Source organism: Neobacillus sp. MER 74, assembly GCF_023714155.1.
This window is the reverse complement of the sequence record NZ_JAMAUV010000033.1, coordinates 1-41,002: the sequence shown is the minus strand read 5'-3', so window position 1 is coordinate 41,002 and position 41,002 is coordinate 1. Positions and strand designations below refer to the sequence as shown.

Annotated in this window: 33 protein-coding genes and 4 pseudogenes; 29 read left to right on the top strand and 8 right to left on the bottom strand. The window is 36.5% G+C overall.

Features of this window, described 5'->3' with window-relative positions; all coding sequences use genetic code 11:
- The first annotated feature begins 102 nt into the window (after window positions 1-102).
- From M3610_RS25845 to M3610_RS25775, 15 genes are all read left to right on the top strand, one after another.
- Window positions 103-567 (top strand): hypothetical protein, encoded by a 465-nt coding sequence (locus tag M3610_RS25845; RefSeq protein ID WP_251463383.1) that lies wholly within the window; start codon window positions 103-105, stop codon window positions 565-567.
- Between the two features lie 755 nt (window positions 568-1,322).
- Window positions 1,323-1,649: a WYL domain-containing protein gene (locus M3610_RS28555; protein ID WP_396953675.1), complete on the top strand. Its 327-nt coding sequence runs from the start codon at window positions 1,323-1,325 to the stop codon at window positions 1,647-1,649.
- Between the two features lie 45 nt (window positions 1,650-1,694).
- Entirely contained in the window at window positions 1,695-2,042 is a 348-nt protein-coding gene (locus tag M3610_RS28550) for a WYL domain-containing transcriptional factor (protein WP_483870117.1), read from the top strand.
- A gap of 264 nt (window positions 2,043-2,306) precedes the next feature.
- A complete protein-coding gene (locus tag M3610_RS25835) occupies window positions 2,307-2,993 on the top strand; it encodes a DUF1643 domain-containing protein (RefSeq protein ID WP_251463382.1) in 687 nt (228 codons plus the stop codon).
- 674 nt (window positions 2,994-3,667) lie between these two features.
- Window positions 3,668-6,412, top strand: coding sequence for a PD-(D/E)XK nuclease family protein (locus tag M3610_RS25830; RefSeq protein WP_251463381.1), 2,745 nt, complete (start codon window positions 3,668-3,670; stop codon window positions 6,410-6,412).
- Window positions 6,409-9,654: a UvrD-helicase domain-containing protein gene (locus M3610_RS25825; RefSeq protein WP_251463380.1), complete on the top strand. Its 3,246-nt coding sequence runs from the start codon at window positions 6,409-6,411 to the stop codon at window positions 9,652-9,654. Before M3610_RS25830 ends, M3610_RS25825 begins: the two co-directional genes overlap by 4 nt.
- Before the next feature lie 82 nt (window positions 9,655-9,736).
- Entirely contained in the window at window positions 9,737-10,738 is a 1,002-nt protein-coding gene (locus M3610_RS28390; RefSeq protein ID WP_251463379.1) for a helix-turn-helix transcriptional regulator, read from the top strand.
- A gap of 90 nt (window positions 10,739-10,828) precedes the next feature.
- Window positions 10,829-12,208, top strand: coding sequence for a PD-(D/E)XK nuclease family protein (locus M3610_RS25815; RefSeq protein ID WP_251463378.1), 1,380 nt, complete (start codon window positions 10,829-10,831; stop codon window positions 12,206-12,208).
- Window positions 12,209-12,775: 567 nt separating this feature from the next.
- Entirely contained in the window at window positions 12,776-14,092 is a 1,317-nt protein-coding gene (locus M3610_RS25810) for a toprim domain-containing protein (RefSeq protein ID WP_251463377.1), read from the top strand.
- Window positions 14,068-15,486 carry a hypothetical protein gene (locus M3610_RS25805; protein ID WP_251463376.1) on the top strand — a complete coding sequence of 473 codons (1,419 nt, stop codon included), beginning with the start codon at window positions 14,068-14,070 and terminating at the stop codon, window positions 15,484-15,486. Before M3610_RS25810 ends, M3610_RS25805 begins: the two co-directional genes overlap by 25 nt.
- The gene (locus M3610_RS25800) at window positions 15,437-16,141 is read left to right on the top strand and encodes a hypothetical protein (RefSeq protein ID WP_396953674.1); all 705 of its coding nucleotides are present in this window, start codon (window positions 15,437-15,439) and stop codon (window positions 16,139-16,141) included. The genes M3610_RS25805 and M3610_RS25800 overlap by 50 nt, the downstream gene beginning before the upstream one ends.
- Entirely contained in the window at window positions 16,122-19,358 is a 3,237-nt protein-coding gene (locus M3610_RS25795; RefSeq protein WP_251463374.1) for an AAA family ATPase, read from the top strand. The genes M3610_RS25800 and M3610_RS25795 overlap by 20 nt, the downstream gene beginning before the upstream one ends.
- 931 nt (window positions 19,359-20,289) lie before the next feature.
- Window positions 20,290-20,604 (top strand): nucleotide pyrophosphohydrolase, encoded by a 315-nt coding sequence (locus M3610_RS25790; protein ID WP_251463373.1) that lies wholly within the window; start codon window positions 20,290-20,292, stop codon window positions 20,602-20,604.
- A complete protein-coding gene (locus tag M3610_RS25785; protein WP_251463372.1) occupies window positions 20,601-22,448 on the top strand; it encodes a DUF2075 domain-containing protein in 1,848 nt (615 codons plus the stop codon). The genes M3610_RS25790 and M3610_RS25785 overlap by 4 nt, the downstream gene beginning before the upstream one ends.
- Window positions 22,449-23,064: 616 nt before the next feature.
- Window positions 23,065-23,856, top strand: a complete 792-nt coding sequence (locus M3610_RS25775; protein ID WP_251463370.1) for a BrxA family protein — start codon at window positions 23,065-23,067, stop codon at window positions 23,854-23,856.
- 771 nt (window positions 23,857-24,627) lie between these two features.
- Here M3610_RS25775 and M3610_RS25770 read toward each other — a convergent pair.
- From M3610_RS25770 to M3610_RS25760, 3 genes and pseudogenes are all read right to left on the bottom strand, one after another.
- Window positions 24,628-25,593 carry a 3-hydroxyacyl-CoA dehydrogenase family protein gene (locus M3610_RS25770; protein WP_251463369.1) on the bottom strand — a complete coding sequence of 322 codons (966 nt, stop codon included), beginning with the start codon at window positions 25,591-25,593 and terminating at the stop codon, window positions 24,628-24,630.
- A 345-nt stretch (window positions 25,594-25,938) separates the two neighbouring features.
- A pseudogene (locus M3610_RS25765) lies at window positions 25,939-26,235 on the bottom strand (GntT/GntP/DsdX family permease); the annotation flags it as partial.
- Window positions 26,236-26,543: 308 nt separating this feature from the next.
- Window positions 26,544-26,696 (bottom strand): annotated as a pseudogene (locus tag M3610_RS25760) (IS3 family transposase); the annotation flags it as partial.
- An 801-nt stretch (window positions 26,697-27,497) separates the two neighbouring features.
- Between M3610_RS25760 and M3610_RS25755 the strand changes: the two are divergent.
- The 3 genes and pseudogenes from M3610_RS25755 to M3610_RS25745 all read left to right on the top strand — a co-directional run.
- Window positions 27,498-28,094 (top strand): annotated as a pseudogene (locus M3610_RS25755) (2-keto-4-pentenoate hydratase); the annotation flags it as partial.
- Window positions 28,095-28,153: 59 nt separating this feature from the next.
- Window positions 28,154-28,342: a 4-oxalocrotonate tautomerase gene (locus M3610_RS25750; protein ID WP_088086566.1), complete on the top strand. Its 189-nt coding sequence runs from the start codon at window positions 28,154-28,156 to the stop codon at window positions 28,340-28,342.
- A gap of 454 nt (window positions 28,343-28,796) precedes the next feature.
- Window positions 28,797-28,970 (top strand): hypothetical protein, encoded by a 174-nt coding sequence (locus M3610_RS25745; RefSeq protein WP_155928745.1) that lies wholly within the window; start codon window positions 28,797-28,799, stop codon window positions 28,968-28,970.
- A gap of 103 nt (window positions 28,971-29,073) precedes the next feature.
- Here M3610_RS25745 and M3610_RS28170 read toward each other — a convergent pair whose 3' ends face one another.
- Together M3610_RS28170 and M3610_RS25735 are read right to left on the bottom strand one after the other, a co-directional pair.
- The gene (locus M3610_RS28170) at window positions 29,074-29,247 is read right to left on the bottom strand and encodes an ATP-binding protein (RefSeq protein ID WP_285851486.1); all 174 of its coding nucleotides are present in this window, start codon (window positions 29,245-29,247) and stop codon (window positions 29,074-29,076) included.
- Window positions 29,244-29,330: pseudogene (locus M3610_RS25735) on the bottom strand (helix-turn-helix domain-containing protein); the annotation flags it as partial. The pseudogene M3610_RS25735 and the gene M3610_RS28170, both read right to left, overlap by 4 nt.
- A gap of 386 nt (window positions 29,331-29,716) precedes the next feature.
- Between M3610_RS25735 and M3610_RS28165 the strand changes: the two are divergent.
- The 8 genes from M3610_RS28165 to M3610_RS25705 all read left to right on the top strand — a co-directional run bounded on the left by M3610_RS28165 (window position 29,717) and on the right by M3610_RS25705 (window position 34,784).
- Window positions 29,717-29,845, top strand: a complete 129-nt coding sequence (locus tag M3610_RS28165; RefSeq protein WP_285851485.1) for a hypothetical protein — start codon at window positions 29,717-29,719, stop codon at window positions 29,843-29,845.
- 40 nt (window positions 29,846-29,885) lie between these two features.
- Window positions 29,886-30,017, top strand: a complete 132-nt coding sequence (locus tag M3610_RS28160) for a hypothetical protein (protein ID WP_285851484.1) — start codon at window positions 29,886-29,888, stop codon at window positions 30,015-30,017.
- 88 nt (window positions 30,018-30,105) lie between these two features.
- Window positions 30,106-31,389: an aromatic ring-hydroxylating oxygenase subunit alpha gene (locus M3610_RS25730; protein WP_251463368.1), complete on the top strand. Its 1,284-nt coding sequence runs from the start codon at window positions 30,106-30,108 to the stop codon at window positions 31,387-31,389.
- A complete protein-coding gene (locus M3610_RS25725) occupies window positions 31,386-31,865 on the top strand; it encodes an aromatic-ring-hydroxylating dioxygenase subunit beta (RefSeq protein ID WP_251463367.1) in 480 nt (159 codons plus the stop codon). The genes M3610_RS25730 and M3610_RS25725 overlap by 4 nt, the downstream gene beginning before the upstream one ends.
- 98 nt (window positions 31,866-31,963) lie before the next feature.
- Window positions 31,964-32,878, top strand: coding sequence for a VOC family protein (locus tag M3610_RS25720; RefSeq protein WP_088086571.1), 915 nt, complete (start codon window positions 31,964-31,966; stop codon window positions 32,876-32,878).
- Between the two features lie 34 nt (window positions 32,879-32,912).
- Window positions 32,913-33,947 (top strand): amidohydrolase family protein, encoded by a 1,035-nt coding sequence (locus M3610_RS25715; protein ID WP_251463366.1) that lies wholly within the window; start codon window positions 32,913-32,915, stop codon window positions 33,945-33,947.
- Between the two features lie 170 nt (window positions 33,948-34,117).
- Entirely contained in the window at window positions 34,118-34,402 is a 285-nt protein-coding gene (locus tag M3610_RS25710) for a DUF2798 domain-containing protein (protein ID WP_483870118.1), read from the top strand.
- Between the two features lie 256 nt (window positions 34,403-34,658).
- On the top strand, window positions 34,659-34,784 hold the full coding sequence (locus tag M3610_RS25705) for a hypothetical protein (RefSeq protein WP_311315859.1): 126 nt from the start codon (window positions 34,659-34,661) through the stop codon (window positions 34,782-34,784).
- A gap of 192 nt (window positions 34,785-34,976) precedes the next feature.
- Here M3610_RS25705 and M3610_RS25700 read toward each other — a convergent pair whose 3' ends face one another.
- The gene (locus tag M3610_RS25700; RefSeq protein ID WP_251463364.1) at window positions 34,977-35,870 is read right to left on the bottom strand and encodes a LysR family transcriptional regulator; all 894 of its coding nucleotides are present in this window, start codon (window positions 35,868-35,870) and stop codon (window positions 34,977-34,979) included.
- A gap of 825 nt (window positions 35,871-36,695) precedes the next feature.
- Here M3610_RS25700 and M3610_RS25695 point away from each other — a divergent pair.
- Complete coding sequence (locus tag M3610_RS25695) at window positions 36,696-37,205, top strand: tyrosine-type recombinase/integrase (protein WP_251463363.1); 510 nt, start codon at window positions 36,696-36,698, stop codon at window positions 37,203-37,205.
- Window positions 37,206-37,213: 8 nt separating this feature from the next.
- Here M3610_RS25695 and M3610_RS28545 read toward each other — a convergent pair whose 3' ends face one another.
- A complete protein-coding gene (locus tag M3610_RS28545; RefSeq protein ID WP_396953673.1) occupies window positions 37,214-37,456 on the bottom strand; it encodes a hypothetical protein in 243 nt (80 codons plus the stop codon).
- Between the two features lie 787 nt (window positions 37,457-38,243).
- On the opposite strand from M3610_RS28545, the gene M3610_RS25680 reads away from it, so the two are divergent.
- Together M3610_RS25680 and M3610_RS25675 are read left to right on the top strand one after the other, a co-directional pair.
- Complete coding sequence (locus tag M3610_RS25680; protein WP_251463362.1) at window positions 38,244-38,744, top strand: GNAT family N-acetyltransferase; 501 nt, start codon at window positions 38,244-38,246, stop codon at window positions 38,742-38,744.
- Between the two features lie 355 nt (window positions 38,745-39,099).
- Window positions 39,100-39,783 carry a hypothetical protein gene (locus tag M3610_RS25675; RefSeq protein ID WP_251463361.1) on the top strand — a complete coding sequence of 228 codons (684 nt, stop codon included), beginning with the start codon at window positions 39,100-39,102 and terminating at the stop codon, window positions 39,781-39,783.
- 87 nt (window positions 39,784-39,870) lie between these two features.
- Here the strand turns inward: M3610_RS25675 and M3610_RS25670 are convergent, their stop codons facing one another.
- A complete protein-coding gene (locus M3610_RS25670) occupies window positions 39,871-40,701 on the bottom strand; it encodes a helix-turn-helix domain-containing protein (RefSeq protein ID WP_251463360.1) in 831 nt (276 codons plus the stop codon).
- Between the last annotated feature and the right edge of the window lie 301 nt (window positions 40,702-41,002).

Genomic DNA, 41,002 nt, shown 5'->3' with positions numbered 1-41,002 from the left:
GTGGAGTGAAACGGGGACGATTGTTAATTTTTGTTTTGGCATAAGAAAAAGCACCTCCTTTAGTTGATACATGTATCGTACCAAGAGGAGCTGCGGGTTTATATGCGTTGTTTGATTGGGGGCTTACTAAATAAGAAAATAAACCATTCAATAAACAAAATTAAATCTTTACGTGAGGAATATGATCAAACAAAAGATATAGGAGTTCTACAAAAAATCGATAAAGAGTTAACTACAAATTATATATATTTAATCTGGGACTTAGAGAAATTAACTAATGAATCGATAGATACTTTTGATACATGCGCTACATTAATTTATCAAAAACAAAACATTAAAATGTTCGCTTCTAAAGGGATTGATAAGGTTAAGATTTGGGATAATTCAAAAAAGGAGAATTCAGAGGAAGAAATAATCTTGGAACAGTTAGAGGAAAATAAGAAAAATATTGAAAAGTCCCCCAAAGAAATACAAAATAGGATGAAGTTAGATTATGAGTATATTCTAAAGATACAATCGGAGACTGAGGTTATAAGTACATTTAATGAGATTCTTTCTAAGAATTAATTATTCATGTATCTTTATTATTGATATATGAATAATCAGAGGGCATATCTAGGAATTTGTCTACAAAAGAGGAAGGGATTTCGTGCAGTATTCAGGTAATCATTTCAATATCTTTCAGAATATATATTTGAAAGTGAAGATACTAGGCTCTTCCTAGCTTTCGATTATGTTGTCGGCTGTTACAGGATTGATAGGGTAATGCTTAATGTCCCTTTTTATACACTTTTGAAACACTCACAGGATTTAATTAACCTTATGTGGGTGTTTTTTTATTCCATTAGATACTAGTTTAATCACAGACCTACATGAAAAATGGCTTTCAATAGAAAATTAGCAGTCTTTATTCCCTTCTTAATTACATGAACTTTCTCGTTGGTATTAATTAATGCCATATGTAGAAGGGTTTTTTACTAAAATAAAGAATATTGATAATAGGACTAAATACTTATATAGAAAAATGAAGACATACTTAATTAATGAGGGGGAACAGGAGATCAAATAGAAAAAGACTTTTGATTTTTAATGGAAATTTTAAAAAATACACAGATTCAGAGCATCAATTAACTGTCCAAGAGATTGTTGATTTATTGGAAGAATAATCTGGAGAAGAGTTTAATTGTAATGGTGTAGTAAATGATTTAAAAGAGTTAGAAAAGATAGATACTTTTTCAATTATTCCTTTTCGGGAAGCAAATGGATTGCCCGAATATAATAGCTACCAAAATCGGACAATTGAATTCCATGAGATAAGGTTAATGATTGACGTAATTTCATCAGCAAAATTTATTACGAAAGTAGAAACGGAAAGAATAATTGAACGGCTTAAGAGGTTATTGAGTATTTATCAAGCGGACCAGCTTGAAAATCGAATTCTATTAGTTGAACACTCTAAATCAGAAAATAAATACGTTAAATTCATTATAAGTGACTTACATGAGGCGATTTCTAACCATGAAATAGTGGAATTTCGCTATGGACGTTATACCATCAATAAGGAATTTGTGCTTAGTAATCAAGGGAAAGCATATCAGGTTAAACCATATGGACAAGTATGGAATAACGATTACTATTACTTAATTTGAGAGTACATTCCCAAAAAAGAAGTTCGGCATTATCGTATTGATCGTATGGTTAAAACCATTACGAAGACTGGTGAAAAATTCCTTCCTGATGTGAATTTTAATATTACAAACTATACAGAAAAGCTTTTTCTGATGTATGCGGGCGATGAGACACCGATAGAAATGGAGTTTTCCGCTGGCCTTATCAATGTTGTCATAGACCGCTTTGGCAGAAAAGCCGACATCCGTAAATTAAATGATTCTAAATTTAAACTAATCACAAAAGGGACTATTAGTGAAGGGGTGATCCACTGGATTTTAACTTGGGGGAGTACTGCGAAGGTTTTGTACCGACCAAGGATGGTTGAGAAAATTAAAGTTGAAGCTGAGAAATTATATCAAATTTATCAGTAACACCCCATATTTTTTTATCCAGGGGTCATAATATGAATCTGTTTATAATGAAAATATGAAAGTTCTTAAAGAAATCGTTTTTTCACTAATAGGTAATATAAACATACAAATTATTAAAACACTAATATCTATTCATTCATCTAAGACATCCGCATTTTTATAAAAATAAAGGTGTCTTTTTTTTGCGACAAAATTAACGAGGATGGGACGACTAAACACATAGAATTAGATATTACCTTACATTGGAGAAAAGAGGAATGTGAAATGAAGAAGGATTGGTCAATAGCGGACTTAAGAGAAACATTTGATGTGTTGGCAAGCTTTTATCAAATTGAACTGGGGAGCAAAAAGTATCTATGTAGAAACCATGCAGTCATTTTTCGGAAGGGGTTTGCAAATCAAACATCTCCAGATGCCGTCATCGTGATGGCTAATCCGGGCAGTTGCAGCCCGATTAGTCAAACCTATCAACCAGCAACTATTGATGGTATCCCTATAAATCTTCCATATGTGGCTGTTAAATTGGATCCAACCCAAAGGCAATTGATGAAATTAATGAATAAGATGAATTGGAATGTGTTGTCAGTCATTAATCTAAGCGACTTGTGCGGCGGAAATATGGGGGATTTCAGTGAAAAACTAAGGCAAGTGGAGTTGCACTCTTTTAAGAATCACACTGTATTCTCGGAAGCTAGGAAAGAAGAAAGAGAGACCATTTTACCTAGTACTGATTCAAAAATCATACTAGCGTGGGGTAAGGACAATAGTATCAAAACACTAGCTTATGAATCTTTGAAAATTCTCTCTAAAGAGCTTCAGAAGGATAAACAAATTTTTGGGCTGCCATATTTAGAAACAAATTGGGGATATCGTCATCCCAATCCAATGATTAAAGACAGATGTGAGGAATGGCTGGAAAAAATGTATAAACAATTAACGAAGATGCAGTGAATCAGAAATAGGACCAGTGGTTGTACTATTTGGTGAAACGTTACCTGAAAATGCATTGTCAGCTTCGCTGTCGCATATTTGTAAATCCGATTAAGTTATAGGACCACCGGTATCTTTAGGATTATGGGCTATAAAAGACTAACCCATACAGATTAGGTGTTAATGTCTCGAATAGTCTTCTAAATGAGTTCATTGTCTTTTTATCTAGTTTGATTTTACGGTTGGAGGCTTCATTTTTCGTTAGACCAAAACCTTCAGAGTGTCTTTTCGCATAACCCCATGTTCAATTTTTATTTTGTTGTTTTTATAGTCAAAATCCTTATTTGTCACTAGTGCGGAAAGTAGAGTGACAGTCTCCTATTGTTATTTTATATAACCATAGAACTGTCTCTTTTTGTTTTTCTTTTATCGAGAAACAAACTAGAAATCTCTATTTTTTAATGTGTTAAATCTTATGCCTTAAAATGAAACCTACAGGATTGTAAGTATTTTATTATGGATCAGATTGAAGCTATTAACATGTTATTAAAAGGGTGGGCTATTTTTGGTATACCTTTTTGTGTAAAATAAAGGAAGTATATAACAAGTTATTCGTTCTATTTTTTATCCCACAAAAACCTAATGACTTAAAAGAGAAAAAGTTTATGAACATAAAATACGAGGAGGGTACCATTTTGAAGATTACGCTAGGCTATTGGCTAGATTCGACCACGTATCCGGATGCACTTGGAGATCAAGAGGCATCAGTCGGTACCGTAGTAACAGGCTTTAACGGCTTAATCGGCATTCTAGAAACACAGTTAGGGCTAACCGTACCGAATGTATCGGAAAACCTACGGATTGCAGAGTGGCAGGAACTTATTCGTAAACAGGATTCTGGTAAAAAGCTATTCTCAAAATCTTTTGAGACTGATTCTTGGAACACAGCGAAGGAATTGTTACGGCGCCGGGATGAGTTAGTGTTAGCTGGATGGAACCCTTTAGTACATGTTGGCGGGAGTGCATGGATCGATACACTGGCAGAGCTGGAGCTTGCTAATCCTAACCGTTTATGTGGTTTTCCTGATCGAGTCCGAGGTTTAATATCAAGGTTACAAGATCAAGTGCAAGTACAAATCGAGAAAATCAATATTGTTGATGAAGATAAAACACTATGGGATCCCTGGTGCATTCAATTAATCGATTTATTAAAGGAAATAGGGGTAGAAACTCAGAATGTATCAACCATGTTTGAAAAAGAAATACAAAAGGATTCATATACTGACTTATCCCTTCTACAAAAGGTAATGGCAGGGGAAAAATCGTCCGAAGTGGCGAAAGGGGATGGGAGCTTGCTCCTTATTCGTTCCGAACAGGAATGGGATGCTGCAGACTTTTTGATCAGCTGGCTGCAGCAAAACACCTCGGAAGATACGGTATTCATTAAAGGGGACGGGTCATTATTCCTTGATGAGCTTCTCAATAGGCGGGGAGTACCGGCAGCAGGAGTAGACGCTCTTTCAAAATGGCGAGCAGTTCTTCAAGTTTTACCACTTACCATCGATACTTACTGGGAACCGTTAAGGGTGGATAGGATGCTCGAATTATTAACAATTCCAACCTCTCCTGTACCAGGAAAGATTAGGTATAAATTAGCCAAAGTATTAGCCGCAAATCCAGGAATTGGCGGGCCACTCTGGGTACAGGCAATCCTAGACGGAATAAATGCCTACGAGGAATTATGGACCGCAGAAGGTTTGGACGAACAGGAAGTGAAGAGACGGAGAAAAAACCTTGAAGCAAGGCTTGATTTGTGGGTGAATCATGACTATTATGACCCAACCGAAGGCATTCCCTTTGAACAACTAATGAATATTTGCCAAAAGGTTAGTCAATGGGCGGCATTGAACTATCATACAACAAACGACCTTATGTTTGTACAAGCCACACAATATGCCCAAGAGGTAATGGAAGGACTAAAATCCCTTGGGACAAAAAGGGTGACACGTTTGCAAGTAGGGCGCATCCTAGAATCTGTTTTAGGTGAAGGAGCCAAATTGTCCGGTTACACACAGGAAGCCGCCCAATGGCAAGTCGTCAATCATCCAGGGCAAATCTGGGGTAAAGCAGAAAACATCATTTGGTGGGGTTTTCATAAAAACATGTCCGGACCTAGTCTCAGAACTTGGACATCGAAAGAACGGGGATGGTTAAGGGAACATGGAGTCAACCTCCTTGAAGAGGACGTGCTGCGTCGAAGAGAAGCAGCTGCTTGGCAGCGGGCGGCACGTTTGTCTGACAAAAGGCTGATTCTTTTTGCTCCTGCAAAAGTGAAAGGCAAAGAAATTTCTATTCACCCATTATGGGACGAAATACGCTATGCCATTGCAAAAGATCACAATACTGAGAAAAAAATTACCATTGAAGCGGGTGATATACGGAAACAATCAAGTTTCTCAATTCCGGGAATAGAATTTGAAAGAACTCCATTACAAACAACCAAGATCCCAGACCCCATAAGAACTTGGAGGGTTCCTGAAAATATCGTCGTGCCTCGGGAAGTGGAATCTGCAACCAGTTTCGAAGGGTTAATCGGTTGTCCTTTAAAATGGACCTTTACATATGTTGCGAATGTGAAACCTGGTAAGATCCTTTCTTTACCACATGAATCCATTATGCTTGGAAATCTAGGACATGTGATATTGGAAAGCCTTATTACTGAAAAAACTGATTGGAACGAGGAAGAAGTACGTATACGAACGGGGGATTTGTTTGATCAGTTGACACCGAGGCTGGCTGCGACACTACTAGAGCCGCAAAATGGAATTCTTCGCAGTGAAACCCGATTTAAACTGCAGAAATCCTTGCAGAAATTTTTTAAAGTGTTGAATCATGCTGGGATTACCATTCAAGATACCGAAATAGAATTACAGAAAACATGGAGAGACGGAGTTGAGTTCAACGGCAGATTGGACCTTATCGGAGAAACCGCATCAGGGAACAAGATTTTGTTTGATGCGAAATGGTCGAGAAAACCAAGTAATTACAAAGTTCGCTTGGAAAACTTATCGGTACAATTAACTCTTTATCATTGGCTCTTAGCCGAAGATGACAATCAAGAACTTCCTGTTGCCTACTTTATGCTGCGCAGCGGTGATTTCTTCAGTTTGCCGCATGGGGATTTCCCTTCTGACCATCACGTAGCGGGTCCATCACTTTTGGAGTCTCATCAAGTGTTACGTCAATCTGTGCAAGATATTTGGTCACAGCTCTTAAAAGGGACGATTATCGCCCCAGGTGTTCCATCCAAAGGGAATACGGACAAGAGAACGGAAGATGGCCAGGAGTTGAGTGAAGATTCATTTGTATCAACGATAGACCCGCCATGTGCCTATTGCGAATATCAGAATCTTTGTGGTTTTAGGAGGGTGAGGAAATGAGCGGAAAGTTAAAGCTGTTAAGTGCTGGGGCTGGTGCGGGCAAGACCTCCCGTTTATCGGACGAAATTTTAACATCCATTCAAAATGGAGTGCCGGCAGAAAATATTATGGCCACCACATTTACAACGAAAGCAGCGGAAGAACTCATTGAGCGTGTTCGTCTCAAGTTGCTAGAATCGGGCGATAGCACATCTGCTGCAAGAATTCTGGATGGGTATGTTGGTACTATGAATAGTGTATTTGGACGGCTGTTACGGGAATTTGCCCTTGAAATGGGGTTATCACCTGTACAAAAAGTGTTGGCAGAATCAGAAGCTAGTTCACTTTTTCACACCATTGCAGCAGAAGTCATTGATAAATTCTACCGGGACTATCGCCAGGTTTTCATTCGTCTCGGGTTAGAGGATTGGCGTGAACATGTCCTTAAGATCTTATCACTAGCTCGTGAGAATGGATTGGAACCAGAGGATGTTCAAAACTGTGCCGTCTATTCATGGGAAATCATGTCTGCATGGCTGCCCGGGACATTGTCCAATCCTGATCAGCTGGAGGAAGATTTAAAGGCAGCCTTACGGGTGGCAAAATCAGAACTGCCTGGTGGAGATTCAACGAAGGCGACTGCACAGGTTGTTGAGGATATTGATTCGGCGCTCAAGGAATGGGAACACAATGGCTTCATTTCTTGGCAGCTATGGGCAAAATTAAGCAAGTTAAAACCTGGAGCGAAAAGCCGAGATGCAGTCTCACTGATTCATGCAGCTGCTTCCGTGCATGATCGTCATCCAAGGCTTCATCAAGACATGAAAGACGCAATGGATGCTCTTTTTTCTTGTGCAGCAGAGGCAATGGAAACCTATGCGGTGGAAAAGAGCAAACGCGGATTAATCGATTTTACTGACCAAGAGGCATTAGCCCTTACTTTATTGAAAAACGAACAACATGCCGAAGTGTTAAAAGACCGGATCTCCGATGTATTCGTCGATGAGTTCCAGGACTCGAGCCCGTTACAAATCGCTTTAAACATGCAGCTTCGTAGGATTGCCCAAAGAGCAACATGGGTAGGAGATGTAAAACAGGCAATCTATGGCTTTCGAGGAACAGACCCCGAGTTGATGCAGACGGCAATGACAAGCATTCCTGATTTAGCCATTGAAGTATTGGATGCCTCCTATCGCTCTCGCCAATCATTAGTTGAATTCGTCAATGCGATTTTTGTTCCAGTTTTTGAAGCTAGAGGTATGACAGCGGAGCGAATTGCATTAGATCCAAAGCGGGCTGACAGACAAGAGCAGGCCATGGCAGTTGAAATGTGGTCTTACTTGAATTCTAAAAATCAGCTAAGCGATGCTGCACATATCGCAAAAGGAGTAAAAACGGTCTTAGCTCAAAAAGATAAATATATCATAGTGGATAAAATATCCCGTGAACCACGACCTTTAAAAGCAGGAGATATCGCGATTCTTTGCAGAGCGAACGATGAGTGCGTGAGGGTGGCAGAGGCACTCTCCAAGTTAGGTATTTCCGCAACTGTAGGTGAAAGTGGATTACTAGCTACTCCAGAAGTGGTGTTCGCCGCAGCCGCCCTACGTTATTTAGTCGATCCTAACGATACATTGGCGCTTGCTGAATTAATCCACTTTTCTTCAGACACTTGGGGTGAAGGGCGTTGGTTATCCGGCTGGCTTGATCAGGAGAATCGAGAAGAGATCATGGCTGCGGAGCCATTCATCCAAGCCTTAGACCATGCAAGAGGAAAAATGGTTCAAATGAGTCCTTCTGAAGTATTGGATTTAGCATTAGTAACGGCAAAAGTGGATGAAGTCGTATTAAGATGGGGACAAGGTGATCAACGTCTAGCGAACTTAGATGCCCTTCGGAAAATTGCGGTAAAGTATGAGGAGACGGCCGCAACCAATGGAAGCGCGGCCACAACAAGTGGATTTCTTTTATTCTTAAGTACTGTCGAAAAGGACAAAGAGTTAAACCTTGTGGCAGAATCGACTGATGATCAGGCAGTTCGGGTATTAACCTATCATAAGGCAAAAGGATTAGAGTGGCCTTTTGTCATCCTGAATTCATTAGAAAGATCGGCTGTGGGTAAGAAAAAACCGCCTGTATTTGACCGGGTGACAGCCGTTAGTACAACGGGCTTTAATGTAGAAAATCCACTTTATGGACGCAGGCTTTATTATTGGCCTTGGCCATACGGAGCACAATCAAGTAAGGTCAGTTTAGATACTTATGTACAAGCTGCAGCTGAACTTCAACAGAGGGTCCAGCAACTAACCGATGAAAATCAAAGGTTGATGTATGTAGGAATGACAAGGGCCAGAGATTACCTTGTGCTAACAGCTCGTGATTTTTCAAAGGTAGGTTGGATGGATGAATTGACCGATGAGGCTGGTAACCAGGTTATCCAGAACCTTGGGATTGCAGAAGCTGATCAAGAGGATGCTTCCCTAGATTATCAAGTGGGGAAAATCGTAGTTAAAGGTAAGCCATTTGCTTGTAAGGTACGAGTGTTATCAATTGATGAGGATACAGAACGAACCGCTGAATCTGAATCAACTGGACATTCTGAAATTGTCTATGTCGGAAAAAAGGTAGAAACTTCGTCATTTGTTCCTGCACGCTTTAGCCCAAGCGGACAAAAGAGTGAGGAAGAAATAAACTACCAACAGCAGCCTGAACTGGAATCTAGTGGTTCAAAACTTCATCGCATTGGCAATCGTCTTCCGCTTTCAGGAAACCCGGATATGACCGTGCTTGGAGAAATGGTCCACGCCTTTTTAGCTGCTGATAACCATGGCAATTCCAACGAAAATAGATTCCGAATGGCACAAGCCATGAGAACCAGGTATGACATTCACGCACTAACAGAAGATGCCATGCTTGAGGCATCGGACCGGTTGGAGCTATTTATTACACAACAATACCCTAATCTTCTTTCTAGACACAACGAGTGGCCAATTCACTTGCGGAAAGGACAGCAGAAGGCTTCCGGCTGGATTGATTTGTTGATCCTTACACCACAGGGTTGGGTCATTATCGACCACAAATCATTTCCTGGAAAAGAAGCAGACTGGCTTTCACGTGCTGCAAGTTACCTGCCTCAGCTTCAAACGTATGCAGAGGCATTATATAAAGCAACTGGAAATCCCGTTGTAGAAGCATGGATCCATATGCCGGTAGTAGGGGCGATGGTTCACTTTACGGAAGAAGAATTGAAATCAAAAGCATAAAAATTGTAGAAAAGCAGCCTTTCCCCATCCAAATTTTGATGGGGAAAGATTGGTTATCAAGGAAAATATCGGAGGAAAGAAAGTGAGTGAAAATAATACAGGAGTACGTTTATTAGCGTTAAAAGACATCTTTCGTAAAGAAACGGATGAAAATCATGAATTATCGATAAAAGAGCTGGTTGATAAGTTAAAAATCGAACTACCGGGAAGCACAGCTGATCAAAAAGCGGTGAAACGATACATTCAAACCCTTCAGGCTTCAGGGTTTGATATCATTGAAAACGAAGATAAATATGGGAAAAAATTTTACAGTCATCAAGAAAGGCTATTTGAAAACTATCAATTAAGGCTGCTGATTGACCCCATCCTATCTGCACGATTTATAACGGAAGAAGAAAAAAAGACCATTATCAACAATGTAAAGGAACTAACGAGTAAACACATTGCTAAGACTTTGCCAGACCCAATTGTCTATCAGCAATCGATTAACCAAGACTACCAATTAATTAAGTTACATATTGATAAAATTCATGATGCAATCTACCAAAGTAAAATGATTGCGTTTCAATATGGGGATATGGATATTCATAAAAACTTCCAGTTACGGCATGGAGGAGAAATGTATCAAATAAAGCCCCATGCCCTGATTTGGGAATCCGATTTTTATTACCTAATTGGTGACGATATTAAATATAGTGAAGGGAACAATCCACGTAATTATCGGTTAGACCGGATGAGGAACGTAACCATTTCTAATGAAAGATTTGCGCGTAAAAGAAAAGATTTAAGTACATATGTTCAAAATTCGTTCCATATGTTTGGCGGGCAGGATGATTGGATAACCCTGCAATTTAAACTCGAACAAAATGTCCTCAACGGTGTCATTGATAAATTTGGTATTGAGGCAGATATTCGGAAAGTGAACGATGAGGCATTCACCTTAAAGGCAAAAGCAAAACTGAGTCCAGGACTCAAGGCTTGGATCCTCGCGTGGGGAAGCAAGGTGAAGGTCATTTCCCCACAAACCCTTGTGGATGAGATAATAGAAGAGATTGGAAAAGTAAAAGATCAATATAAAGAATAGGGTGTACCATTTTCAGTATACCCTTTTCATTATAATGAATAGTAATAAGAGGATTTGTTTCAAGTTCATTGATATATGGAGGAATACATAATGAAATCACTGAAAAGAATGCTTTATGAACTAACGATGGACAAAGAATTTGTCGCTTTAAAATTCCTGATTGATCGCCCGAATGTCTTTCATGTTGTTGGGGCTACCCATTTAGAAACTTGGCATTCAAGATTCTTATCTTGGCTTCTAGATCCCACAGAAAGACATATGCTAGGCTATTATCCGTTCCAGAGATTCTTAATGGCTATTGCCGAATCCGCTGAAGAAAATATTGACGACATTACCGATTTAGCCATGCTCAATGTCAATCAATTCAGAAATCCTGAGGTTATAGCCGAAAAGGATATCAACAAACTTGATATCGATGAACAGGAAACCATCGAGGAAACAGAAAAAAACGACGACAAAGGAAGGCTGGATGTCTTTTTTAAGGTAAATATCGTCGATGAAAAAGACCCAGGCAAGGAAAAAAAGTTAATCCTTGCTGTTGAGCAAAAGGTATATGCCAGGGTGGATGTAAATCAATGCAATAAATACTTAACAAAATTCGAAGAGAAGTTTAAAGACGAAACGTTTATGCTAGTAGGCTTAGTACCAAAAAGCCAAATAAAAGAATCAAATGAAGCCACGTTTGGCAGTTCCAAATGGTTCGGAATCGACTATCAGCAGCTAGTGGACATTGTTCTAATGCCTTGCCTGGAAAATCCAGATTTAAGTATTTACGCCAAACCGATTATTCAGCAGTATGTAGATGCATTACGGATGCCTTATAAAGGGAAACGGGAGAAATTGGCTACCATTGAAGAAGAACGAACCCTGGTCCGTTCCATATATGATCGCTTTGAAGATGTGTTTAAAGCGATTACGAAAATATCAAATGAAGTGGACAGTGATGAAAGGAATTATGTCAGCACTGTTGTGAATGATACTTATGGTGAAGTATTTAGAACGATCAAATGGATCCTTAATGAGGAAAACGATGTTGAAGAGATATGGAATTTTTCAACTGGATTCCAAAGAAACATTTTTAAGAGATGGGACGAACTCCAGATGCTAATTAAACATGAGGGGAAAGAAACTGTTATCTATGGAAAATCTGTTTCGGAACTTTGGAAAGAAACTTTACAGTGGATTGAAGAGCATAATCTCCCTCTACGTCAGCTTATAGAAGAAGGCTTTATTCTTGGAGGCGGAGACAGAGGAAATCGTTATGCTATAGCGTTTCAACCTATCCATAAAAACAGAAAAAAGTTTGCCTCCATTCATACCTATGAATCTATTATAACGGGTGAGACATATTACATTGAAACCAAAATTAACCCTGAGAGTGGTATGAAAACCATTGCTAAACTATTTAAAAAATTAGGTGTAGAGGTAGAGACTCCATTATTAGAGAATAGTGTCACCGTACCTTTTTAAGAAGACATAAGATGTTCAAATGAGAAAGGGTAGCCTTTAAGCAGCGTTGGCTACCCTGTTGTGCTAGAAATAGAATGTTCAACATCACATTAACAATTTCAAGTACAACAGTTCTACGGATTGTTCAACATTTAATCCTGAAGCCACCACCGACAGGCAGCTTTCATGAAGGTTTAAAAAAGAATCCCCTGGATTTATCCATGGGGTGAAGTCAACGTATCCGGGTTAAAGTTTAATCAATTAAGCAGATTTCCCGAATCAGAGATGGGGAAAAATATTCTATTGTAATGGCTGACCAAACCGAAAGTCATGTGGCGATATACTAAGTCGATGTTTAGTAAGCGGGATATTTTTAATTAACCTTTATTATAGATTAAGAGTCATTGGGTACAGTTGCATGTATTTATACATATTATCAAGCGCCTCAGGAAAAGCTTCACTTGTCGATTCTTACAGTAATTGGGTGTATAATAGGTAATTGGTATTAAATTCCGAACGAATTGAATAAATGTATCCATATTTCTAATGTATAATAAAAGATATTAAGCGTTTCACGAGGTGTAAACGATGTTACCAGAAAATGTGCGACTTTATATATATACCTATTACTTGCGATCTCATGAAGAGATCGATAATTATGGCTTTAAGGTTCAAGGTGATGGACTATTAGAGATTCCTATTGTAAAACGGACGGCAAAACGGCGCAGAAAAACAAGAGAGATCTTGCTTAATTTAAAATGTAGCATGGGGAGTTCAGAGCTACTTGAAATTAGTAAGACCTTTACCAGTCCTTGGGTGAAAAGAAATTGGTCAAGTGAAAAAGGAGACCCATATTTTTATTCAGGTGCACTAATGAAAATAATCAATTATGAATTGGATGAAAAGAGTGTTAAAGATATTGCTTATGTAATGGGACCAGTATTATTTCAGTTCATCGAAAAAAACGAACAAGATGAGCAGCAAAAAAGGGATAACGAGTTAAGTAGACTTCGAGAAAAATTTGAAAAGCTTAAACAAATACCAATTGCTACTAATATTCCATTTGATAGAAGGTTGTACATTTCTAAAATCTGCGATTTATTCGAAGATATGATTTCAAATTCCAAGATACATTCTCAAGAAAAATTCACAACACATTGGCGTCAGGGGAAACGTACTCTTTTCCTGCATTTCTTAATGGCTATTTATATGCAAATGAAAACCAAACTCCAATTTGATTGGAAAGAGATTGGTGCCGATTATTATTCGGAAATTGGAGGATCGAAAAAATTTGATGGTCCAAAGAAAGAATTTATTTCCATACTGGAAGAGTTGGATTTTCCACCAATTTCGATATCCGGGTTATTAAGCTTAGGAAGCATCGTCTTTATTCCTTTCAGCGGACCCTTGAACGGTTCTATGTGCGAATACCGGTTTGGAACGGTTCATTCTATAACGGACCATGCCGTATTTAGTGATTCTTTTTCAACAACAGCCAGAAATCTATGGCTAGTAGAAAATCGCGGAGTGGTTACCCGTTTCTCGTATGAAAAGGATTATTTAAGGGATACAAACAGCCTGGTTATTGGGGTTGAAGGGCAATTGAAGAGTGCAGTAAAAAGATTCATCCAAATGGTTTATCAAAGTGTCTCCATAGAACAAGTTCTCATCTGGACGGATTACGATGAGGCCGGTGTAGTGATTGCTAATACCATTTACGAGGTATTGATGGAAAAGAATAATCAAAATCTGACTATTAAGTGGATCGTCCCTAATCAAGAAAGAGTAGTATATGATGTACAGAGCTATCTTCAAATCATGAATGATTATTTACAGAAGAAAAGTGGTGAACAGGAGGAACGGATGGAGGGAGTAGAAGAATGGCTGAAATGGATGGAAAATTGATTTCGATCTTTAAAGAATCGACTACTTCAAGTGAACTTCACGAAGCCATGCGCGATATTGTGAAATTGGCCGGGGTATTGAAGGATATGAGCGATGAAGATTATTTTCAGTCACCAGTAAAATTGTTGAAAGTACTTCGGGTTTTGAATATTCTCCAAGAAGATGCATTGGGACTTTCCAAACTGGAAATGGAAAATGAAAAGGCGCTTTATTATCGATATCGAAATATCTACGGTGAAGATGAGGAAATGACATTTGATGATGTGAAGCATCTCATCTATGTTCTTGGCAAGTACAATTGGATTATGAAGACTCCGTCGGGCATTAAAATGCGTTCGTTGGGAAAGCGTCTTTTAGACCTCCTTATTCGACTTGCAAATGACTCTCTCGCCTATTATTTACATGATGATATTACCCGCTCGTTATTTCAGGCAAAACGTGATGCAGAATTAAGTGAAGCATATGACGACAAAGGCATTTCCGGTGGCAATAAGCTAGCCAGCATGATTCGTAATGTGGAGGAAGCTGTTCATCTGTTAAAAGATAGGGAGCTCGAATATTTGGCCAACCGGCATGCACTCACCCAGGTTCAGTTGATTAATTCACTTATGGAAGATCTGGAGGTGAAAATGAGTGAGCGAATTCGGGCCTTTGAGACATTTGAAGACAGCCTAGCGCTTGCGAATTTGTTCCAACAGGGAATTTATACAATATCAGAAGGAATCAAAATCAGCCTTGGGACGATTAATAAAATTGTGAAGTTCACCAATCTTCAGCATACAGAACAAAGCAACAGTATTCGCCCTGAGCTTATTCGAACCTATATTATTAAAACCTTTAATAATCCCTATGATGAAGATCCTGATCCTCATCAGATATTAAGTTTTATGGAACAAGATCAATATCAGGATGAGGCTATGGACGGAATTTGGATGCCGGTAAAATTCGCTGCGCCATTAACAGCAGAAGACATATTGGATGGAATCGATTATATTGAAAACTATGAACCGGCCGTAAATGAAATCGTTGAAATGCCTTTTGTTGAATACCAGGAACCTGATGAATTAAGTGATGAAGAAATTGCCGCTAAAATGGAGGAAACCCAGTGGAAAATGACAAAGGAGAATATCCCGACCGAGCATATAGAACGATATTTAGCTACGGCAGGTGGACAAGCCCAGCTCGATGACCTCCTTATCGAGGTTGGTGAAGGGAAATGGGGAGATGTGCTTCAATCATTATTAGGAGTAGCTGCTATGGTTAGTAATCAGCGGGCAGAATTTGACAAGGAAATTAAAAGGAGCACAAAGCTAGAGAATGATAAAGATTGGGAATGGATGGAGGATGACCCACATGGAAGAAAAGCAGTTCGAACAAGAAAACCAAAAAGTTAATCCTTTAGCTGCTCTTGCGTTATTGCCCAGTTTTTTAAGCAAGGAAGAAGAATTAACCTTTATGAATATACTGTTCTCTTCTTCTGCAAGAGTTCGGCGGGATAATTTTGGGCTCTCCAGAAAAGAAGTAGAGAAGCAGTTAGGAATTGAAAAAAACGAAAAGGAATTTCATTTGTTTATTTCCCGTGTAAATCAGGCAATTAGCCGTTATTTCCAACTCATTTATGATGAAAATAGGGATCAGGTAGTTGTTCTGATGAGAGTAAATGCCAGGGGAGCAAGAGGGGTCCTCCCTAAAGAAGCAATGGCCATATTAATGTACATTTTTTATGAGCAAGAAGTTTTGCAGCATCCCTATACATTATTTTCACAAATGTTGGAAGCATTTGGGCATGAATCCTTTCAGGCAAATAGAAAACTACAATCCAATATTGATATCTTGATGAAAATTGGTGCATTGGAACCATTTTCATCAAATTCAACAGAAGAAGCTTATCGACTAACGGCCATCGGTAAGCATATGTTTTCGGATTCTTTTTTACGCCGTTTTACAGAATTTACCCAATCGACTCAGTTAAATATGGAAGATGTATTGAAATTTTACAAACGTTACAATCTTGAAGGGAGATTGGATTATGATTCCTTGGAGACTTAATATTGCCGGGATACGCGATTTTCCTCCCCAAACGATCGATCTTTCCGGAGAAAAGGAGCATATTGGCCTATTAGGGCCGAATGGAAGCGGGAAATCAACCATTTCTTTTTGTATGGGTGCAGTTCTTCATTCTGGAAAGGTTGATATAAGCGGATTACGTTCTGCAAATTTACCAGTTGAACAAATGTGGAAGGCCAGTATTTCATTTTTATTTAAAAATGAAGGTGCGATTAAAGTAGATGCACCAAAATTTATCAAATTTGAACTGCAAATTGAACAAACCACTCCACAAACCCTCGCTCGTGAATACACAATTTCATCAGGTGATAAGCCGGATGAGTGGGAAGAACAAATCACTTTTAAATCGGGAGATAGGATTCAAAATTTTACGGCCTATAAAAAGTTGCTCCAGACAAAATATCATATTGACCCGGACTATTATTATTTAATTTGGTATCAAAATGAGGTCAATCAGTTCTCAGAAATGGCTCCCGAAGAAAGATTTCGTATATTTAGTGAGATGCATGGAATTGATAAGATTCAAAAAAACTGGGAAGAAAGCCGGGAATTGGTAAAAGAGGCTGAACGAAGTTTAGAAGAGGCAAAAATACAGCAGCAGAATCGAAAATTGCTGTTAAATATCCAAAAACAAAAACTAGACCAGTATAATGATAATCAACAAAGGCTCAAAAATGGTTTTATACAATACTATCACGCGCTGTCAGTGTTAATAATAAAAACTCAGGAAGAAATTAATCATTGCACAGGAGAAGAAGCTTTTTTAAATGAGAGAATTGAAGAGGTTCATGAACAACTGCAAACCTTTGAAACAAATCAAACAGAACAAAAGAAACAATTAGCAGTAAGTCTAGCAGAAAGAAAGGAATTGGAACAACAAGTTTTAGAGTTGCAGAAAAAGCTTAATCAATTGCGGGATGATCAAAAGAAGCACAAAGAAATTTATGAAAAATTGGAATACGATTTAGCTGAAATTAGGAATGAAATCAGCCGGATTCCCGATGAAGAAACAGTAGACCGTGAGCTTGTCAAGTGCCAAAAAGAAATGGAACGCCTCGACCCTTTTATTGAAAATCAAAAACATAGGATTGAGCAGACTGACAGTACCATTAGAATTGCAAATCAAGAGGTTACTGAACTCAAGTATGAAACTAAACAAGATGAACCAAAAAAAATCAGAACACAGCAATTGCTTTTATTATATAGTAGCAGCCATGTTGTTGAGGAAAAAATAAAACAGCTGGATTTAAAAATCTCTTCTGACAAAGATCAGTTAAAAGAATGGAAAAATCGTTTAACGGAGTACAAACAAGAAGAACTGGAATTAAAACAAAATGAATTAAATAGTCCCCGCCAAAAACAATCGAAACAGTATTTTGCAAGGGCAGGAATTGAAGTATTTACATTAAGAGAACTGATTAAACTGGATGATTCCGCCAAATTATCAGATGAAAAGGTATTTGATTCGATTAAATATACAATGTTTGTCAATAGCCGGAATTTTACTCCGCCTAATGATTTATATTATGTATCACTTCCTGCTATTCTCCCAAAAGCCTACATGACAGAATTGTCAGATTATCATCTAAAGATTCGAAATAATCTTCCTGAACAAATTGTTCCCCTTGCAGTTAAGGCGCTAAATTGGGTTCAATCCTTTTTCGAGGAAGAAAGTGCAGTAAAAATTATTAATGGTATTTTGAGGGATGAAAAAGGATTGCGGGGCATTCAGGAAGAACAGCGTTATATATTATCCGTTCAAGCTGTCCAGATAAGGCTTTCTAAATTAGCTTCATTAATAAAAGAATGTGAAAACAATATTATGACATTAACAGCTTCCATTGGGGGAAATGAACTGGAGGCACAAAAATTAAGAAATGTTGTTGGCGATGTAAAAGAAGCGGAAGCATTTTTTGCAGATGAAAAAAATCGTGTGCTGCGTCAAAAACGTTTAGAATTCTTACTAATTCAAATTGAAGAAGATCAAAAAGCAGAAATAGAGCAAATTAAGTTATTAGAAAATTTAAAAACGGAAAGATCAAATGTTAATGCACAGCAGAAACTCTATCTTTCTTTTAAACAGAAATGGGATAAATACGCTCAGGAAAAAGAAAAAATAAATCAACTTTACCAACTCAAAAATAAAATTGATGATATTGAAAGAGGAGTTCAATACACTAAAAATTTGTTTGAAATTCGTACCGAAGAATACGATTTATGCCAGAACAAATGCTATGCTATTGAAAAAACATTAAAAAGCTTAACCAATGTTATCCAAGATAGTTTGAATGAAACAACAGATTTGAAAAAGCAATTAGAAAATAAAATAAATGAAAAAGAAACACAGCAAAAAGTATATTTCCAGTACAATCAGGAATTAAATGACCTCGAAAATATAGCTTCAGCAAAAGCAAAAGAAGAAAAAGAGAAGATGGTGGAACAACCGAATTGGAACCTGGCTGAGGCACGCGAATACAGAGAAAGTGGCAAAACTACGTTTACCAATGCCGTGAACGAATCAGGTATCGACCCTTACGCACCTGAAAACTATCAAAAGATGAAAGAAGCATATGATCTACAAACAAATGAAGTGAATGAATCAGAAATTCTATTGGTCAAGCATCAAGAGAGGATGGAAAAGCTTCGAAATGACCTGGATTCCACAATTGGCGGGAAAGTTTTACTGATTAACAAGCACTTCAAAGATTATATAGACCAGTTTGGTTTTGAAGGTGTAATTGAATGGGACATGCATGAAGATAAAAAAGGGACCACCCGTTATTACCTTTATTTAAAAGCAAGAAGGTTCGGTCACAGAATGGCAATGGAAGATGTGAGTGTTAAAGCCAGAGGAGGAAGACAAGGAGTTGGTTTATCCGGGGGAGAAAAATCACTTGTTTCGTTGCTTTATGCTCTTGCACTGCTACAAACGATCCAAACCAATCCGAGCTTCATTGTATTAGATGAATTTGATAGTGCATTGGATGAGGGAAGAAAAGTAAAGGTTTTTGATTTGTATGTAAAAGAGCTTGGCCGGAAAATGATTATCTTAACTCCAAAGTCTCATGATAAGGATTATTTTAGTCGCTTTCATAAAGCATATGTTATATATCACCAGCCAGATATTCAGCAGAGCGGAATAATGAAACTGCGCACTCGGGCAGAAAATGTGGTGAAAGAATCTATTTTAATGGAATAAAACGAAAAGAAAAAATACAAATATAAGTGGAAGTCACTACTTGCATTTTACAAAAATGAAAATGGGTATTTAGGCCCTCCATTCATACTTGCCGAACAAATTGTTTCAAGCTTCAAGGAGATTTATCTTGAGAATACTGATCACTACATGAAGTCCTTGAGTATGGATGTTATTTTTGAAGTGATCTTAAGCAAAATAATGAGTGGATATTTGATATAGAGCATTCATTTTCTTTTAGAGGAGATGAATGCTTTTTTTTGAGAAAAATGTGGTTTTGGATTTCAAGGTGAGTCCCCCTTTGCGTTAAAGCGTTACTTTACCGAGGCGCTGACCTCAATGTCAGGTTAGTTTGTACATCTCTTGAAAAGAATTATCAAAACCCTTTTTGCAATCCTTTTTAGGAAAACATCCTTCATACTATCATTACGTTCCTTCTGATTCTTCTCCATCTGTGTGCTGTTTGTACCGAACCAATCCGCATACTCCCAATTAACCCAACTCTCGATAATTTATCTATGGGACTGGTTCTGCGGTCTTTCTTCCATTTCCTTGTTATATTCTATAAACATCTATTTTTTTCTATTGCACAACCCAATACAACTGCTAGGCTAGTCCCACGGTGTATAAAAACTTTACTTCACCAGGGGGCTGACCCTTTTTTTCCTCGCCATTATGCAGACTTAACTATACACTTCACATATGCATAATGGGGTAAATCAACTTCTTGTGCGTGTTTTTTTATTTCAGAGATTATAAAGATAAGATTTATTTATCACTCACATAAAAAAATAGTGGAACATTTTTCGAAATTAGCTATCTTCTTTAATCGTATAAGTATAACACTTACGTGCATTTCTAAAACATCAAGTGTTAAAATAAGGTAAATAAGAAATTAGTACCGATCGCAGAGTGGAGCATAGGAGAGAAACAAATGATAGAAATAATACAGAAAGTTTTAGAATTCCGTGATGAAAGAGACTGGAAAAAGTATCATAATGAAAAAGATTTGGCCATTTCTATTTCACTTGAGGCAAATGAATTGCTTGAAAATTTCCAGTGGCGAACTAGTGAAGAAGCGATAGCTGAATCCAAACAAAATATTAAAGAAGAAATGGCTGATATCCTAATTTATCTTGTTCAACTAGCAGATAAGATGGATATTAATATGGAAGAGGAAGTCTCAAACAAACTGCTTAAAAACGCTATTAAATATCCAGTGAACAAAAGCGAGGAAAAAGTGAAATGATTATTTATAATGAGACCTCTTCAAACTTTTTAAACCATATCTACGAAAATAAAATTGGATACGTTCTCAAGAAAAACGTCTTATCGAAAATGAACAAAATAGTTTCCGGCAGCGAATTGAGGTCATGGGAAAACTCACTTCCCCAGATGGCAAGGGTTCTTAGGGATGCAGATTTAAAAGAGGATACACACGTTTTATTAGAATATAAGCTTCCTTCCTCTGAAAAAAGAATCGACTTTCTTGTAGCGGGTCAAGACGAACAGGGGAAACAAAATGCAGTTATCATAGAGTTGAAACAATGGCAAAAAGCAAAAGTGTCTGAAGGAGATGGCATTGTTCGGACTTTTTTAGGTGGAAGGGAACGGGAAACGGTTCATCCTGCTTATCAAGCATCTTCATATAAGAGATATTTGCAAAATTTTAATGAATCTTTGTATAGTGATTCGACATCGATTCAGCTTCACTCTTGTGCCTATTTACATAATTATATTATGGCTAGTGTTGGGGAACCATTGTTGGACAAGCGCTACAGCAGTTATTTAAAGGAATCTCCCGTGTACTTCCAATTCAATGATCGTGATTTGGCAAGGAATATTAGAAAGTTGGTATCAAAAGGGAAAGGGAAAGAAATAGCCGATACCATTGAAAATGGTAAAATTCGACCTTCAAAAAAATTGGTTGATACAGTGGGATCACTAATTGAGGGAAATGAAGAGTTTGTGTTACTTGATGAACAAAAAGTTGCCTATGAAAAAGTCGTAAGTAAATATAATCAATTCAAGGCACAAACTGACCAAAAGCATGTCATTATTATTAAAGGTGGACCTGGTACAGGGAAATCGGTCATTGGATTAAATTTAATGAGCTATATGCTAAAATCAAAAGCTTATGTGGAGTATATCACTCCGAATCAAGCTTTCAGGGAAGTTCTTCGTAAAAAATTAATTGGTTCCTCAGGTCATGTGGAAGTCAGAGATTTGTTTAAAGGATCTGCATCATATGTACACACACCTGAAAATTACTTTGATGTCCTAATTTGTGACGAAGCACATCGATTAAAAGAGCAAGGACATATGAAAAAGAAGATAGAAGGGGAAAACCAGGTTACGCAAATTATAAGATCATCACGGATAAGTGTGTTTTTTGTTGATGATTTGCAGAAGATTTCAAAAAAAGATATCGGTTGTGTAAAAGAAGTAGAAAAAGAAGCAGCTAGATTTGGTGCGGATATACATACAGTAGAACTAGAGTCTCAATACCGTTGCTCAGGTTCAGGAAATTATATCTCCTGGTTGGACAGCTTACTTAATAATAACCAAGAATCATTTAAGCTAGAAGGAGATTTTGATTTTAAAGTCGTTTCAAGTCCTCAAGAGTTGAAAGAAAAAATTGTTGATCAACACGGAGGCAGACTTTTAGCAGGTTACGCTTGGAACTGGACAAAAAATATTGTCAATGGACAACTAGTTGATGATGTTGTCATCGAGGAGCATAACTTTGCCTTGCCGTGGAATGATCCCAATCGAATAGACTGGGCCATTCATCCAGAATGCGCAAACCAAATTGGTTGTATTCATACAGTCCAAGGTCTAGAAATGGATTATGTTGGTGTAATTATTGGTAAAGACTTGGGCTATGATGAAGAAACGAATAAGCTCATTGTTAGAAGAGAAGAGTTTAAGGATAAAGGCGCAAAACCGGCCAAGCCCAAAAAAGGACAACCCGACCCTCTTGTAGAACTTGTTCGAAATACATATAAAACGTTAATGACTAGAGGGATGAAGGGGTGTTATGTATTTTGTTGTGATAGAGGGTTGGAAAGATATATCAGAGCACATATGTAGTTAAAAAAATGTTTTGTGTTCCCCACCACAGTCTTCAAAACTGCTTGAGACCTGCGTGCCAGGTCTGGTGGGTTCGATTCCCACGCAGTCCCGCCAACGTAATTAAAAAAGCTAGTAACCGCAAGGGTTTACGGTGTTTTACCGTTGTTTTATGACCGATAATTTTAACGGTAACACCCACACATATTTCGCTAGATTTTAGGGAATACGTGTGCAACCGTTTAGGGAAAACCGTGTGGGGTTAAATGGTGTTTACATACGCATTTATAGCCTTCTTTTAACGTTATGTACATAAAACGTTATAGGAGGTTTTTTATTTATGGCTAAGAAATTAAGGCGACAGGGTGCGTTAAAGCAAAGTGAGCTACGTACCGCCGTTACGGGTGCAGTAGGAAGGCTTACTTCAAAGGAAATGCACCGTAACTTTTTACGGTTTAAGCGTAGTGAAGGGCTAGCACCACGTACAATAGACGGATATGAAGATACGTTTGGGTATTTGAGCAACGGGAAATGCCTGGCCACCGGGTAGGACGTCGTTGGATGTTTAAACAAAACGAGGTAGATGAATGGGTTCGCTCTGGTGGTGCGGCGGACAGAAGAGGATGAACAATAATTAATGGAAGATTTTAATTACGCAATAGAACTTGGTGTATATGATACCGCAATTAATGTTATAGGCGGGCTGAGGGATATTACAGTCATTTTCAAGGCAATAGATTCACATTTCAGTCAGTCCGATTCAATAGAACTCGTAAATCAGCGAAATGAATTTAATCTGCGAACTGAAAAGAGTCGAACAAGGATTGAACGTGAGGTAAAAAAAGGATTTTTGCAGTTTATGAATATGGATCATCAACATCTCATTCAGGGGATTTTCAGCGAGCGCGTGCCTCTCCAAGACAAGCAATTGGTTCTCGTTTGGCAGTTTGCTTTGAACAATAGATTATTTAGAGAAATCACATCAAGGGTTTTTGTTAAAACTTATTACTCTGGACGTGCAAGCATTTCAAAGAATGATATTACTGCCTATCTAAAAGAGTTTCTTATGCAAAATGAATCATTACAGATTAGTTGGTCGGAAATTACAATTAATACGCTTTCGACTAAATACCTCAATTTAATGAGTAATCTAGGTTTTTTAAGCCCAGGAAGAGTTAAGTCATTCAATCATATCCGTCCATCTTCGGAAGCACAAGTGCTCTTTCTTTACTTTGCAAAAATATTCTCTCCAAGAGGCAGTAATATCCTGAATAACGAACTGCTTCCCATAAGCTTTATTCCATTAGATGACATTCAGGACAGGTTTAAAAAGCTCTCTTTGAAAGGCTTCTTTAATATGAATTTTACTGGTGTTGCTTTAAACATCGAACTAAGTCAAAGCTATAAAGGAGTTTGCGATGTCTTATGAGCAGCTTGACATTGCCGTTGGCCGATGGCTGGCAATAAACCACTTCGATGTGGGTTTTGTCCTCAATAGCGCTTATTGAGGACATTTTTTTTCTGGTTTTTAAGGTAATTTCGTCCTCAATAGTCCTTATTGTTTTGAAGTTATGTGGATGATCACTGTCATTGACGATTCGACGTACACTGGATTCAGAAATAAAGTAATCATTTATGTGCTTTTAGATATGCTTGTTCGAATCTCTGAACTTTGTGCAATGAAGCGAAGGAACGTAAATCTTTAGAATGGTGAAATAGTTATTTCATCGTAAAGAAGTTGAAGCCTATATAAATAAATGGGTAAAGGATGCTAGGAATAATGGCGGCATTGTAGATTGCAATTAAGAAAAGAATAACTTCAGCATAAAAGCACAAACCATGGGATAGGTATTTATGAGAACGCTCATTCGTTCGATTTTACTTTCAGGTTTTTAATCAATATTAAGGATTATAGGCTTCATTGGCAGAACTAGAAGGACTAAAGAAAACGCTAAACAATAAATAGCTTTTGAACTAAGAAGGGAATTCTCCTTTGAAGGAAATGTTTCTTTAGTAGCCTTTTTCTTCTTCAAGTAACAGGAGAGTTGAACTTAAAATAAGTGTTTCTTGGGTCCGAGGGTAAATCTAGGTTAATCAACAAAAGCTTTTTCTATCCCAGAATAGGAGACGCTGTACGGAGCAAAAAAAAGAAGCCGGCTAAACCAACTTCTTTCTCACTATTTTTAAACTGTCACATTGCTTATTTAACTGCTGATGCTGTTTTTTCCTTCTTTGCTTCTTTATCTTGAATTAATTTTAGAAGATCTAGGAAGTTATTATCACGTGTATAAATTGCTTTTGCCCCATTATCATCGTATTCATAGAAACCTTTATTTGAACGAATACCATGTTCACTTTTTTCGACCATTTCTTTTAAGAATTTAGGAACTTCTCTTGTATTCGATAAATCCTGCTCGATGTTGTATACCATAGCTTGTGTTGTTTGCAGACCTGCTAAATCCTGACTTTCCATTGGTCCGCAAAAAGCCCATTTAAAGCCCATGCTTCCTCTTACAGCGATGTCAATATCTTCTGCCGTACATATTCCCAATTCAATTAAGTTGAAGCATTCCCGTAGAAAAGCTACTTGTATGCGGTTAACGATAAAGCCTTTAATCTCTTTTTTCAGTACCACTGGAGTTTTACCGATTTCCTTCATTAGGTCATAAGTTACTTTTACGACATTTTCATCTGTCTTCTCAAATTTAGCAATTTCTACAATTGGTACAAGTTGTGGAGGGTTAAAGTAGTGTGTAATGATAAATCTTCCTGGATGTTTTGCTCTTTGTGTTAATTCTTTTAATGGGAAAGTTGATGTATTAGATGCAATAATCGTTTTTTCAGAGACAATGCTTTCAATAATCTCGTAAGTATCTAATTTTGTCTCAAGCACTTCTGGAATAGATTCTAAAATAAAATCAGTATCCTGGATCGCTTCAAGTAAATCTGTTGTATATTTAATATTATCCAAAGTCTGCTCCATTTTTTCTTTTGATAGCATTCCTTTATCAACCATAATTTTCAAGCTGTTCGTAATCATTTTTTTTGCTGTTTCCAATGATGTATCGCGTCTAGCTTGAATACGTACAATATATCCTGCTTGTGCAAGTAATTGAGCAACGCCATGACCCATAATACCTGCTCCAAGTACTGTGATGATCTTCATTTAAAAACCCCATTTCGTATTATATTTTCTTCATTTTTCATAATTAGAATAGAAAGTCTATTAAAAATATAAAGCATCTTGCTAATTATTTTTATAATAGTAACTTATTGTGAAAGGAATTTATCAGATAGCTTTCTCTTGGTGTTATGTAAATATATAAAGATTAAACAGAAATATTTTTAATTTCTTCTTCTTGCTTCCAGCCCCTTCAAATGTGTGAATAACAACTGCAGCAACTAGGATAGTTGCAATGGTTACACCAGCTAATATGACAGAAGTATCCATTAAGAAGAATAATTCCAACAATTGATGCTACTGATGAAAGAATCGTATATGTCGCAAATGCACATTCCTGCTTCCAAACTTATCGATTAATGTCATTGAAATTCGATAGGCTCCACCTGCATCAGCGATCAAACGACCAATCATCGCTCCGAAACCTAAGATTAGCGCTATGTGTCCTAAAGTACCGCCAAATCCAGCTTCTACTTAAGTGACTTTGTCATCTAGCGGCATCCCTAATACCAGCGCCACAACAAACGAAACAATAATCAATGAGATGAAAGCGTTTAATTTGAAGCCCGTGATTAAAATAATTAATAGAATAACTCCAAGTGCAACCATTAATAATGGCTTATTCATTGCCCCCCTTTTTTAAATAACCCTAAATCTTCCAATAACTTAAAGAATTCCCTTTGTCTTAAACATTCAGAAAATAAGTATTTTAGATATATGGGAATTTTCTGAATGTTAATATTGTAATTAATAGCTATTGAAATATCTAATAGAATATAATTTATTAAAAGGCGGTTTTTTAAAAATATTTTTTATAGTTGTAAGTCAAAAACGGGATCTATAAGGAGAAAATATTACTGTATTGATTAATAATTCTTATTTAGAAAATTAAGCCATATTAGGAGGAGAAAACAAGATGTTACAAACAGCAACAAAATGTCTCTTGCGAATTTGCCCTTCTCTTTTTCCACAATAAATATATGCTTAAATTGATAAGTATAAGTGATTCCTTTTGAGCTTACAGATTTAAGGTAATTATTAGCTAATTGCAACTTGAGCTCTTTCTCTGTGAAGAACTTTTTAATCATAATTACTCTGTTTCCATGTTTAGTTCGCTGAGTTGTATTTCTTTATTATACAAAAATGTACCCTCTAGGTAGACTTTTTTAAGTACTCTATTAGGGTACATTTTATAGGGAGAACGGCTTTTTTTTTTGGTAAAAAATAAATTTGGAATGATTTAAAAAGAAAGATGTCTTTTTGTTTATTCGTGGTTTTATTTTTATTTCCAACTCCGCTTACCCTTTTTTAATTAAATGTTTTTTAGAACTCACTCAGGACAACGAAGTCTAGTCATCATTCCTATTAAAACATTTCCTTGCAGTAGAATTCACAGCGTATTCATTGTGTTTATATATAAATAAAATCTTGAATTCGGGCGCTAGAAGAAAGATAATTTCGATTAGAATTACATGATCAAAAGATTTAAAATTAAATTAATCGAGATAATATCCCGATATACTTAAATATTAACATTTTTAGATATTGATATTATCTGAAATATACATTAGACGCTGATTACCTTAGCACATTGGCTTACTTTTGGATGCGGTTACATTTGGCTGAGGTAGTCAACGAATACATCTTGCTAAAAGAAAAAGAAGAATTAAAGATTCAATCCAAGAAAGTCATCTCTAAAACTAGACAGTCTCCTCCGCACAGAAAAGTAAGCATTATCTTATAATTTAGGTTGGGTCAGACGCACACTTTTTTAACTCTTTTAAGTGAAGTGGAAAGTTCCACTAACAAATTAGCATTAGCATTAACATAAAACATGTAAGCATTAACGCTATATTTAGAAAATATTAAAATCAAAACCAAGGAGGAATACAAGTAAGGCGAAGCGGGAACAAATGGGCGTTTCTGAGCCAATCTTACGGATTTGTGTTTGATTATATGTTGATCGATAACGGTGGTGTTCTTCCATTTTCTGATCTGATTCATCCAAAAGTGGAAGCAGAAATTGCGTTTTTATTGGTGAAGATATTGAAGGACCTGGAATTACCGGCTCACAAGTGTTAGCTAAAACAGAGTTTGTTTTACCTGCACTTGAAATTATTGACAGCCGTTATGAAAATTTTAACTTTACTCACACAGATGTAATTGCTGATAATGCATCTACATCAAGGGTCGTATTCGGTAATACACTTCGAAAACCAAATGACTTTGAACTTGAATTAGTAGGGGCAATTTTATCGATTAATGGCCAAATTAAAGAATTGGGCGCTGGCGCTGCCGTTTTAGGACATCCTGCCAATGCCATTGCAGTATTGGCAAACATGCTCGCCAGAATAGGAGATAAAATTAAAAAAGGCGAAATCATTTTATCGGGAGCCTTAACAAGTGCAATATTGTTAAAAGTTGGCGACGTTGTTTCAGGTAAATTTGATGGCCTCGGCGAAGTAACTTTCTCTGTTGGTGAATAAATGAGCAATTTTAAAACATATTATAATAGGAAAATATAATTTATGAAGGGGGAATTATCATGCCACTTATTCAAGTAAATATTATGGAAGGCAGACCACCTGAAAAAATAAAAGCAATAATTGAAAATATTACTGATACTGTTGTTGAAACACTAGTTGTACCAAAAACTAGCGTTCGAGTATTGGTAAATGAAATGCCAAAAACACATTGGGGAGTTGCCGGTGTACCGGTTTCTGAAAGAAAATAAACGAATAAGCATGAGTCTAGTAACTGTATTCTAGAAAATTGACAAACTATTGTTGTTTTTATAAGGTGATTTTTCACAACCCCTAGAAATAAAAAATTATAACTTCCTATATTTTTTGAAAGGGAGTTCAGACTGTCGACAAATTCGAAAATATTCGGGTTTGTCGATAAACCTGAGGTACTGACATCCCCTTAAGGGAGGTTCGCTACACCTCTTCTTGTTATTCACTCATATTGTTATGATTAGCCATAGTAGAAATAGATTTAAAGGCATACCTATTCATCTTGTTGAATTGGTATTTTTTATATCTGTCTGATTTAAATGTTACATTAACGAATTTTTTTATCATGATAATCCATTGTTTTCAGGTCTATTTTCCAGGTGCAAACTCTTATAAAAACATTGCAGACATCGGTAAAGGGAAGCTTTTCATTTTAATGGAGGAAAATAAAAAATGACAGTATCTGAACTCATTGAAAAACTAGAGAAATTGGATATTCAAGATGCACAGATAGTGCTTAAAGATTCATCAGATGAATATTTAGACATAGGAGAAATTGAAAGTATTTTAGGATTCTATTATGTAATTCATCCAGTTTCAACAAAAAGGAGCCAGGAGGAAAAGTAACGGGTTCTCTTTTCGTAGGGAAGGTAACTTTTTTAGCATTAAATAACACTGTAATAAACAATATTTTAGCCTAAGAAAAAGGCAACTTAATGAAGTGCTCCCCTTAAGTTGGACTAATAATCCAACTTAAGGGGTTTTTTAAGATGGTAAAGTTTTCAAGTGATTTTAGAAAATTGATTGTATCAGAGTTGGTTAGTCGATCTAGAAGGACTGCGGTCATTTTTTTAGCTCCAAATATAGACGTCCATTCCGTAAATTCTAGATTCGTAGTTATCATAAAGTATCATTTTTAAGATATTTGCTAACAGTGTTACGTGAAATCCCAAGTTTTGCCCCAATTTGCCTTTGCGATAAACCTTCAACCTCTTTTAAGAATTTGTTCTTTTAATTATCCCTCTTAAATCATCTCTTTGCACGCGAATTAACAGCGTATTCATAATGATTATATATAAATATAATCTTGAATTCAGGCACTAAAAGTAAGAATATATCGATTAGATTTTCACAAAAAAAAGATTTAAAATCAAATCAATTAAGATAATATTCTGATATTTTAAGTGTCAATATGTTCAGATATTATCTGGAGAAATGCATTAAACACTGTTTACCTAAGCACACTGAGTTAAGTTTTGGATGCGATTACATTTAGCTGAGGTATCCGGATAGATGCTAGTTTTTGTGCAATGGATAGTTGCGCGACAAAAAGGAAACAGACCATTTTTACAAGGAAAGGAGGAGATTTTAGCTTGTCGAGTCAATCACAAGCCTATCTATTGGAAAGGAGAGTAGCCGTTGTAACAGGTTCCTCACCGGAAATTGGAAAGCGATTGCAATTGGTTTATCAAAAGCAGGTGCGACTGTATTGGTTACAGTAGAGGGGGAACTGCTGAATGAGATCAGAAAGAGAGATACGGGTTGGTAGATCGCTATATTAACATCATTCCAAAAGGAAGAGGTGGCGGATGCCATCGTATTCTTGCTTCCGATAAGGCAACTTTTATTACGGGCCAAGTGATTAGTGTAAATGGCGGAAGCACGATGCAATAAAAATGATTTTAATGTTTCTATAACCTCTTTCAGAACTGACGCAGATGATGAGCAGGTTTACAAAAAAACTTATTTTGGGGGAGAGCCAATGAGCAATTATCTTAAGGATGATCAACAGAAGTGTTCATTTAAAGTAAATCGTGAAGTTTTTATTAATCCGAAAATTTTAGAAAGCGAACGCAATGAAATTTTTGATAAATGCTGGTTATATATCGGGCATGAATCAGAAGTACCGAATAAAGGCGATTTTCATAGAAGAAAAGTTGGTGGACGAAACCTTTTATTTACCCGCGGTAGTGATGGGGTAATAAGGGCATTATATAATTCCTGTCCACACCGGGGTGCGCTCGTATGCCGTGAAGGAAAAGGAAACTCAAAAGTATTCCGCTGCTTCTATCATGCGTGGAGCTTTAATACGCAAGGGGAATTAGTCGGATTACCTGATAAATTCGGTTTCTTGGAAGACCATAACTGCGATGGTTCCAAAAATATGCTGGCTGTCAAACGACTTGAAAGTTACCGTGGTTTCGTATTCGTTAACTTTGATGACAACGCCATATCGTTAGAGGAATACCTGGCAGGTGCCAAAGAGTATCTCGACTTGGTGGCAGATCAAACAGAAGTTGGAATGGAAGTTTTGCAGGATCCCCAAGAATATAGCGTACGAGCGAACTGGAAATTACTTTGTGAAAATAGTTTTGATTTATACCACGGGGTACCAACCCATAAAACCTATTTTGATATTGTTGCGACCCGCGGCGGAATAATGGAAAAAGACAGTCTTGCAGGGCAAGCGCGCGCTCTGGGGAATGGACATGCCGTAATGGAATATTATGCCCCGTGGCCAAGACCAATCGGAAAATGGATTGAAGGTTACGGTGAAGAAGCGAAAGAAATTATCGATAAAATCAATGCCCGCTTAGTAGAAAAATTTGGCGAAGAAAGAGCCCACCGCATTTCGAAAAAGAACCGTAATATTCTAATTTTCCCTAACCTGGTCATCAATGATATCATGGCGATTGCAATCAGAACCTTTTATCCGCTTGAACCGGGTTATATGCAAGTAACCGCCTATGCTTTATCTCCTATAAATGAAACAGACGGTTTCAGAGAGGTACGGAATGACAGCTACTTAGAGTTTTTAGGGCCAGGCGGTTTTGCGACTCCTGATGATAATGAAGCACTTGAACTATGCCAGGAAGGCTTTTTAAATACTAAAGAAGTCGGATGGAATGATATTTCCAAAGGAATGAACAGGGAAATTCCCCAAGCGACGGATGAAGAACAAATGCGTGCCTTTTGGCGTGAATGGGATAAACGGATGACAGCAGCAGAAAACAAAAAAGAAGAAGCTGGGAAGGTGGAAGTATGAACATAACACGTCAGGAAATTGAAGATTTTTTATTTCATGAGGCGGAGCTTCTTGATGAGTTTAAGTTAAAGGAGTGGGCTGCATTATTCGCAAGCAATGGAACGTATGTGATTCCGCCCATCGGAAATCCTGATGCGGATTTTAAAAAATCGCTTTTCTTTGTTCATGATGATCGTCCCCGTTTAGAACAGCGGGCGTTACGATTACTGAAAAGAGAAGCCCATGTAGAATACCCGCACTCCACAACTCTTCACAATGTGACAAATGTAAGAATCGTTAATAATGAAGAGGATGCCGTAAAAGTCAGATGCAATTTCTCTACTTACCGTACGAAACGTGAAGTAATGGACAATTATGTCGGGGTCAACGTATACATCTTTGTAAAAGAAAATGGTGAATTAAAGATTCAATCCAAGAAAGTCATTCTCAAATTGGACAGTCTCCGCCCGCACGGAAAAGTAAGTATTATTTTATAATATGAAGTCAGATTTTGATTTGGTTCATACGAATTAACACATTAACGCGGTTAAGCTATGAGGGTCAGACCCTCTACTATAATATAGGAGGTTTTTGAATGATTCGTTATAAAAAGTTGGGATATGTTGTGTTAAGCGTGACTGATCTTAATAAATCGGTAGATTTTTATGAAAATATTGTTGGTTTGGAATTTGTTGAACGGGTTCTTGATGCGGCATACCTTCGATGCAGCGGGGACCATCACAATTTAATCCTTGAACAAGGAGAAGAACCTGGGTTAAAAAGAGTAGCATTTGAGCTTGAAAAGGCAGACCAATTTCAAGCAGTGTTTGACCATTTAACGAAACAAGGTGTAAATCCTGTCGAATTAAGCGCAGAGGAGTGCCAAAATTTGGCCCAAGGTAGAACATTGCGTTTTAAAGATCCATATTTAGGGGTAACGTATGAATTCTATGTGCAAATTATGCAAATGGGTACACCGTTTGTTCCTAAGAAGGCCAGAATTACGAGACTTCTTCATGTCGTTTATGAAACTAATAAATTTGACGAATTATTTGATTTCTTTACGAATGTTTTGAACTTCAACATTTCTGATATCCAAGGAAGGGAAACTGGATGGGCCTGGTTAAGGGCAGCTGGAACTCCATTTCACCATAATTTTGCCCTGACAAAAGGAAAAGAAAATAAATTGAATCACCTTGCTTATCAAGCTCAACGTGTAGATGATGTGGGGATTCAAGTTAATAGATTAAAGGATAACAATGTTCCGATTCTATTTGGGCCAGGAAAACATCACCCATCGGGCAGCATTTTCCTTTATTTTGCGGATCCTGACGGCTTAACGATTGAGTATAGTCAAGGAATGGAAGAATTTCCGGAGGAAAATCCAAGAGAGCCTCGCCGTCTAGAACCAACCATGCATACCCTTGATGAATGGGGAGGAAGACCTAAACCAGGATGGGGAAAAGTTGGTAAATTGATAAAGGAAGACCTGGAAAAAGTTAATCAATAATCAATCAACAATTATCCTTTAAGGAGGCAGAATCGTGTCAAAAGGTGAGAATTTCCGTGTTGACTTTCACACCCATATTATTCCTGAGAATTTTCCTGATTTTGCGGAAAAATATGCGGATGATCGTTTTCCGATTTTAAAGCATACGTGCAGCTGTGGAGCTGAAATTTACAAAGATGGAAAGTCATTCCGAAAAGTTGACGAGAATGCCTGGAATCCTGAAAAACGCATCGCTGAAATGGATGCAGAAGGTGTCAATGTCCAAGTTTTATCTCCGATTCCGGTTACGTTTACATATTGGGCAGATGTAGAAAAGTGTTTAGAGCTGTCGAAAGCACAAAATGATTTTATAGCTTCGGTAGTAGCCCAATATCCTGATCGTTTTGTCGGCCTTGGAACGGTACCTTTGCAGAATTCGGATTTGGCGATTGCAGAAATGGAAAGAGCAGTTAACGAGCTGGGGCTGATTGGGATTGAAATTGGCAGCAACGCCAATGGAAAAAACCTCGATGATCCGGAGATTCAAAGATTTCTGAAAGCAGCGGCAAAAATGGATGTACCCATTTTAGTTCATCCATGGGCCACGGTCGGAGTAGAGAGAATGCCAAACCATAACTTTATGTATTCGATCGGAATGCCGTCCGAAACAGCTCTTGCGGCAGGAAGCCTAATCTTCAGCGGTATTCTTGATAAATTTCCAAAATTAAAAATCTGCTTTGCTCATGGCGGAGGGTCCCTGCCGTATTTATTACCGCGAATCGACCAAGCCTGGGAAGTATGGCCGCATATCCGCACAACGGAACAGCCGCCAAGCTATTATGCGAAGAAACTCTATTACGATACGCTCGTTTACGATCCGTGCAATCTCCAATTTATGCTTAGAAAATTTGGTGCTGATCATATTATCATGGGTACAGATTATCCATTCATGTTGCGGGAAGCACCGCCGGGAAAAATAGTTGAAATGTTGGAAAATATTTCGGATGTGGAAAAGAAACAAATGCTTGGAGAAAATGCGATTAAGTTTCTTGGATTAAATAAAGAGAGTTTTATTAAAGAATCGGAATAAGGCCAAATAAAAGAACATTCTATTTTGATAGGAATGTTCTTTTATCTTGACCTATAGGTTCTATAGATCAGGAAATATCTGTTATTTGTTCTGTTCTTACTTGAAACAATATGTATGAAGGTATTCGTAAGATAAAAATGTAGTTAAATTAAATTATGAGGAGATGAGTAATAATAAATATTAATATTAAATATAAAAATATCATTTTTGTATTTTTAATGGCTTTTAGTATGTCCTTTTTTATTTCATTAATATTAATCTTAATAAATAGGGGTTATAATGGAACATTTTTACATGTGTGGTTAAAAACTTGGTCACAGGCTTTTATTTGCGCTTATTTTGGAGCTTACTTTTTTCCGAAAGTAATACAAAAAATAATGAAAAAGATTAATTTTGTAGAAAAACCATTAATAATTGAGAATGATAGTTTAGTGAGAGAACAAAACGATTTATAATATAATTTATAGCAAAGTACAAAGTCCAAAGTCATTATAGAAAAAGCTTAACAAAGAAGATTGAAAACGAACTAACTCAAACAAATAATTTAAATGTTAAGACTGTCGAGATATATCTGTCGGTCTTTTGATTTTTTATAAGTTTGTGTAACATTTAATAACCTTATGAATATAATTAAAATCTTGAATTGAGGCGCAAAAACAAAGATTATTTCGTTAGAAATCCACTGAAACGGTACTATTGCAGGATGCCGATTTGGCAATTACAGAAATGGAAAGAGTTATAAAAGAGCTTGGGCTGATTGGTATTGAAATCAGTAGCAATGCAAACGGCAAAAGTCTTGATGATCTGCGAGAAGCACCACCAGGAAATTTAGTCTAAATGTTAGAAAACGTGTTGGATGAGGAAAAGAAAAAATGCTTGGAGAAAATGCTTAGAGTTTCTGGGGTTAAATAAAGCCACAGTGTTTTTAAAGAAACAGTGTTATTAAAGAAACAGTATAGATTTATAACAAAGGACATTTCTGTTTAAATGGCATGTCCTTTGTTCTTACTAATCATAGCTTATACCTATTTAAATAGATTTTAAATTTTTTAAAATAGCTTCTAAAGTATGAAGAAACAGAAGAATCCTTTCTAATTTTGGAGAATCCTTTTTATATATTCCAGCAACATTATAAGAGAGATCTTTAAATTCAGCAAAAGGGACGGTACATAAATCTTTATTGTGTTTATTTGTGTGATTAGCTAGAATTAGTTCTGGTACGACACTAAAACCCCAGTTATTTTTAATCATCGATATTACCATTTCGAATCCGCCAACTTCAATTCGTTTTAGATTTCTTACTCCGATTAATCTTTCATCAATTTTTCTCCATAAGGCTGTTTCCCTACGATAGCAAATCATCGTTTGGTCAATAAGATCGTCTTTTAAAATTTCAGCTTTTCCAACTAATGGATGGTCTTTTCCAACAATAAAAACAAGTTTTTCATGAAAAATATATTCTGATTCTAGATTTGTAAATGGGATTACATCTCTTACAAGCCCTAAATCGATTGACCCATCTTTAATCATCTTAGAAACTTCTACAGAGTCCGCTGCTTCCACTAGTTCAAAAGAAAACTCACTTGTTCTGCGCAGATGTGATAAAACCTCTAAGACAATTGAAACTGAGATGGCAGGTGATAATCCGATGGTAATTGTTGGGATTTTAATGCCTTCAATCACCTGTCTTGCTTCTTTTACATAGTTTAATATTTTACGTGCATATGGAAGGAGGGCAGTGCCTTCCTTAGTCAATAGGATTTTTTTTCCCTCTCGGTAAAATAATTTACAGTCCAGCTCATTTTCTAATTTTTGAATTCTTGCCGTTACCGCGGGCTGTGTTAAATTCAAGTGCTCTGCTGTACGCGAATAATTATTTAACTCAAAAACAGTAATAAAGGTTAAAAGTTGTTCATCATCCATAACATCACTTCCTTATTTAAAAAAATGAGCTCCTTTTATATTATGATATCAAAAAAAACATTCCGTGCGGCTGAATTAATGCGCTTTCATTTTTATGTAAAAATTACAACTAACCAATAATTTAAACTAATTATAGATTTTAATGATGTTTAATTCTAATCAATAAAATCTTTTTTTTATGGCTGAAATCCAAAAAAATTTTTATATTACCGGGGCTTCAATAAATTGTGTAGGCGTTTGCATAGAAAAAATATTTTTCCAAAAGTTCCAACAATATATATTAAATTTGCCTATCAATAAAATTTACTATTTTTTCAAGAAGCGCAGTCTGAAAATCAACGGTGTTTTTTAATTTAATAACCTTTTAATGTTTTTACAATGGGATATTTTCCCTTCAAAGGGTAAAAGGTATGATAAAATAAAACTAATGGATTTAACATATATACTAGTGATTTAAATAGAAAAATACTTGTGATTATATCTTTATCAAACTCATCTGAGTTTGATTTTGAGAGGATTCTCCTGATTTCATAAACATCAATTAATTTACATTTAAGGCGTCCAGTCTTCAAAACTGCTTGAGACCTGCGTGCCAGGTCTGGTGGGTTCGATTCCCACGCAGTCCCGCCAAACTTCTTACTCCCGCAAGGGGTTGACGATGATTTACTCGGTGATTGTTGCCGTTGATTGATCCGTTAACTTACACAGTTTCCACCCAGTCTCGACGCAAGACTGTGAAAGACTTTCGGTTAAGACTGTTTTAATAGTTGCCTAAAACTGTTCGTCCTCTTACGCTATTTATTTTGCGGAAGGGGATTTTTATTTATGATGCGGAAAGGTTTACAACGAAGAGTTAAGCGTGCTGTACCGGTTGAAATTACATTAAATATTACGGAAATGTTTGAGGAGTTTATGCTCGTAAAGAAGGGCGAAGGACTGGCGAAACGCACGATTCAAGAACACTATAATAATTTCGGATATTTTAAGACTTATATCGAAAAAGAACTATCCGCGGATGAAATGACTACCGAAATATTTGTCGGATGGATTACGTATATGATCGAAGAAATGAATTACACTCCAGGCACGGTTAATATTCGGGTCAGGACTATGCGTGCTTTCTTACGTTATTGTTACGAGGATAAGGCGTGGATTCATGAGCCAATACCTAAACGCTTTAAGCCGATTAAGGCGCCTATAGATGTCGTTGAGGCGTTTACTGTAGAAGAATATCGACGACTGATTGCGGCCATAGATGACGAAACTTATGTCGGATTTAGGACAAAGGTAATGAGCCGACTCGCGTCTTTGTGTCCGCAGCTTCCAGGCGAATAGACATTGTCTTAAAGTCGATATTCTGCCGCTTTATATCTACTAGTTCGCAGACGCGCACCATCGTATCGAGTAAGAAGCAGCTGGTATAACGCTTGTTTATCTTCCTCGTATAATTCAGTTATTAAAATGTCCTTTTGGTAATGTTTACTCTGCCGATCCTTTTCGGCAACCCGCCAAAAGGTCTTAAGTCCTCTAGATTTGAAAAGGGATAATTCCGGTAAGAGAAAGTTATTACGAATGTATTTCACCATCGCCTCTACGTGACCTTTCTCATTGCCACTGGCAGGGTTACAAAATTCAGGTTCAAAACCGTAATGGAATACGAAATTCCTCTGTTAGTTCTCTTTCTCCATTTGGTAGTACCTTCTTTACAGCTGGGCAAGGTTATCAAATCGAATCGCCTTCGGCACACCACCCAATATAATAAAAAATTCGCTTGAACCCTTCTAAGAAACATTCTCTGTTTTGTGAAAAAAAGACCTGAAAATAAAAGGCATTGCTATTTGGGAATGATAGAGCTAGAAATGGTAGATATCTTGGATCGTCTTATACATCGGGCTGAAATCGTTAACTTCAATGATTCGAGTTACAGAATGAAACACCGAGAAACGATTTATAAAGAAGAAAGTGTTCAAAATTAAATTAGCAAATTTGTTCAAATGTACTTGACACTTACAGAGGGCAGATTTTGTGCCTATATACCATACAATTACTGAAGGTTTAACTGCAAAAACCGAATATAAGGTGGTTGGAACGGGATATTCCAATAAAAAAGAACGAGTTTATGTTGAAGCACGGACCACTTAATCATCATCTGATTCAGATAGGGAAAAGGTAGTAACTAAAATTGACAAAATCATCCGGGAGTTGCTTCAATCTGATGAAGCAAAAAAAGTGATTAAAGAGGATATATATGAAATTGTTATTTTAAGTAAAGATAAAAAGAAATTGAAAACTATTAAAAATTAAGATAACGATAAACACCTTGTTTGAATGTAAAAAGATATTAATATCTATAACAATAAGGAGGATTCCTTTATGCTCAAAACAAACCGTTGTTTACTTGTTAAATTGCACCCAAGTGATTACGAAAATATAAAAAAATTATATATTAATGATGAAGTCAGAAAGTACCTTGGAGGAACACTTAATGAAGTTGCTTTTAAAGAAAGCTTTTCAAGGATACTACAAGCTTTAAATATTTCTTTATTTTGGATAATTACTGAAAGGTTTACGAATGAGTTTATCGGGTTAATTTCTTTAAATATTCACCACGATGGTATTTCAACTGAAGTTTCTTATCAATTACTACCGGAATGGTGGGGCAAAGGGTATGGGACAGAAATTGTTAAAGAGATTCTTAATTATGCTTTTTATGAGCTAAATCTACCAGAAGTTGTGGCTGAAACACAATCTGCTAATAAAGCTTCTTGTAAGCTTTTAGAAAAGCTAGGGATGAATTTAAAACAAATTGTTCAAAGGTTTGGAGCAGAACAATCCATTTATTGTATTGAAAAGTCTAATAACGTAACTAACTGAAGCTCTACACTAAGAAGATATGCTACTTGGTGTTTTCTTTAATACAGAATGATGAAGTGGAAGAGCAATAATTAAAAGGTTAGTGTCGAGGGTTGCTGACCATAGTCTTATTAAACAATAAATAAGATATGCAAAAGTTGCTGTTTAAATTGGTGCAATTATTGAAGAGAAGTCTTCTCATAAACAGGTATACCATAAAAGCAATTAAATCAAGAGGTGACATATACGATATCAATGGAAATCAGTGAGGCTTAAGAATTTTTTAACAATGGTACATATATATTGTAAAGAAATAAATGTTAATGTTGAACTTGTGGGAAAAAGTTCCAAGAATGTACTTTAAGGAGGAATTAGTATGTTCATAGGCCACTATTCAGTAAGCTATGTTATCAAAAAGAAAGAACTGGGGCTGCCTTTATGGCATTTATTTTTAGCTACCCAATTGATGGACATTATTTGGTGTATATTTATTTTTTGGGGGATTGAAAAGGCAGATACTAACAGCGGTTTACCCGGCAGTCATATTCACCTTGAGTATATGCCATATACACATAGCTTAATTGGATCGTTAATTTTGTCTGCCTTAATGGTAGTTTTTTATCGTATTTTACCTTCAAATAAATATAAAGCTAATTTAAACCGAAAGTCACTGCTTATGGGAATTGCAGTTTTTTCCCATTGGGTATTAGATTTAATCGTCCACTATAAGGATCTCCCGATTATTGGGAATTCCTTTAAAGTGGGCTTTGGTTTATATTCAAGTGCTTTTTGGAGTTTTACCTTGGAATCCATTTTATTGGGGGTAGGGATGCTTATTTATTATTATTCTACCAATCTCAAGAAAAAATACGGGACTCTAACATTTTATTTGTTTTTGCTGATTATAAATGCCAATACCGTTTGGGGACCAGTTGCACCTAATGAGAAAATTGCAGCCACTTTCCTTTTCATATGTTATTTGTTATTTGCCTTAATTACTTTATTAATGGAAAAAGTGGGTAAAAACAAGGTTGCAAACAACGATATCAGTAATTTTTAAACTGTTATTATATAAACATCAATATCAAACATTTTTGCTAACATAACAAAACCATCTCACTAAACAATGGTGAAATGGTTTGTTATGTTATATTTTATGATTTTTCCGGAATTCTGAAATTGTACAACCGAAATTTTTCTTAAAAACCCTTTCGAAAGTATTTAGACTTCCAAAACCCACTTCATAACATATAGTGGTGATATCTAATTTGGATGTAAGTAACAGGTTTAATGCTTTTTCAATTCTAATATTTAATAAAAAGTTACTAGGGGTGCAGCCAACAATATCTTTAAAGGTCCTAATAAGATAGAATTTACTAAGGTTTGATATCGATGACAGCTCATCCAGTGAAATATCATTTTGGTAGTTTTCGTAAATATATCCAATAATATTTTTAATAATTGGATGTTGATTAATAATAACTTCTTTTTTCCATTGATCACTATGAGAACCTTCTTGAATTGATAAAAATGTTTCTGCCAGTTCCCATTCAAGTTCTTCCATTCTAGCGGAGTAATCCTCATGAAAAAGGTTAGTTCTAACAATTTTATCAGCTACTTTAATTAACTTCTCTGAAGAGTCCTCGTTATAAATTGAAAAATCGATACCACTCGTACCTTGATTTAAACGTGAAAAAATAATTGTGTCAATTAAACTTCTTTTTATATTTATTAGTAAAATACGACTTTCACTTTCTTTGGTAAAATGTATATGTTTCTCACCTGGCATAGTAATCATTCGAGTGTTTTTATTTAGCTGGTTTGAAATATTATTTAAGTCTAAGCTGGGAGTACCAGAGATTGGAATTGTAATTTGATAATCATCACCATGATCATGTTCGACTGGATCTGATGAATGAGGATCTAAATGAGTCATCATTAATTTTGTATTTTTCAGTTTTAAGTTTAGATATCTCATATTTCACCTCGCTCAGCTAATTTTATACCCTTATTATATATAAGTATATAAAATGGAAATTTATGTTTCAATATGTATATGGTCAAATATGGAAAATGTTAAATGCGAAGAAAAAAGAAGCAGGTATGTCCTAAGGACAAATAATATATAAATTAGTAATTTGCTCAAAAGTTGCTTTGTAAGCCCGAATTATAAAAAAGACGTACCTTCCGGTACGCATTTCAAATAGCCGTAAATTCCGATTTTTTTAATCGAATTACGGCTTATTTCATATTTATTCTGCATTCTGCCTTAATCATTT

Excerpts from the sequence above, each read along its gene's own strand:
- M3610_RS25845 (WP_251463383.1), top strand. The coding sequence starts at position 103 with ATGCGTTGTTTGATTGGGGGCTTACTAAATAAGAAAATAAACCATTCA.
- M3610_RS28555 (WP_396953675.1), top strand. The coding sequence starts at position 1,323 with ATGATTGACGTAATTTCATCAGCAAAATTTATTACGAAAGTAGAAACG.
- M3610_RS28550 (WP_483870117.1), top strand. The coding sequence starts at position 1,695 with ATGGTTAAAACCATTACGAAGACTGGTGAAAAATTCCTTCCTGATGTG.
- M3610_RS25835 (WP_251463382.1), top strand. The coding sequence starts at position 2,307 with ATGAAGAAGGATTGGTCAATAGCGGACTTAAGAGAAACATTTGATGTG.
- M3610_RS25825 (WP_251463380.1), top strand. The coding sequence starts at position 6,409 with ATGAGCGGAAAGTTAAAGCTGTTAAGTGCTGGGGCTGGTGCGGGCAAG.
- M3610_RS25815 (WP_251463378.1), top strand. The coding sequence starts at position 10,829 with ATGAAATCACTGAAAAGAATGCTTTATGAACTAACGATGGACAAAGAA.
- M3610_RS25810 (WP_251463377.1), top strand. The coding sequence starts at position 12,776 with ATGTTACCAGAAAATGTGCGACTTTATATATATACCTATTACTTGCGA.
- M3610_RS25805 (WP_251463376.1), top strand. The coding sequence starts at position 14,068 with ATGGCTGAAATGGATGGAAAATTGATTTCGATCTTTAAAGAATCGACT.
- M3610_RS25800 (WP_396953674.1), top strand. The coding sequence starts at position 15,437 with ATGACCCACATGGAAGAAAAGCAGTTCGAACAAGAAAACCAAAAAGTT.
- M3610_RS25795 (WP_251463374.1), top strand. The coding sequence starts at position 16,122 with ATGATTCCTTGGAGACTTAATATTGCCGGGATACGCGATTTTCCTCCC.
- M3610_RS25790 (WP_251463373.1), top strand. The coding sequence starts at position 20,290 with ATGATAGAAATAATACAGAAAGTTTTAGAATTCCGTGATGAAAGAGAC.
- M3610_RS25785 (WP_251463372.1), top strand. The coding sequence starts at position 20,601 with ATGATTATTTATAATGAGACCTCTTCAAACTTTTTAAACCATATCTAC.
- M3610_RS25775 (WP_251463370.1), top strand. The coding sequence starts at position 23,065 with ATGGAAGATTTTAATTACGCAATAGAACTTGGTGTATATGATACCGCA.
- M3610_RS25770 (WP_251463369.1), bottom strand. The coding sequence starts at position 25,593 with ATGAAGATCATCACAGTACTTGGAGCAGGTATTATGGGTCATGGCGTT.
- M3610_RS25750 (WP_088086566.1), top strand. The coding sequence starts at position 28,154 with ATGCCACTTATTCAAGTAAATATTATGGAAGGCAGACCACCTGAAAAA.
- M3610_RS25745 (WP_155928745.1), top strand. The coding sequence starts at position 28,797 with ATGACAGTATCTGAACTCATTGAAAAACTAGAGAAATTGGATATTCAA.
- M3610_RS28170 (WP_285851486.1), bottom strand. The coding sequence starts at position 29,247 with ATGATAACTACGAATCTAGAATTTACGGAATGGACGTCTATATTTGGA.
- M3610_RS25730 (WP_251463368.1), top strand. The coding sequence starts at position 30,106 with ATGAGCAATTATCTTAAGGATGATCAACAGAAGTGTTCATTTAAAGTA.
- M3610_RS25725 (WP_251463367.1), top strand. The coding sequence starts at position 31,386 with ATGAACATAACACGTCAGGAAATTGAAGATTTTTTATTTCATGAGGCG.
- M3610_RS25720 (WP_088086571.1), top strand. The coding sequence starts at position 31,964 with ATGATTCGTTATAAAAAGTTGGGATATGTTGTGTTAAGCGTGACTGAT.
- M3610_RS25700 (WP_251463364.1), bottom strand. The coding sequence starts at position 35,870 with ATGGATGATGAACAACTTTTAACCTTTATTACTGTTTTTGAGTTAAAT.
- M3610_RS25695 (WP_251463363.1), top strand. The coding sequence starts at position 36,696 with ATGATGCGGAAAGGTTTACAACGAAGAGTTAAGCGTGCTGTACCGGTT.
- M3610_RS28545 (WP_396953673.1), bottom strand. The coding sequence starts at position 37,456 with ATGGTGAAATACATTCGTAATAACTTTCTCTTACCGGAATTATCCCTT.
- M3610_RS25680 (WP_251463362.1), top strand. The coding sequence starts at position 38,244 with ATGCTCAAAACAAACCGTTGTTTACTTGTTAAATTGCACCCAAGTGAT.
- M3610_RS25675 (WP_251463361.1), top strand. The coding sequence starts at position 39,100 with ATGTTCATAGGCCACTATTCAGTAAGCTATGTTATCAAAAAGAAAGAA.
- M3610_RS25670 (WP_251463360.1), bottom strand. The coding sequence starts at position 40,701 with ATGAGATATCTAAACTTAAAACTGAAAAATACAAAATTAATGATGACT.